Source organism: Aestuariirhabdus haliotis (assembly GCF_023509475.1).
GTDB classification, from domain to species: domain Bacteria; phylum Pseudomonadota; class Gammaproteobacteria; order Pseudomonadales; family Aestuariirhabdaceae; genus Aestuariirhabdus; species Aestuariirhabdus haliotis.
The window spans coordinates 1-57,252 of record NZ_JAKSDZ010000005.1 but is presented as its reverse complement, the minus strand read 5'-3'; the positions used below and the strand labels follow the sequence as shown (position 1 = coordinate 57,252).

Below are 57,252 nucleotides of genomic sequence, written 5' to 3'. Positions count from 1 at the left end.
ATTCAAATTCAATAATCCGCGGGCGGCCAGTGAGTGCGGCTGTGGTGAGAGCTTCAGTGTTTAAGAGTCGCTGAGCGAGAACTATTGATGCAGGAAGACTTTTTTGAGCTGTTTGGGTTGCCTTGTAGTTATCAGGTAGATCAACAAGCGTTGTCGGCCCGTTTCAGAGAAATGCAGCAGGTGGTGCATCCTGATCGCCATGCGGCCGCCGATGAGCATCAGCGGCGTCTCTCGGTGCAATACGCGGCGCATGTCAATGACGCCTATCAAACCTTAAAATCACCGGTACCTCGAGCAATTTACCTGTTGCAGTCGCGGGGGGTAGAGCCCCGCCTGGAAAATAATACGGTAATGGATGCTGGCTTTTTGATGCAGCAGCTGGAGTGGCGAGAAGCGGTGGACGAGGTGAGAGAGAGTCGATCAGAGCCGGCTTTGGATGGACTGCGCAAAGAAGTAGATAGGCAGATGAAGCAGTTCCAAAACGATTTTTCCGAACGCTGGATCGGGAGCGCAGAAGACCTTCTGGCAGCCGAAGAGCTGGTGATGAAGATGCAATTTGTGGATAAGTTGCAGGCGCAGCTGGATCAATTAGAAGACGAGCTGTTAGACGATTAATAATTTCGGGTAGAGCATGGCGTTACTACAGATTTCTGAACCAGGCGAAAGCTCCCAGCCTCACCAGCATAAGCTGGCGATCGGTATTGATCTGGGCACAACCAATTCGCTGGTGGCTACAGTGCGCAGTGGCGTGGCTGATACCTTGCCCTGTAAAGGTGGCTCACATCTGTTGCCTTCGGTGGTTCATTATTCCGCAGAGGCGGTTTTGGTTGGCGACAAAGCGCGTGAATTGGCGGCTAGTGACCCTCATAACACCATTATTTCCGTCAAGCGGTTAATGGGGCGTGGTCTCGATGATGTTCGTACGCTGGGTGGCGTCTTGCCTTATGAGTTTTCTGCCGGTGAAGGAATGCCTTTTATTCGTACCCGGCAGGGGGAGCGCAGCCCGGTAGAGGTGTCGGCGGATATTCTAAAAGTGCTTGCCGAGCGTGGTCGGCAAGCTTTGGGTGGCGATCTGGCAGGGGCGGTGATTACCGTGCCAGCCTATTTTGATGAGGCGCAACGCCAGGCCACTAAAGATGCGGCTCAGTTGGCAGGCCTCAATGTCTTGCGCTTGCTCAACGAGCCAACGGCCGCGGCTGTTGCCTACGGCCTTGATAGCGAGGAAGAGGGTGTCGTCGCCATCTATGACCTGGGTGGTGGAACCTTCGATATATCGATTTTGCGTTTGACCAAGGGTGTCTTTGAGGTGTTGGCTACCGGGGGTGATTCTGCTCTTGGTGGAGATGATTTTGATCATGCCATTGCTACATGGTTGTTGCAGCAAGCTGGCATTGAAGAGGCTTCCCTGAACGCCTCGACCCAGCGTCGGGTTCTGATTGAGGCTTGCCGTGCCAAGGAGGCCTTAAGCGATCACTCCGAGGTAGCTGTCGCGGTGGATGGATGGCGTGGACAGTTGAGCCGAGCTCAGTTGGATGCGTTGCTGGATCCGCTGCTTGACCGAACCATTCGCTCCTGCAAGCGAGCCCTTCGGGATGCTCGCGTAGATGCGGATGAGGTGCGCAATATTGTTATGGTGGGTGGTTCTACACGAGTTCCTCGTGTGCGAACTCGAGTTGCCGAATGGCTGGGTCGAGAGCCATTGATTGATATCGACCCGGACCGGGTTGTGGCCATCGGTGCTGCACGTCAGGCGGATGTTCTGGCTGGTAACAAGTCGACCGACGAAATGCTGTTGCTGGATGTGATTCCGCTCTCGCTTGGCTTGGAAACCATGGGTGGCCTTATGGAAAAGGTGGTGCATAGAAACACCACGATTCCGGTAGCGCGGGCGCAAGAGTTTACAACGTTTAAGGATGGTCAGACGGCCATGGCGATCCATGTGCTCCAGGGGGAGCGCGAACTGATTGCGGATAACCGCTCGCTTGCCCGTTTTGTTCTGCAAGGTATTCCGCCAATGGCGGCCGGTGCTGCGCGTATTCGAGTTACCTTTCAGGTGGATGCCGACGGTTTGCTAAATGTGAGTGCAACCGAGCTCACCAGTGGTGTAGAGGCTAGCGTGCAAGTTAAGCCTTCTTACGGCCTCTCCGATACTGAAATTGCTGGTATGTTGGAGGCCTCCTACAGTCATGCCGAAGCAGATCGTGATGCACGTATGTTGGCGGAACAGCAAGTCGAGGCGGACCGACTGCTGGAGGCGCTGGTAAGTGCCTTGGCGGTGGATTCTGACTTGTTAGCCGCTGACGAGCTTTCGCGCCTCGAAGCCGAGATGGTCTCGTTGCACAAGTTGCGAGAGGGTAACGATCGCCGGGCAATTGAGCTGCAAATTGAGCGTCTCTCCGAAGCGAGTGGCGATTTTGCCCAGCGGCGCATGGATACCGGTATCCGTAAGGCGCTGGCAGGGCATTCTATTGATGAGGTTGAGGGCTAGTTGATGACCCAGGTAATTTTTCTCCCCCATGATGAGCTTTGCCCTGATGGCATGGTAGTTGAGGTGGAACCCGGAGTAACTCTGTGTGATGCCGCTCTGGCCCAGGGTGTCGAGATTGAGCATGCGTGCGAAAAATCCTGTGCCTGCACCACGTGCCATGTGGTCGTCAGGGAGGGCTTTGACTCACTGGAGGAGGCCGATGAGCTGGAAGAAGATATGCTCGATAAAGCTTGGGGGTTGGAGCCAGAATCGCGCTTAAGCTGTCAGGCGGTAGTTGGTGATCAGGATCTGGTGGTCGAGATTCCCAAGTACACGATCAACCAGGTTTCCGAGAATCACTGAGGACGTGTGTATGAAATGGACTGATGTGCTGGATATCGCGATCGAATTAGCCGATAGCAAGCCGGATGTGGATCCCCGCTATGTCAATTTTGTCGATTTGCGCAGCTGGGTGGTCGCCCTGGATGGCTTTGATGATGACCCGGATCATTGTGGGGAGAAGGTTCTGGAGGCCATCCAGGCCGCCTGGATTGATGAGGCCGATTGACGGTTGCGGCGCTTAACCCGGTTTGTTTGGGTGAGCGCTTCGGAAACCCCTTATTGCTTGAACGTATTCATTTTGGCCAAAACTGCGTATAATTGCGGGTTTGGCTTTTCTGCTTTTAATTCACTTATTTCTTTTATGGAGCCCGATTCATGGCCGTTGAACGTACCCTTTCTATCATCAAACCCGATGCCGTTGCCAAGAACGTTATTGGTAAAATCTACAGCCGTTTCGAAACCAACGGTTTGAAAGTGGTTGGTGCCAAAATGTTACACCTGTCCCAGGAACTGGCCGAAGGTTTCTACGCTGAGCACAAAGAGCGTCCTTTCTTTGCCGATCTGGTTGCTTTTATGACCTCTGGCCCTGTCGTAGTGTCTGTTCTGGAAGGTGAGAATGCGGTAGCTGCTCACCGTGACCTGATGGGTGCGACTAACCCTAAAGAGGCCGCAGAAGGTACTATTCGTGCCGATTTTGCCGAGTCTATCGATGAAAACGCGGTGCACGGTTCTGATTCTCCAGAGTCGGCTGCTCGTGAAATTTCTTACTTCTTCAAAGATGAAGAAGTTTGCCCGCGCACTCGCTAAGCGATAGCTGGCTATAACACGATAGTGGTGATATCCATGTCTGAAACGCTGCAAAAAACCAATCTTCTAGGATTAACCCGGGAGAAAATGGAAGCGTTTTTTCTTTCGATTGGTGAAAAGAAATTCCGTGCCGAGCAGGTGTTGAAGTGGATTCACCACAATCGTGTTGGTGATTTCGAACAGATGACAAATCTCGGCAAAGCCCTGCGGGAAAAGCTGAGTCAGGTTGCTGAAATTCGAGCACCTGAGATTGTATCGGAAAATATTTCCAAAGATGGCACCCGTAAATGGGTGGTACGGGTCACCAGCGGTAGCTGTGTGGAAACCGTGTTTATTCCGGAGGAGGGGCGCGGAACACTGTGCATCTCTTCCCAGGCGGGCTGTGCGCTCGATTGCAGTTTTTGCTCAACCGGCAAGCAGGGGTTCGATTCAGATCTCTCGGCAGCCGAAGTTATTGGGCAGGTATGGATTGCCGCACGTTCCTTGAATAATCAACCCGCCAAAATTGGCCGTTCTATCACCAATGTTGTCATGATGGGGATGGGCGAGCCTTTATTGAATTTCGATAATGTCGTTGATGCCATGAACCTAATGATGGACGATCTGGGGTATGGTATCTCCAAGCGCCGAGTTACTCTGAGTACCTCGGGTGTTGTACCAGCATTGCAAAAGTTGGGGCAAGTTACCGATGTTTCTCTGGCGTTATCTTTGCACGCGCCTAACAATGCGTTGCGGGATCAACTGGTACCTTTGAATAAAAAATATCCGCTCGAAGTCTTGCTGCCAGCCTGTACCGGTTATATTCAGGGGCTAAGCGATAAGAGTCGCAGTATAACCATCGAATATACATTGATTCATGGCGTCAACGATCAGCCCCAGCATGCGGCTGAATTAATTGAGCTGTTGCGTGATGTGCCTTGCAAGATAAACCTGATACCGTTTAATCCATTCTCTTTGTCGGACTATAAACGTCCAAGCAATAATGCGTTGCACCGCTTTCAGCGGCAGTTGCAGGAGTCGGGTTATAACACCACTATTCGCCGAACGCGTGGGGACGATATAGAGGCGGCCTGTGGACAATTGGCAGGCGAGGTACAAGATAGAACCCGGCGTAGTGCCCGTTATCAGCAAAAGCGAGTGGAACCTGACAACCAGATTGCAGTCAGATCGATATAAAATGAGACAAGACGCGTAAGCAGGGGAGTTTACGAATGAAATATTGTCTGGCGGCACTAGTTATGTCGTTAATGGTAACTGGATGTGTGACGGAGGAGTTTGGTGCACGGACCAATCGGGAGGCCGACCCTCAGAAGGAGCTGGCGGATAATATTCGTTTAGCCAAAGCTTATATTCAGGAAGACTTGACCGTACGCGCCATTGAGCCCTTGACTCGCGCGTTGGAAATTGACAGCCGTTCTGCCGAAGCCTACGCCGTATTGGCGATCGTTTACCAGATTGAAGGTGACGCCGATAAGGCTGATTATAACTATAAGCGTGCTATCTCCTTTGATTCCAGTGCACCGGACATTCGCCATAACTACGGCTCCTTTCTCTATCGGCAAAAGCGGTACGAGGACGCTATTGTTCAGTTGCAAGTGCCGGCACGAAATATCCGCTATACCGGCCGCAGCGTGAGTTATCAGGTGTTAGGTCTTTGCGAACTGGAACTCGGCAATGTGGAAAAGGCCGAAGAACATTTTCTTCGAGCCCTGCGCCTTGAGCGTGGCTTGCCATTGGCCAGTTTGGAGTTGGCGGACATCTACTATAAGCAGAATCGTTACAATGAGGCTTTAGGTAGCTTTGAACGATTTCTTGAGTATTCTTCACAAAATTCAAGGTCGCTGTTATTGGGTATTCGTATCGCCCGAGCCTTCTCAGATAAGGATCGGGAAGCCAGTTACGCGTTACAGCTGAACCGTTTCTACCCCGGTTCAGACGAGTTGAAACAATACGAGGAGATGAGTAAGGAATGACTGACTCGCAACAGGAATCCGCTGTACCGCAAGAATCGGCCGATAATCCTGTCGAGCCACTCTCTCCATCGCCTGGTGATCAGCTAATCGAGGCGCGACAGCGTGCAGGAATGGACGCACAGGAAGTGGCGGATCGTTTGAAGATTACCGTCGATTATGTTCGTGCATTGGAAAGCTGTGCGTATGATCGTCTGCCTGGGCTGACCTTTACACGCGGTTATATCCGCAGTTACGCACAGCTGGTCGAATTGGATCCAGATCTGGTGATCACGCAGTTTGATCAGTTCGTGGGTGAACAGGCACCTAGCTACAATAGTGCTACCGCACCCATGCCGCTTATAAAACCACCCACTTCTCCGGTGTTCCGTTGGGTCTCCTATCTGGTTTTGTTGACTATGATCGGTGGATCTTTGTTCTGGTGGCAAAGTCGTCAGTCCGAAGTGGCAGAAACGGCCGTGACGGAAGCATCTGACATTGCTGAGTTGGAGGTGGTCGAACCCACATCAACAGAGGCTGCTGAATCAAACAGCGAAGCAGTAATCGACGAATCTGCCGAACCTGTGTCGCCAATCCAACCTGCAGCGGTGCCGCAGGAAATCGAATTGACTGCATCAGCTGTTGTTGAGGCTGAGCAAGTAACCCTTGCCCCGATTGAAGATATACCGGTGGAGTCTGCCCAGTCCCCAGTAACGTCCCAGCAGCCAGTTATTGAGTCGGTTACTGAACCTGATGCAGTGACCGAAGCCGTTGCAATTTCCGAGTCGGAGGCGGTTTCTGATACCGTCACCGGGCAGTTGCTTCAAATCGATTTTAATCGCGAGTGTTGGGTTGAGGTTCGAGGTGAAAGCGGTAGCGTACTGGTGGCCTCCCTACGCACTTCTCAAACTCCGGTGTCGGTCCTGATCTCTGAACCGGTAAAAGTGTTGTTAGGTGATGTCGGAGCGATTGATCGTTTTGAATTTAATGGTGAGCCGGTTGTGCTTGCCCGTCATACCCGTGGAAAAATTGCCAACCTGACGCTTGGTAACGAGTAGTTTTTATGCACAGTGAATCCCCCATAAAGCGCCGGAAATCGCGCAAAATCTTTGTCGGTAAAGTTCCTGTGGGTGGTGATGCACCTATTTCGGTGCAGAGCATGACCAATACCGAAACATGCGATGTAGAAGCAACGGTTGCTCAGGTTCGTCAGCTTGAAGAGGCTGGCGCAGATATCGTTCGAGTGTCAGTGCCTTCAATGGAGGCGGCTGAAGCTTTCGGGAAAATTCGACAGAGCGTTGCGTTGCCCCTGATTGCGGATATTCACTTTGACTACCAAATCGCCCTGAAAGTAGCGGAATACGGTGTCGACTGTTTACGCATTAATCCAGGTAATATTGGCCGGGAAGATCGCGTTCGAGCCGTGGTCGAAACCGCGAGAGACAAGGGTATCCCTATACGGATAGGGGTTAACGCCGGCTCCCTGGAAAAAGATCTGCAGAAAAAGTACGGAGAACCAACACCGGCAGCGATGGTGGAGTCCGCTCTGCGACATATCGATATACTGGACCGGCTCGATTACCCCGACTTTAAAGTCAGTCTGAAGGCGTCCGATGTGTTCATGACCGTCGCCGCTTACCGACAGTTGGCTGACCAGATTGAGCAGCCATTGCATCTTGGTATCACAGAAGCCGGAGGCTTGCGATCTGGCACTGTAAAGTCAGCCGTTGGCTTGGGTATGTTGCTGATGGATGGTATTGGCGACACGCTCAGGGTTTCTCTTGCTGCGGATCCGGTTGAAGAGGTGAAGGTCGGTTTTGATATCCTGAAAAGCCTGAAGCTTCGTTCTCGTGGTATCAATTTTATCGCCTGCCCCAGCTGTTCTCGACAGAATTTTGATGTGGTCAAGACCATGAATGAACTCGAGGCCAGGCTCGAGGATGTGAGAGTTCCTCTTGATGTTGCCGTTATAGGTTGTGTTGTTAATGGTCCGGGGGAAGCTCGTGAAGTAGACGTCGGCTTGGCGGGAGGGAGTCCGAATAACCTGGTTTATGTATCGGGTAACCCGGATTACAAATTGAAGAATGAAACGTTGGTCGATGATTTGGAGCGGACCATTCGCGAGAAAGTTAAACAAAAAGAGCAACAATTGGCCGCGACTATCGTCAAGGGCTGATATAAGCCCTCTTTAACTAATATTTATTTACTGTGGGGTTTGATGTGGCGAAACAGCTGCAAGCCATTCGAGGAATGAACGACTTACTGCCCGAGCAGACGGCAGTCTGGCACTATTTTGAAGACAAGGTGCGTAACGTACTGGCGAGCACAGGTTACAGCGAAATTCGTATGCCCGTGGTGGAGTCCACCGAGCTGTTCAAGCGCTCGATCGGAGAAGTCACCGACATCGTCGAGAAGGAGATGTACACCTTTGACGATCGTAATGGCGATAGCCTGACGTTGCGGCCAGAGGGAACCGCCGGCTGTGTTCGTGCCGCTCAGCAGCATTCTTTGTTGCAGAATCAGGTGCAGCGGCTCTGGTATTACGGGCCGATGTTTCGTCATGAGCGCCCACAAAAAGGCCGCTATCGCCAGTTTTACCAGATTGGCGTCGAGACCTTTGGTATGGACGGTCCCGATATTGATGCCGAATTAATTATGATGACCGCTCGCTTATGGCGTGAGCTCGGTATTCTCGATCATGTCCGTCTTGAATTGAATTCACTGGGTACGGCTGCTGATCGCAAGCGCTATAGGGAAGCCCTGGTCGAATATTTGCTCGGCCATAAGGATTCTCTGGATGAAGACAGCGTGCGACGCCTGGAGAGTAATCCGCTTCGAATTCTTGATTCCAAAAATGAAACAACGCAGCAATTGCTCAAGGATGCTCCGGTATTAAGTGATTACCTGGACGACGAATCCCGGGAGCATTTTGCCAAGCTGAGAGCTATGCTCGATGAGGCCGGCATTGCCTATGAGGTGAATCCTCGTCTGGTTCGTGGGCTCGATTATTACGGCAAAACTGTCTTCGAATGGGTCACTGATCAGTTAGGGGCGCAGGGCACTGTGTGCGCTGGAGGGCGTTACGATGGGCTGGTCGAACAGCTCGGAGGTAAATCGGTGCCGGCGGTCGGCTTTGCTATGGGCGTCGAGCGCCTGGTACTCATGCTCGAAAGCCTCGAGCTTATACCTGCCCAGGTTCACAATCAGGTCGATGCCTACCTGCTGGTATTAGGTGATCAGTGCAGCAGTTACGCTCTGAGTCTTGCCGAGCAGCTACGGCATGGGGTACCTTCTCTGCGGCTGGTCGTCAATTGCGGCGGCGGCAGCTTCAAAAGCCAGATGAAAAAGGTGGTGCGCAGCGGAGCATCCATTGCCTTGATCGTTGGTGAGGATGAAGTAAAGAACCGCCGTGTGGGCGTTAAATACCAGACCAGGGATGAGCCTCAACAAACGCTCAACCTTGAAGAAACCCGGAATTTATTAAACCAGCACCTGGCCTAAGCCGGGTGTGAATTAGGCGCGAGTTACAGGAGCCGATAGTGGATCGTACTGAAGAAGAGCAGATAGCGGCGATTAAGTCATGGTGGAAAGCCAATGGTACAGCGATCATTTTGGGGGGATCCCTGGCGCTGGCGGGTGTGTTCGGCTATCAGGCATGGCAGAAAAGCCAGCAGCAGAGCGCAGCTGAAGCCTCTGCCCTGTATCAGGAGTTGGCCGCGTTAAGCGTCAGCAATCCTGAACCCTTGAATGAAGAGCAGCGCAGCACATTATCCCATTTAACCGATACCCTGAAACAGGACCATGCCGGTTCGGGGTATGCGGTTATGGCCGCCTTATTGAAGGCGCGTCAGGCGGTAGAGCAAGGTGATCTGCCTTTGGCTCGTGCCGAGCTTGGCTGGGCGTTGGAGCAGAAGCTCGATAGCCGCCTGGAAGCTATTATTCGCTTGCGCCTGGCTCGTGTCACCTATGAGGGTACCAAAGAGAGTGCGGAGCAAGCGCTTGCCCTGATTGAAACTGCTGACCAGGGAAGTTTTGTCGCTTCATACGAAGAGGTTAAAGGCGACCTGTATGTTGCATTGGATCGCCTTGATGCGGCTCGCGCTGCCTATCAAACCGCGCTTGATACAGCCCGAGCCAATGGCCAAAATCGGCCGGTAGTGCAGTTAAAACTGGATGATCTGGCTGTTGCCCAGGAAGGTGCCTAAGTGAGTCGTTATAAATGGCCCAGGATGGGCTTTTTCGTGTTGCTGGCTTTGCTTGCCGGCTGTGGCAGTAACGACAGCAAAGAGGAGCCTGTTGAAGCTACGCCCCTGATCAGCTTTGATGAAACCGCTGAGCTGGAGACCCTGTGGAGCACCAGTGTTGGCGGTGGTACTGAAGGCGAGTACGTTCGTTTGCAACCCGCTTTGTATCGCGGCCTGGTGTATGCCAGTGATGCCGACGGCCAGGTTGAAGCCCTGGATCAGGAAACCGGTAAGCGCCAATGGAGTACCGATCTGGATTTGCCGGTCAGCAGTGGTGTTTATGCCGGTTTCGGGCTCGTGGTTGTTGGTACGCAAAGTGGCCTGGTAGTCGCTCTGGATGCCGCTGAAGGCAAGGAGCTCTGGCGTCGTCAGGTGACCAGTGAGGTACTCTCTGTCGCAGACAGTGACGGTGATGTGGTGGTTGTACGCACCATCGATGAAAAGGTGGTTGGGCTTGATAATCTGAGCGGAGAACGGCGCTGGATTTTTGAAAACTCTCAACCGGTCTTGAGCCTGAGAGGCGCCAGTGACCCGGTAATCGAAGGCGATATGGTCTATGTCGGTTTTGGTACGGGCGAGTTAGTTGCTTTATTGGCGCGCAACGGTGTTCAGCGGTGGGAGCTGGCTGTTGCTGAACCTCAGGGTCGTACCGAAATTGAGCGCATTATTGATATTGATGGTTCCCCTCTGGTGCTGGACGGTACTCTGTATGTGGTCAGCTATCAGGGCAATGTGAGTGCTATCGATGCTCAGCGTGGTGAGTTGATTTGGCAACGCAAGGCATCCAGTTATGAGAGTCTGTCCAGTGGCTTTGGTTACTTATACATGACCGATGATACCGGCTACCTTTCGGCTCTGGATAAAAGTTCCAATGCGATTATCTGGCAACAAAAAGAGCTTAAGCACCGTCAGTTGGGAACCCCTGCCGTTGTCAGTAGCTATGTCGCAGTCGCTGATTTTGAAGGTTATGTTCATTTCGTGTCCCAGGTCGATGGTAGCTTTGCTGCTCGAACCCGGATAGACAGCGACGGTATTCGTGGTCATATGAAGTCTTCGGGCAACGTGCTGTTTGTTTATGGTAATAGCGGCAAACTGGTGGCTATCAAAGTCAGGTAGTTGCACAATGGCTGGGTTTGAAAACGGCTGCCCGCCTGCGCGGGTGGCCGTTTGTGCTATATAGAATCGTTAACGCCGTGAGGCGCAAAGAGGCGTGTGCACCAGGTAACACGCATGAGTACAGGATAGATTTATGGTACCGGTTATCGCCCTTGTAGGGCGCCCCAATGTTGGTAAGTCGACACTATTCAACCGATTGACTCGTTCCAGAGATGCCTTGGTGGCAGACTTTTCGGGTCTGACCCGCGACCGCAAATATGGTGAAGGCAAGATGGGGGAGCGACCCTTTATCGTTATCGATACCGGTGGTATCAGTGGCGATGAAGCAGGCATCGATACCGTGATGGCGGAGCAGTCCCTGCTGGCTATCGAGGAGGCCGATGTGGTGCTGTTTATGGTCGACGGTCGCGAAGGTCGAACGGCGGCCGAAGATATGATTGCCCAGCATCTGCGTACCCGCCAGAAAAAGAGCTATTTGGTTGTCAATAAAATCGATACGGTTGATCCCGATAGTGCCGCCAGCGATTTTTACGCTCTGGGTATGGAGCAGCCCTACATGATCGCAGCCGCCCATGGCCGAGGCGTACGCCAGATGGTTGATCATCTGCTGGCCAGCTTTCCACTGCCGGAAGAGGAAAGCGAAGCTGAGGAGGCTGAAGGGGGGATTAAAATCGGGGTGGTCGGTCGTCCCAATGTGGGCAAATCGACTCTGGTGAACCGTTTGCTGGGCGAAGATCGGGTAGTGGTGTATGACCATGCGGGTACCACGCGAGACAGTATTTATATTCCCTATACCCGGCACGATAAACCCTACACCCTGATCGATACGGCGGGGGTGCGTAAACGAGGGCGTATCAACGAATCGGTCGAAAAGTTTTCGGTGATTAAAACCTTGCAAGCGATTCAGGATGCCAATGTTGTGGTGTTGGTGTTGGACGCACGAGAAGGTCTGGTTGATCAGGATTTGCACCTGTTGGGTTTTATTATCGAGACTGGCCGAGCCCTGGTGATTGCGTTCAACAAATGGGATGGCATGAGCCAGGATGAGAAACGGGAAATCAAGGAAGCGCTTGAGCGTCGCCTGGTGTTTGCCGATTTTGCCCGTATTCACTTTATTTCTGCATTACACGGTACCGGGGTTGGGCATCTGTACGAATCGATCGAGGAAGCCTACGAGTGTGCGATGCAGCGCTGGAGTGCCAGTCGCCTGACTCAGTTGCTTGAGGATGCCATCTCGGATCACCAGCCTCCTTTGGTCAGGGGGCACAGAATCAAACTGCGCTATGCCCATATGGGGGGCACCAATCCACCGATCATTGTGATTCACGGCAACCAGACCGAAGCGGTCCCCAACTCCTATCGGCGTTATCTGGAGAATACTTTCCGGCGCGTATTGAAATTGGTGGGTACGCCCATCCGATTTGAATTCCGCACCGGAGATAATCCTTTTTCTGGTAAGAAAAACAAGCTGAATCAGCGCCAAATTGCCAAGAAGAAGCGCCTGGTACAGCACATCAAAAAGGCAGAGAAGAAGCGCAAGAAAAAATAGTGGTCGTCATTAGGATTGCTGGCAGCCGAGGCCGGTTGTCAGCTGGCTGCATCAGGCCGGAAGCCGTTAGGTGCGAGAAACCCGGTTAGTTATCATGGGTTTCCAATACCTGGCTAATCAAACGTCCACTGGCCAGTTTGCTCTCTATTTGTTCACCGACTGTTAATTCGCTACTGCTATGGATCACTCTGTGATCATCGGTAGTGCGGGTAATTGAATATCCCCGTGACAGTGTTGCCAGCGGTGACAGGGCTTCCAGTTGCCCGGCCAAGGCGCCCAAAGCCGCTTGTTGGTGTTGCATCTGTTGCTCCAGGGCTCGTGACAGTCGCTCCTGTAACCCCTGGCAGTAACCCTGCTGGCGCATAATCTGCTCTCCGGGCTGTTGATGTTGCAAGCGTTGGTGCAGGTGTTGATGAAGCATGGCTGATTGTTGCAGGCGACGCTGGATCGATCGACCCAATCTTAAATCGATCTCATCAAGGCGCTGGCTCTGCTCCTGCAAGCGCCTGCCAGGGTGGCGCAAGCGCTTGGCAGTCAGACTCATTTCGCGACTGCAGCTGATCAGCTTGCGGCGCATGGCGTCGGTCAGCAGCTGTTGATAACCCCCTACCAGAGATAGTAATTCAGTACGATCGGGGCTGATCAGCTCGGCGGCGGCCGAAGGCGTTGCAGCCCGTTGATCGGCCACCAGGTCACTGATGGTGTAGTCCACTTCGTGACCGACCGCGCTGATCACGGGCAGCGAGCATGCAAAAATGGCCCGTGCCACGCTTTCTTCGTTAAATGGCCACAGATCCTCCAGCGAGCCACCGCCCCGTCCAAGAATGATCAGGTCGAAGGGGAGCTGCTGGGCCTGGGTCAGGGCGCGGACAATTTGCGGTGCCGCTTCGTTGCCTTGCACCGCAACAGGCAGAACGCTAACCCTAATGCCGGGGAACCGACGTTTGAGTACGCTGAGTATGTCCCGAATCGCAGCACCGGTAGGTGACGTGATAACGGCGATATGGCTCGGCAAATCTGGCAGCGGCTGTTTGTATTGCTCATCAAACAGTCCTTCGGCTGCCAACTGCTGTTTCAGTTGCTCAAACGCCTGTTGCAGCGCGCCGGCGCCAGCTTGCTCCATATGATCAACGATTAACTGGAAGTCACCGCGTCCCTCGTAAAGGCTGACTTTCCCGCGCAGGGCCAGCTGCATGCCTTCCTGGGGGGTGAACCGGAGTGCTTGGTTGCGATTGCGGAACATCGCGCAGCGAATTTGCGCCTGACTGTCTTTCAGGGTGAAGTACCAGTGGCCTGAGCTGGGCCTGGCCAGATTGGATATTTCACCCTCGACCCAGACAGAGCCGAAACTGACTTCCAGCAAGCGTCTTACATTCCGATTGAGATCGCTGACGCTGAGTCGTGCAGGGGTGGGGGTGGAGATTGGCATGGCAGGCATCTTACCCGAGTGGTTACGGCTTGCCTATGGCGGGCTTTAATTGACTGGAAATGTCGTGTTAACGGGGGAGAAGAGGGATCGACCCCCTGAGCACAATCGGCGTCTATGTAGAAATACCTATATTGTTAGCCTTTGGGTCAGCAGTTATAATGGGAAAATTTTATTTCGCCCACCTTCTCACCACGGTTTCGGGACTTGCTATGCTGCGTATTGCTCAAGAAGCACTGACTTTTGATGATGTTTTGTTATTACCCGGTTATTCGGAAGTGTTACCCAAAGAAGTATCACTACAGTCTAAATTGACTCGTGATATCACCCTGAATATTCCCGTTCTCTCTTCTGCCATGGATACGGTTACCGGATCCCGACTCGCCATTGCCATGGCTCAGGAGGGCGGTATCGGTGTTATTCATAAGAATATGACCATCGAAGAGCAGGCCCGTGAAGTACGCGCGGTAAAAAAATATGAAAGCGGTGTGGTCAAAGATCCGGTGACGATTGAGTCCAGTGCCAAGGTTCGGGAACTGATAGAGGTGACTCGTCAACACAAATTCTCTGGTGTGCCGGTGATGGAAGGTGGCGAGCTGGTCGGTATCGTGACCAGTCGTGATGTGCGTTTTGTGGAAGATATGAGCAAAACCGTCGCCAGTATCATGACCCCGAAAGAACAGTTGGTTACGGTTAAAGAAGGTGCCGATCAAGAAACCGTTCGTGCCCTGCTGCACCAGCACCGTATCGAGAAAGTGCTAGTCGTTAATGACAAGTTCAAGCTGGTCGGTATGATGACCGTGAAAGATATCAAGAAAGCTCAGGAATACCCCAATGCCTGTAAAGACGAGCACGGGCGTTTGCGTGTGGCGGCTGCCGTCGGAACCGGAGCCGAAACCGGTGACCGTGTTAAGGCGTTGGCCGAAGCGGGTGTCGACGTGGTTGTAGTCGATACCGCCCATGGCCATTCTCGAGGTGTGATCGAGCGGGTTCGCTGGGTTAAGAAAAACTTTCCTGGCGTGCAGGTGATCGGCGGCAATATTGCGACAGCGGCGGCCGCTATTGCCCTGGCAGACGCCGGTGCGGATGCGGTCAAAGTCGGTATTGGTCCTGGCTCTATCTGCACCACTCGTATCGTGACGGGTATTGGTGTGCCTCAGATCTCGGCGGTGGCCAATGTTGCAGAAGCGATGCGTGAGCGTGAAATTCCCGTGATCGCCGACGGCGGTATTCGCTTCTCCGGTGATATCGCCAAGGCCGTTGTGGCGGGTGCTAGCGCGGTTATGATGGGCAGCATGCTGGCGGGTACCGAGGAGGCTCCCGGAGAGGTTGAGCTGTATCAGGGTCGAAGCTACAAATCGTATCGTGGTATGGGCTCCATGGGCGCCATGTCGCAGAGTGCCGGTTCCAGCGATCGTTACTTTCAGGATGCCAAAGAGGGCGTTGAAAAACTGGTACCCGAGGGCATCGAAGGGCGTGTTCCCTACAAGGGCCCCATGGCGGCAATTGTGCATCAGATGATGGGAGGGTTGAGAGCTGCCATGGGCTATACCGGCTGTGCCGATGTCGAGCAGATGAGGACCATTCCTGAGTTTGTGCGAGTGACTTCGGCGGGTATGAGTGAGAGTCATGTGCATGACGTCACCATCACCAAGGAAGCACCTAATTATCGCGTCGGTTAATCGCGATAGGTAAATCAAATGGGCGGAGATTTTCTCCGCCTTAGTTTTTGGCTCTACTGTTAAGAGATCCACGATGTCACTCGATATTCATGCCCAACGAATTCTAATTCTCGATTTTGGTTCCCAGTATTCACAGTTGATTGCTCGTCGGGTACGAGAAATTGGTGTGTACTGTGAGCTTCATGCCTTTGACATGGAGGCGGATGAAATCCGTAGCTTTAATCCCCGTGCCGTTATTCTGGCGGGTGGCCCGGAGTCGGTTACAGGGGATGACACCCCTCGCTGTCCTGATGTTGTATTCGAGCTGGGGGTACCGGTATTGGGTATCTGCTATGGCATGCAGACCATGGCCGAGCAGTTGGGAGGCAAAGTGCAAAGCTCTAACTTGCGCGAGTTTGGTTACGCCCAGGTCAATGTGGAAGGTCAGGCCAGCTTGCTGAAAGGCATCGAAGATCACGTTAGTGACACCGGTGTTCTGTCTCTGGATGTCTGGATGAGTCACGGTGATAAAGTATCTGAGATACCTTCCGGATTTGAAGTGATGGCTTCGACTGACAGTTGCCCGATCGCCGGCATGGCAGATGAGAGTCGACATTTTTACGGCGTCCAGTTCCACCCTGAAGTCACCCATACCAAACAGGGTGCACGTATCCTGCAGCGCTTTATTTGTGACATCGCAGGTTGTGAAGCTCTGTGGACAGCCTCCAACATTGTCGATGATGCTATCGAGCGGGTTCGTGAACAGGTCGGTGATAATAAAGTCTTGTTGGGTTTGTCCGGCGGTGTCGATTCCTCGGTAGTTGCGGCTTTATTACACAAAGCCATCGGTGATCAGCTGACCTGTGTCTTTGTCGACAACGGCTTGTTGCGCTTGCACGAAGGCGACCAGGTGATGGCCATGTTTGCCGAAAATATGGGCGTCAAAGTGATTCGTGTTGACGCGGAAGATCTTTTCCTGGGTAAGCTGCACGGTGTTAATGATCCCGAGCAGAAGCGCAAGATTATCGGCAATACCTTTATCGAGGTGTTCGATGATGAAGCCAGTAAGTTGAAAGATGTTCACTTCTTGGCACAAGGGACTATTTATCCCGATGTTATCGAATCCGCTGGCGCCAAAACCGGTAAGGCCCATGTCATTAAATCTCACCACAATGTTGGTGGTTTGCCAGACGATATGAAAATGGATCTGGTCGAGCCTCTGAGAGAGTTGTTCAAGGACGAAGTCCGCAAGCTGGGCCTTGAACTTGGCTTGCCCTACGATATGGTGTATCGCCACCCTTTCCCGGGGCCTGGTCTGGGGGTGAGAATTCTTGGCGAGGTGAAGAAAGAATACGCCGAATTGCTGCGCAGTGCTGACGCGATTTTTATCGAAGAGCTGCATAATGCTGACTGGTACCATAAAGTCAGTCAGGCGTTTGTCGTATTCTTACCCGTTAAGTCTGTCGGCGTGGTGGGTGATGGTCGACGGTATGAATACGTTGTGTCACTCCGTGCGGTCGAAACTATCGACTTTATGACAGCGCGTTGGGCGCATCTGCCCTATGAACTGCTGGAGAAAGTCTCCAATCGAATTATCAACGAAATCTCGGGTATTTCCCGTGTGGCCTACGATGTTTCCAGCAAGCCTCCGGCGACCATCGAATGGGAGTGATCGCACTTATCAAAAAACGGCCTTCGGGCCGTTTTTTGTGTCCGCGGGTTTAAGGCCGTTGGGTCTTGCTTCAGGATTGATAGGTGAGATGTGGTAAGGTCGACTTCCTTCCTCTATTTGCTACTATAGGAAGGAGCAGGGGGGGGAATGAATCAAGCAAATATAATAGAAACCCATATTGCCTGCCTGTCCTGTGACAGCCTGATTGATATGTCTGAGTTGGCTTATGGGGAAAAGGCTACTTGTCCGGTCTGTGGCGGCTTTCTCTCGAGACGCAAGGTCGATGGCCTGAGCCGTGTGGTCGCTTATGCGTTATCCTCGTTGATTCTTCTGGCAATGTCTTGTGCCTTTCCTTTTCTGGCGTTTAAATCATCCGGGCTGGAAAATGTCACCACTTTGCCGGGCACAGTACGTGGGCTCTATCTCTATGGAATGCCTGAGCTGGCGTTTCTGGTCGGGGCGTTTATTGTCGTGCTGCCCATGTTGGTGATGCTGTTGGTATTGTTACTCTGTGTGCCGCTGTTGGTGAAGCAGCGCGTGTCTTGGTTGCCAGATATTGCTCGAATTATCTTTACTGTACACAGCTGGTGCATGGTGGATGTGTTTATCATCGGTGTCATTGTCAGTCTGGTTAAGATTGCCGCAATGGCGACCGTGGTGCTGGGTTTGTCCTTTTTTTCCTATGCAGCATTTTCTATTACCTTCACACTGACATTGTCCAACCTTGACCGTTTACAGCTTTGGACGGCGGTTGAGCGCCTGATGGAAGGTCAGAACTGATGCGAACAAGAACCAGCGCCGCTTCCCAACAGCTTGCATGCTGCCATATCTGCCTGAAGCTGGCGCCACAAGATGTACAGGATTGTCCGCGTTGTGGCTCCCCCACGCATCTGCGAAAACCCAACAGCTTACAACGAACCCTGGCACTTCTGGTGACGGCTACGCTGCTCTATATTCCCGCCAATATTTTTCCGATTATGATTACGGATCAGCTGGGTACTGCGCTGCCGAGTACTATTTTGGGTGGTGTTATTCTCTTGATAGAGCTGGGCTCGGCGCCGATCGCTGCTGTTATATTTATCGCCAGTGTCATGATCCCATCTGGAAAACTGATGGCTATGTATTATCTATGTTGGTGTGCCCATAAGGGTAATGTTAAGCGCACGAAAAGCAAAAGTGTTTTGTATCGTGCTACCGAGTTTATTGGCAAATGGTCGATGGTGGATGTGTTTGTCGTCGCTATACTGGTGGCGCTGGTGAGCCTTGGGGGGCTGCTCAGTATCCAGCCAGGTATTGCCGCGACCGCTTTTGCGGCGGTTGTTATTATCACTATGGTGGCGGCAGAAAGCTTTGATCCACGATTGCTATGGGATGAGATGGAAAATACGGATGACTAATATGAAACCCGATGTGAGCACCAAAAAGGGGATTTCGGCTATCTGGATTGTTCCGGTCCTGGCAGCTGTATTAGGAGCGGGGATGGTTGTTTTTAGCTATCTAAACCAGGGTCCTGAGGTGACGATCAGTTTTTCCAATGCCGATGATCTGGTTGCTGGAAAAACCAAATTGAAACTGCTCAATGTAGAGGTAGGGCAGGTTGAGTCCATTGCTCTCAAGGAAGATTTGTCGGGTGTCGAAGTGGGGGTTCGGTTGAATAAACAGTACACCGAGTTGCTGCGGGAAGATTCCAGGTTCTGGGTCGAACGTGTTCAGATTGGTGCCGGTGGTATTCGGGGGCTGGGCACTATTCTATCGGGCGCCTACATACAACTTGCTCCGGGCCAGGGCAAAGCGGGTAAGCGATCCTATATAGGGTTGGAAACTCCTCCGCAAACCAGGGCCGGCGCTCCAGGGGTCCGGTTGGTTCTGAATGCCTCTCAGGCGGCGATAGATGTCGGTAATCCGGTACTATTTCAGGGCTATCAGGTCGGAAGGGTCGAATCCCGAGAGCTGGATGAAGTTACCGGTAAAATAAAATACGGTATCTTTATTGATGCGCCATACCATAACTTTGTGAACACTTCGGTGAGGTTCTGGGATGTTAGCGGCATTTCTATCAACGCTTCTGCTGAGGGCTTTAGTATTAGCACCGGGTCGCTTGAGAGCATCATTTCAGGGGGGATTGCTTTCCAAAGCCTACCTGCCTTGGGTAAAGGATTGCCCATTAAGAATAACGATGAGTTTTGGTTGTACGAGTCCCAGCAGGCGTCGATAGAGCTGACCTATGAACACGGCACCTATTTTGTGCTTCGTTTCAATCAGGATATCAGCGGCCTGGAAGAAAATGCCCCGGTGAAGTATCGAGGTGTCTCGGTGGGAAGGGTGGTACGTATTATGATTAATGAGTTTGCTCATATGGATGATCGTAGGCATGGGGCACCTATCCCGGTGCTGGTTTATGTTGAGCCCGGCCGGTTTGGCATGGCAGACAGTCTTGAATCAATAGATTTTATCAAAGACGAAATTCAGGAGAATATTGAGCATGGGTTCAGGGGGACTCTGCAGTCGGGTAATCTGATTACCGGTAGTAAGTATATTTCCCTCGATTTTTACCACGCTGAAGCACCGGTGGAACCTGAAACGTTCCTGAACTATCCCGTAGTACCAACGATTGTGGTTGGGCTGGATAGCGTTATGATGTCGGTATCTTCGTTTATGAACAAGCTCGATCAATTGCCGTTGGATCAGACCGTCAGATCAGCCAATGACGCCATCACCGAACTCGGCAACTCTATGCAGTCGATGGATAACTTGCTCCGGGCCAGAGAGACTCAGGAAATACCCGAGCAATTGTCGCAAACCCTGAGCGCCCTGCGTGTCGCTATGCAAGGTATCTCACCGGACTCTCCAGCCTATAAAGAGTTGCTGGCTAGCCTGGTTTCTTTGCGAACAACGCTAGAGGGAGTGTCTCCCGATTCACCTATTTACAAGGATATGGAGAGCACTCTGTATGAGCTCCATAAAACCTTGCAAAATATGGATGCGTTGACCGATTCGTTGAAAGATACCGCGACTATGTTGCCAAGACCCAGGGAAGAAGACCGGATTCCGGAGGCCCGTAACTAATGAGAATTTTTCTACTAGCTGTTGTTTGCACCCTGTTGGCAGGCTGTTTTTCATCGCCCACACCGACCAGCCATTACCTGTTGCGCTCGGACGCTACTTCCCTTACTGGTGATACGGTGTCTGACGCCGAAGTGGTCTTGGTCTCGGTCGATGTGGCGACCTATATCAATCAGGACCGGTTGGTTATGGAACTTGAAAACGGTGAAATCTATATCGCTGAGTATCATCGCTGGGCTGAACCTTTGCGTCATAGCTTGATGAAATTTCTGGCCAATGAGGTGGCAGCAAGCTCAGGTAAAATGGTGCATAGCGGCACCGAAGGTAGCGGGGCCGAACAAACGCGTTTGATGGTGGATATCGATCAGTTGCACGGTAATAACCAGGGCGAAGCCGTGTTGGACGCTTATTGGCAAATAGTGCGTGTGATTGATGGTGAGCGAGTTCGAGAGGATCATCGTTGGTCTGCCACCCAGGCGATGAGCGATGATGGTTATGCAATGCTGGTTGAGGCGGAAAAAATGCTTCTGGGTCAATTGGCCAAAGAGATTGCAGGTACTCTTTAAAGCCAATCAAGCGCAAGTAAAAAACAGTGTAAAGGCTGTTTAAGCTCTACCTGCATAATGGTGATTGAATGCAAAAAGCACAGTGTGTTGGCACTGTGCTTTTTTTATTGACTATGACACAGGGCGAGCGCGTTCGATGATCGCCTGGCAATTGATGCCGCTTGGCAAATTCCCATACAGCCAGCCTTCCGTTGCTAATCGAGAACGACAAAAGGCGTCCGCAACCAGTTCGTTATCGGCGCGCAGTAATAAGCTGGCCTGGGTGGCTAATGCCAACTGACCAATGATATGGCGGGCACGGTATTCAAGCTCTTCCGGTCGACTAAACAGTTTATCCAGCGGTGCAATAAAACGATCAAAGGTTTCGTGCAGGCCTTTCGCTTGTAGAATCTCATCGCGAAGCACTTCCAGAGCCTCGGGTTCCTTGTGCAAGGTGCGCAGCATATCAAGGGCTTGCACATTACCACTGCCTTCCCAGATGGCATTGACCGGTGCTTCCCGATACAGGCGAGGCATAATCGTGGTTTCCATAACGCCGCTACCGCCAATGCATTCCATCGCTTCATAGGCGTGCCCGGGGGTGCGTTTGCAGATCCAGTATTTGCCGACAGCAGTACCCAGACGAATCAACAAAGCGTCACGTTCCGTATTACTGTCCAGTGCGCGCGCCATCCGCATGGCCATGACCATGGCGGCTTCACTTTCGATGGCCAGATCGGCCAGCACATTTTGCATCAGGGGTTGTTGGTCGAGTAGCTTGCCGAATGCCGAGCGGTGGTGGCAATGATGCAGTGCCTGTACGCTGGCCTGGCGCATACCGGCAGCAGAACCAATCATGCAGTCGAATCGCGTCAGGGCAACCATCTCCAGAATATTGGCAACGCCTCTTCCCTCTTCACCAATCAGCCAACCCTGGGCACCTCGCAATTCGGCTTCGGAAGAGGCGTTTGAGGCGTTACCGCTTTTCTCTTTTAAGCGCAGAATCTGCAGGGCATTTTTACGACCATCATCGAGCCAGCGAGGTACTAAAAAGCAGCCCAGGCCTTTGTCGGTATAGGCCAGCATTAAAAAAGCATCACTCATGGGGGCCGAAACAAAGTACTTATGCCCCACCAGTTGGTAACACTCTCCGGGGCCGCTTTTGTCGACGGCATAGGCTCGGGTTGAGTTCGCTCGAACGTCCGATCCGCCCTGCTTCTCGGTCATTGCCATGCCGATGGTGGCGCCCTGTTTCTCCGTTACGGGTCGGTTGCTGGGATCGTAGCGCCCGGAATGGATCAGGGGCAACCAGCGCTCGGCGATATCAGGTTGTTTGAGCAGTGAGGGAACCGCCGCGAAGGTCATGGTTAAAGGGCAACCATGGCCGGCCTCGACCTGGGATTGCAAATAATTGAGTGCGGCTCGAGCAACATGGGCTCCGGGTTTGGGGTGGGTCCAGGGAGAGGAGGGCAAGCCTGCACTGATGGCCCTGTCCATCAACTGGTGATAACTGGGGTGGAAATCCACCTGATCGATACGGTGCCCGTAACGGTCGTGGGTATTGAATTCGGGTTTGTGACGGTTGGCCAGATGCCCCCATTCGATCATCTCTGCTGTACCCGTGAGCTTCCCGTATTGGCTTAACTGCTCCGTTGCCCAACCCGCACCTTCTCGCTCGAGGGCTTCCTTCAGAGCGGTATCTTGCAGGTATAGATTGTAGTCTTGCAGAGGCGGCGGTGTATTGGTGACCTCGTGGGTTTCGGCAAGGTAATCGGAGCCTGTCATCGGGATTCTCCTGTCAGTTGGGGTAAGGGATTGCAGTTCAGGGCTTGCAGGGAAAAACGCTGCAGTTGCTGGATGCTGCTGTTGTGATCGGAGTGAGCAGAGGTGGTGCTGAGGGGCCCAAGTAACGACTCGGACAACGCCCCGACCAGGGCTGAGGCGATCAAGCCGGGCTGGTCGCAATCAAAGCGCTGTTGACTGATACCTTGCTGCAATATTTGAGCGAAAACGTCAGCATAGGCCTCGCGATAACTCAGTCGCGCTTTATCGACCAGAGCGTCCGCAGGCTCGGCAATCAGTGCCCAGGCCAGGCGTGGATTGCTCAGGGCGCGCCGGGAAAAGGTCTCTATGGCGTCAGCCAGATTGGCGGCAGCGTCCTCGTGCCGCATGGCAGCCTCGGCGACCTGATCCACCTCATGCTGAGAGGCAGAAGAGAAAAGCGCAACGCACAGTTCAGCCTTATTGCGGAAGTAGCGGTACAGCGTACCTGTTGCCAGATTGCTCTCGCGGGCAACCGCGCTAATGCTGAGCCCACTAAAACCCTCTCTGGAGACGATTTTGAAAGCGCTGTGCAATAGACGCTGATGGACTTCCTTTTTTCGCGCTTCGGTCGCCGGGGTTGCTCGATAGGCCATGAAGTGAATCTCGGTTCATTTTATTCATAAAGTGAACCATGATTCATTTTTTAATGCAAGTGACCGCTGAGTTGTGCGAAGGGCGGCGATAGGAACAGAAGTTAACGGTCTGCGATTGCTGCGGAGGTGGCGCGGGTCAGCTGTTGAAGGTCGCAGGCTGTCAACTCGATCTCGAGCCCGCGCCTGCCCGCGCTGACAAATATTGAGTCAAAACCGAAGGCTGTATTGTCGATACAGGTTCGCAATGCCTTGCGCTGGCCCAGAGGGCTGATCCCTCCGGCGACATAACCGCTGGATCGTTCGGCTTTGGTGATATCGGCCATCGTGGCTTTTTTCGCACCCATGGCTTTGGCCAGGGCCTTCAGGTTGAGTTGGCAGGCAACAGGGACAACGGCCACAACGAGCTCTCCGGCCAAGTCGGCCACTAATGTCTTGAACACCCGGTCAGAGCATAATCCAAGAGCTTCCACGGCTTCATTACCATAATTGTTGGTATCAGGGTCATGCTCATACTGATGCAGGTTGAATTCAATTTTGGCGCGTTTAGCTGCGTTGACTGCCGGTGTCATGGGGCTTCCAATGTGGTAACGGATTGATGAGTCGCATAGGGTACGATAACCGGCTGCGACAGCATAGATCGGCGAGATGACCGGGTTTTACTGGACAGACATTCGCTTTCAACTTTCTCAAAGCATTCATGTACTATACTTTTTGGCTAAATATGAGTGTACGACACCATTGAGGGAAATCAGAGTGTCTGGAACGGAACGACTGGGACAGTTATCAAAACTTGCCATGATACTGACGGTATCTCTCTTTCCCATCGCGGTGGCGGGCTTTCGTATGAAATTCTGGGATTTCAGTGTTTCCTTTACGCTGTTGAAAGCCAATGTGGTGGTGGCGTTACTGGTCATTGTTCTGTCTGCTATTTTTATTTTGCTTGCCGGTTACCAGCGTGAACGTTCATGGGTCACCCAGGGCTGCTGGATGTTACTGTGCGCTTTGCTCATTCTGGGGCTATACGGCTTTCAGGGATATAAGGCCAAGAACTACCCATTTATTCATGATGTGACCACCGATCTTGCGAATCCTCCCCAATTTGATGCGGTGGCGGCATTGCGTTCCAGCCAGGATCATTCGGTGATTTATGAAGGTGAATCGGTAGCGGCTCAGCAACGGGCTGGCTATCCGGATTTGTTGCCAGTGATCACCGAAACCAATCCCGAGCAGGCTTTTATCCGGTTAAAGGCGATGATTCAGGCTCGAGGCTGGGTGTTAGTCGATGATGACCCGGCTCGGGGCCGTCTCGAAGCGGTGATTACCAGTTGGTTGTTTGGTTTTAAGGATGATCTGGTGATTCGAATTCAGCCTTACGGCAGTGGGGCGCGGATCGATATGCGTTCGGCTTCCAGAATAGGGCGTAGTGATCTGGGGGCCAATGCTGCGCGGATTCGAGAGCTTCGAGAAAATTTTGAAAAGTGACCCGATGCTGGCCCGAAGGCTATCAACTCATAAAGTAGAATAGGCAATCACTGAGGGCTATTTCCTCTCGTGTAGTCACCATAAACAGCCGAGTGGGACCACGTGTATAGAGCTTGCCATTGCGGGCTTCGAAGTAACGGGATACCGGCATTTCTCCCTCGGGCCCATTTATGCGCAGTTTATCGAAACCCTTGGGGCCAAGTCGGGCGATGGGTTCCTGAGCGGAGGCCGTGCCGTAGTTCAGTGCCTCGGCATCGGTGGCCAGAATCAGGTCACCCGTGGTCTTGGGGTCGTCACTGTATCGGAGGCAGGTATCTTCAGCCAGTTCCAGACGCAATGGGTTAGGGTAGGTGGTCACTGAGCTGGCGGCGGTACTACTGAGGACCTGGTCACTGCACAGAAACCGAAAAATGCCTTCACGCGCGACCAGGTTGGCGGCAGGGTCTCCGCTTCCTCCGCACTCAATGGTGACCGTTGGTTGCCGATCCTCCCCCAGTTCCATAAGGGCGCCTAACCTGAGATCGGTGACTATCAGGTCGTGGGTAAAAAGAGACGCCAGGGCGCGGTGCCGCATATCACCATTAACGCAGACACCAAAAGCCGGACCAGAGCCCGAGGTATTATGAATATCGAGTAATGCCTCGGGTTGGTAGTCTTCGATAACGGCAAGAATTTGTTGTGCCAGGTTGCCTCGAGAATCATCAAAAGGCGGGCGAAAACAGCGATTAAGGTCCCGGTGCTGGGGGAGCATACGGTGACTGTATAGGGGGGGAGTCAGGGCGGCTTGCACCGAGGCGATGACCAACAAACAGTTCGTTTTAGGCTGCTGTCCGCGCTTTATAAAATGCCATATGGCATCACAGCCTGAGGGTTCATTACCATGTAGTAGGGTGCAGACTGCACGGGTACGTGAAGGATCCTCACCCTCTAGCCAGATTGCGCAGGGTCCGGGTAGCTGACGCAAAAAGCCCAGTGGGTTCTCTTCTAAGGTAAGACTCGAAAGCCCCTCTATTCTATGCAGGGTTTCATAGTCATCCATCCGCCAATCTCCAGTCACATACGGGTAAGTTGCCTTGTTGACGATCAAAATAGGCGTCAACCAGGGCTGAAAGGGCTGCCGAAGGTTTATAGCTCTGACGAAGCTGTTGCAAACTCTGTAATTGCCAAAGCGCGCCATTTCTCGATATATCGGCACTCCGCTCTATCAGGTTCAGGTGATGATCACTCTCGTTTTTTTCAATGCCAAGACCCTGCAAACCTTGACGGGCCACGGGTAACAGCAGTTTGACCAGTTGATTCAGCGTGGCGTCGGCAAGCGTCCCTGTCTCGGGTTGGGGCCACATCAGCTTGGCTTTAATGCCTTCTCGGGCCGCGCGGTAGAAATTTTGTTCGCAAATACTAAAGGGCACCTGCTCTATCAGGGTTTTCATCTTGGGCCGAAGACCTTCGATCAGGCCAATACCAAAAGCGGCCAGGGCTGCCATATCCTGGGAAGTGGGACCTGCAGGAAAGGAGCGCAATTCAATACGCAGGTGTCCGCCTCCCGCCGGATCAAAAATGGGTCGATTCCAGACCCAGATGCTTCCCTGGTGCAGGCGTAGTTCCGCTAATGAAGGGCAGTGTTTGCCGTTGTGGAGCGAGGGTTTTTCATCTTCAGTGATCGGCATAATTGGAGGAAATAGAGACACACCCTCGGCGAGTAACTCGTAAATTCCGTCGTTGACCCAGCGGTGACCAAAGTAAACCCGGGAAGGCAAACTTCTGTGTATTGGCGCATCCGTTCGTGGATCTATCGCCTGTTTGAACAGAGCCACTCGGGTTTCATGCCAGAGCCGGTGTCCCAGAAACAGGGGGGAGTTTGCTCCCAAAGCAACCAACAGGGGCGTGACCATCTGTGCCGCATTGTAGGCGTCGGCAAATTCAGACGGGTTGACCCTATAATGGTACTGGAATGAGGTGTTGGCACCTTCCAGAGAGATCTCCTGCCAGCGCATCTTCAGGTCATCCTGGCCGCAAATGTGAATAAAAAAATCTTCTCCCCGCTGTGCTCGCAGGGTTTCGGCCAGAACATGGTACCGAGCGCTGTCGGTGATGGCCGCACGGCCCATTTGGCTCATTTGTAACGTGGGCAGGATGCCGATGGGGATGACTCTGGCACCTAGGGTTTGGGCGGTCTGATTGAGGCGCTTGAGTGCGGTATCGATCTGTTGTTTCAGATCGCTAAAAGGTGTTTGGCTGCCAAGAATCGGGGGGAAGTTGTACTCGATATTGAAGCGGTTCAGCTCCAGGGACAGGTCAGGGTCATCAGCGGCCGCAGCGAGTTGCTGGTTGATCGGCATCGGCTGGCCGCTGTTATCGATGATATAGAGTTCCAGCTCCGCACCGAAACTGGGAGGGCCGTCGCCAAAACCCGGTTTATTGAGCAGTAGACGTAGCTGGCCAAGGTTTTCCTGCAGGCGGCGACGAAACCGTTCGTAATCCTCGTTGGTAAATTCGGTGCGGTCTATTTCAGAACCCATAATCGACTCCCCCTTTTCCTCAGAGTAGTCGATTTTTACTTCCTCTTAGGCAGTTTTCTTTGTCTCTGGCTGTTCTACAGGAGCCTGCAGGAATGCGCTGAAGTCGTGCTGGCGTAAAATACAACAAGCCAATTCGCTACGCGGTCCACCTTGCGCCGAGAGCAGGTAAGTAGTGCCTCGGTTCAGTTGTGGTAAGGCGCTACGCAGGCGGCTGATGGGAATATTCAGGACGTTCTCGCGTGTATCATCGCGCAGCTCTTCACGGAAACGGACATCCAGTAACAGGCAGGCGATCTCCTCTTGTTCGAGCAGTTGATTAAATTGTTGCTCGGGTAGCGTTGGCAACAGGGATTCTGAGAACACTTCCAGAAACTGTTGGCGGTTGAGACGGCCAACCACGCCATCGGAAGTCATTTTAATCGTGGCGTTCCTGAGGGTATCGCCAAGTAGGGCTTCTTCGCCAAAGTGGGTACCTTCAGACAGGTTGATGGTTTGTCCATTGAAGGGGCCATGCAAATCTGTGCTCAGGGCCGCTTCGCCACTGATCAGGATATAGAAGTAGTCTGCCCGTTGGCCTTGTTCTATCAGCTGATCGCCAAGCTTTACGTCGACCCGCTCTAACTTTGCCATTAATCGATGCAAGGCGGTGGGTTTCAGGTTGCGGGCCAGTGGTGAGTCCAGCAACTGCAGCGTCCAGTCTTCCTGGTAATCATCATCAATCATCGAACTGTCGAGATAGTTGGCATCGCCTTCGATGCTGACGACACCGTAGGTGCTATCCACGGGGGATGAGGCGGGGGATGAGGATGTGCGCAGGTTGTCGATAAAGTCCCGGTCGAAGCGAAGTATCACACACTCTTCCAGGGCGCGGATGCTGGCGCCAATGTCGATAAGATCTTCCAGGGGTTGCAGCGCCATTTCGTCCTCGACGCTTAGCAGGCGGCGATCATCAAAGGAGTGCCGCAGCTCTACCTTGCCCTTGAATAAATAGCTGTAGCTGGTGAGTTCCTTGCGTTTCTTGAGCACCATGCTGCCCTGCTTTACCTTGATTTGCAGGGCGATTTCGATCAGTTGTTTTTGCGCGGGCTTACCCAGTAACTGCATAGGGTGAAGGCGAGATATCTGTTTTAAACTGATGGAGTCACTGGCCATGGGATTCCTTTTGGCAAAAGCAAGAAGAGTAAAAGTGGCGCCAGTATAGGTTCTTTGTCTGGTGTTGCAGTGAACCTCTTCCCAGCATCAGGGGGTGGTGGAATGGTTATTGTGTGAATGTGGATAGGATCACAATATGCAGTCAGTTAACCCGCTAATCGACGCTGATACCGATATGGCTGACGCCATCATTATGCGCCAGCTCTCGCAGCTGTTTGATAAAGGCCTTGGTCGGTGTCTTGTGAGCCAGTAATCGATCGCAAACCAGCTGTTGAAATGCCTGTTCCTGTTGATAGAGGTCCTGGTCTTGCAGTGGTGCGGGCTGATCGCTATCGGTTTCGAGGGCGCCGGAAAACTCCAGAAACTCGGCCACTGTCGCCAAGGAAAGAATGCTGGCGCTCTGGCAGTCATCCAGGCTGGCTTTCATCGCACAGGAGAGTGCGGCCGAGATCAGGACACAGCTGTCGAGTGCGGGTCTGGCGCCATAGCTATCAAAGTGAGTGGGGTTCGGTGTGTTCTCCTCCAGCAGGTCCACCTGTTTCTCGAAGTTTTTAGCGCTTTGAATGCCGGCTGCGCAATCCCACAGAAGATTCAGGTTTTGCCGCAGAACGGCAGGATCTCCGCTGTCGCACAGTTCTGAAAACAGTTGGTAGTTAGGCAAGCTGTGCTCCCCAAGGGCGCACAGGAAAGCGATTTGTTGCCAATGATTCAGTTGGTCAAGCGGGAGCGCAGAGGCGGTATAGGGCATGAAACTACCTGAAAAGTGAAGCAGGGAAAGTAAGGTGGTGATTATATCAGCTCAGTGCGGATAGGAAGTACCTTGAGGCGCGCCCTGGCTTGCTGCTGCACCGATCGGTTGCTGCCCGCTAACCCCCTGATCCGAGCCACTTGCTCGAGTTGGTCATTGGTTGTGATATCTACGCAGATATCGGCTTGTTCTTTCAGGTCACCTAATAGTTCTTTGAACAGCCGGCACAGGGCTTCTTTGCGAAGTGAATGTCGATCCGCCTTGCCACCATGGGTCACTGGCATTTGAGGGAGCTGGTAGACAAAGGGCAGGGGCGGCAGATGGGCTTCTGCGCGCTCATGGTAGGCGTCTCTAATATCCTCTAGACAGAGCTCTTTACCCTCTGCTGCAGTGATGAATGCGACGACCTCATGGTTGCCCTTTGCATCTGTTCGGCCCACGGCAGCCGCCTGGGCTACCCCGGGGTATTGCTGTAGCTGTGTCTCTATGGGGTGTGGGTCCCGGGAATGGCCGGGCTGGCTTACCTGTTCTTCGCTGCGGCCATGTAGCCAGAAATACCCCTGTTCATCACAGCGGCCCAGGTCGCCGGTATCGAACCAGCCATTGTTGCCAATCCAGACATGCTGGTTTTTTTCCCGCTGGATGTATCCGGGGAAGACATGAGGGCCACGAATCAGGATGTGACCGATCTCATTGTCGGCACAATCCCTAAGGTATCGTTGGTATTCGTCGAGAATGACAGCTTTCATTTCCGAGTAGGGCATGCGAATTCCGATTGATCCTGGTTTCGCCGGGGCCCCAGGGGGATTGACCGAGCTTACGCAGGTGCCTTCGGTCAATCCATATCCCTCTAGCAATGGGATACCGCAATGCTGCTGGAACTGCTCGATCAGTTTGACCGGTAGGTGAGAGGCACCGCAGAGGGCAAAGCGCACGCTGTCCAGTTTGTGCTGTTCAGTTGCAACGGTTACCGCGCGTTTGTAAAAGGCGGGTACACCATTGATTACATCGACCTTGTATTGCTCGATGAGTGCCCATAATCGCTGGATGACCCGTTCCCCGCGGTATCCTTGCATCCCGGGTATCAACACCCTGGAGCCCGCCATAAAAGGGGCCAGGCCCGGAATGATAATGGCATTCACATGGCTGAGGGTAAGGCCGCTGAGGACCACACGGGAGGGCTGAAAACCCAGCATAGTATTAATCATAAGCGCCATGGACGCCTGGTTTCGGTGGGTATGGGGGGTGATCTTGGGAGTGCCGGTCATGCCGCCGGTATAAAAATAGGACGCGATATCCTGAGGGCGTATTTGGCGATGGCTTTCCAGCATGTCGCAGGGGCAGCGGGCAATGGTTTTATCGAAGTCATACACCCCCTGCATGCGTGGTAACTTGCGGCGCATAGTTACCAGAGCGCGTCGGGGCAGTGGTAACAGATTGACCGGGTCGACAATGAGGATGGCCCGGAGTGAGTAGACCCGTTTTTTAATCTCCAGTGCTTTCTGCCATAAATCGCTGCCCGGGTAGGGGGCCAGGGTAATCAGTACCTTCGACTGGACCTCATTCATGATCGCGACGACCTGGTCCGTAGCGATGTGAGGGCTAATTGGATTGACGATGCCCGCTGCTTCGCCACCCCAGATGGCATAATGGCTATGGGGCAGGTTGGGAAGCAGGGTAGACACGACATCTTTTGATTCGATGCCAAGCCGATAGAGCGCGTTAGCGGTCTGGGTAATTCGATGAAAGAGTTGGTAATAACTGATATCGAGGGGTTTTTCATTACAGTTGCCCGACATCAGGAAACTGATGGCAGTTTTTTTGCCGTAGAGCCGGGCTGCATCCTGTAACAGTTGGTAGGTGCTATTGGGTAGCCCCCGATCCTCAATCGGAACCTGTTCGATCGCAGCGACATCCGCAGCACTTTTCACTGGTCGTACGGACAGCATTATATCCCCTGATCGCGCTTGAGTTGTTGTCTTTATATTTAGGTGTCGCGCACCCGAAGTATATTATGGGCTGGTAGCGCTGTCATCGGTTGGTTCTGCCATGTTTTCGGCGGTGGGCACCGGCTCTGCTTCCGGTGGAGCCATGTTCTGGGCTTCCTGCTCCATTTGCTCCTTCAATTTAAGTTGTTCGCGTATCTGGTTAGCATTACCGGCTTCAATAAGAAACTGGTAGTAAAGGCGCAAATTTTCTAGCGAGCTGATTTGTTGTGCCAGCAGTCCTTTACGGGACAGGGAGCAGAGCTTGTTGAAATAGTGCTTTTCCAGATTCGGATTCAGTTGTTGCAGGGGCTGCAAGGTGTGGATGTAACCGTAGCTGCCTTCGAGCTGGCGAACATAGTCGCGAAGCCTTAGGTGGTAACGCTGCCGTTGGCGTAATAAGTGTACATAACGGTTGCCCCCGGGGATGATCGGTATCAGTCCATCAAAGTAGCCAACTGCCAGGGCAAATAACAATGCACTGGTGATACCGCCGAGCCATGCTGGCAGGTAATCCAGAATACAGAGAATCAACAGTGCGCTGACCGCCATCAATGCACTATGCCAGATGGAGCGATAGTGGCGGGCATCTTCAAGATCACTTTCGGAGGGCATATTCGTCATGCCCAGTAATTCGTAATCCAGCTCGGACAGTCGCGCGCAAGCCTCTTCAAATTCCTCTTCAATTCGTTGATGTGCCGGTGTATTGAGCTCTTCACGCACGGTGCGCTTGACGGACGTAGGCTCATCAACGCCATTAGTGGTGGTGCCGTCGGCAGGAATATCACTCTTATTGAGTTCCGGGTCGGTAGGCTGATCACTCATGGTTGCATTATTTCCCCGGCGGGGTAAGTTAAACAGGCACTCGGCCAAGGCGGAGTGTTGATGGCTTGATAGCCTGACAACGCTTATCTGGCTGCCCATGGGGCAAGGGATATCAGGTGTCGATGCTTTTGTCATCATATCGCTAGCCGGGAGTAACGGGCAACAATTGCAGTATTAGCCAAGGAGTAGAGAGTGGAATTCAGGCAGTGGGCAGTAATGGCGGTGATGTTGGTCGGTTTGTCCTGCCAGCTTGCGTACGCAGAACCGGAAGGTGATTTTGAACTCTATAGTGCCAGCTCGGCTCTGGACGGCCAGCCGGTCACCCTGAAGCTGAATACCCTCAGTGGCAATACCTGGCATTTCGATGGCAGTGCCTGGCTTGCGATGAATGAAACTGGCAGTAAAAACCTTTATGAAAGCCCCAGTTATCGGCTGCAACTGACAGATTCGTCCCAGGGACTGGTGATTTTTCGCTTCAGTGTCGTCAATGGGTCGAGCTGGATCTATACCAGTAGAGGTTGGGAGTACATCGAAGAGCCGGGTCAGTAGCCCAACGTCGGGAGGGGGATCGGCTGTTGGTATTTGTCATTCGCGGTCATGGAAACGAACATCGGCCGCCTTCTAGTTTTGGTCGCTAAGCTTGGTTGCGAGGCCGTCCAACAGGGTCTCAAGACCGTTCAGTTTGATTTCATACAATGATTGCAGTTGCCGCCCAAGCCGCCCCTTGGGGAACCCTTGCTGGTTGAACCAAACCAGATAGGGTTCTGGTAGGTCTTTCAGGCGCCATCCCTGATATTTTCCGAATGGCATGCGTTCATTAACCAGCTCAATCAACTTTTCCGGATCGGGTGTGATTGTCTCCACCGTCCTGCTCCTAAAGTCTATAGTGTTGTGGGGACCGTTAGCTCAGGGCTTGGGCTATCCTGATCATTAATCGCAATATTGTCCATCTCTTAGGCAATATAATCAATCCCTGCGCTACGCGGGGCTGGCATAATCGATGACACCCAGTGAAAAAATAACAACAAACAGGGTCATAATATGGATGCTATGTATCGTACAACGGTTATTGGGCAGCCTTGCGGTCTGGGCGGCTTGCTTGGGAATCCCCCTGCGACCGTTAACCCGGAGTCAGGCTCAGGAAATAGCGCTTTTGTTAAACAATCCACCTCCTTTTCTTTGGGAGGCACATCGCTATGAGCACCACCCCCTTATTACAAGTAGAGAATGTATCGCTCAGGTTTGGTGGCGTTAAGGCACTGACGGACGTTGGTTTCTCGGTCAACAAAGGTGAGATCTTCTCTATTATTGGCCCCAACGGTGCGGGTAAGACGTCGATGCTTAATTGTGTGTCGGGACGCTACTCGCCGAATGAAGGTCAAATTTTGTTTGCTGGAAAAGATGTGACCCGTTTAAAACCCAATGCCCGTGCGGAACTGGGTGTTGGTCGGACTTTTCAAAACCTTGCTCTGTTTGGACATATGACCGTGCTCGATAACATTATGGTCGGGCGTCACCATATGCTGAAGAACAATTTCTTCACCGGACCCTTGTACTGGTTTTCTCCAGCCAAGCGCGAAGAGTTGGCACATCGACGTGCAGTCGAAGACATTATCGACTTTCTGGAAATTACTCATATACGCAAAGCTGTTGCGGGAACGCTGTCCTATGGTCTGCGTAAACGCGTGGAGTTGGCCCGGGCGATTGCTCTCAAGCCAGATTTGATTCTTTTGGACGAGCCCATGGCGGGAATGAATCTGGAAGAGAAAGAGGATATGGCTCGTTACATTATGGATCTGAATGAAGAGTTTGGTATGACGGTAACGATGATTGAACATGATATGGGCGTCGTCATGGATATCTCTGATCGTGTGATGGTGTTGGATTTTGGTAAGAAAGTGGCCGAAGGCATGCCCGACGAAGTGATGGCGAATGAACATGTTCAAAAAGCTTATCTAGGTGAAGATGATTCGATTCCGAGCGATGACGAGGAGGTTGCATAATGACAGCCTTGAAGACCGATTATGTCGATGTCGAACGCTTCGATACCTTTCCGAAAGTATTGGCTTATAACGCCGCCAGCTTTGGCGACCAGGTTGCGATGCGGGAAAAAGAGTTCGGCATCTGGAATGAATTCACCTGGTCAGATTACAACGATCGTGTCAAATGGATGACCCTGGGTTTGCAGTCGTTGGGTATCAATCAAGGCGATGTGATTGGCTTGCTAGGTGAGAACCGTCCTGAATGGATTTGGGGTGAGGTGACGGCGCATGCGCTGCGTTGCTCTTCGCTCGGGATCTATCAGGACTCAATGCATGAAGAGGTGGCTTACCTGATCAATTATGCCGAGGCCAGGGTCATTATTGCCGAAGATGAAGAACAATGTGACAAGCTACTTGAACTGGGCGAGCAAATTCCTTCTGTTGAATTTATCGTTTATTGCGATGCTCGGGGCATGCGCAAATATGAAGATTCAAGATTGCTGGATGTCGAAAAGCTTTATGACATCGGCAGAGAACTGGATCGTGAAAATCCGCTGGCTTATGCCTCGCTGGTGGATGCGACAAAAGGTGAGGATTTATCAATACTTTGCACTACCTCAGGCACCACCTCCAAGCCTAAAATGGCCATGTTGCACTCGGGGTCATTTCTGAACCATTGTGCGGCTTACTTGCGAGCTGATGGCAAAGCGCCTGGTGATAATTACGTATCTGTTCTGCCACTGCCCTGGATTATGGAGCAAGTGTACGCAGTGGGACAAAGCCTGATCAGTCGGCAAATTGTCAACTTTGTGGAAGAGCAAGAGACTCTGATGGCGGACCTTCGAGAAATTGGTCCGCATTTCGTCTTGTTGGCACCGCGGGTATGGGAAAACATTGTTGCTGACGTGCGTGCTCGCATGCTCGACTCCACGCCCTTGAAACAAAAACTGTATGAATGGGGTATGAAGCGTGCGTATAAGGCGCTCGACAAGGGAGACCGTTCTCGTTTGGCCGAATGGATACTGTTACGGGCACTTCGGGATCGCCTGGGTTTCACTCATCTGCGCAGTGCCGCGACCGGCGGTGCTGCCATGGGGCCAGATACTTTTCGTTTTTTTCAGGCAATTGGTGTGCCTCTGCGCCAACTCTATGGCCAGACCGAACTATGTGGTGCCTATACGATTCATCGTGGCAATGATATCGACTACGACAGCGTGGGGATGGTGTTCGATAATGCTGAGATTCAAGTCATCAACCCGGATGATAATGGTGTGGGCGAGATCATCGCTCGAACCAGCGGTATGTTCAGTGGTTATTATAAAAACGCCGAGGCTTACCAGGATGATGTCAAAGATGGTTGGATGCATACCGGCGACGCGGGCTATTTTAAGCAAGAGAATCAGCATCTGGTGGTGATTGATCGCCTTAAAGATCTGGCTCAAACCGATCAAGGCTACCGATATTCACCCCAATTTATTGAAAACAAACTCAAGTTTTCGCCCTTTATTGCCGAGGCGGTGGTGTTGGGTAACCAGCGACCTCATCTTTCCGCCATTATTTGCATACGCTTCAGTGTTGTCTCCAAATGGGCTGAACAGAGAGGCTTGGCTTTTACCAACTATACCAACCTGTCAGCACATGAAGCGGTGTATGAATTACTGCGTGATGAGGTGAACTCCGTCAACCAGACTCTACCCGAAGCCCAGCGCATTAAAAGGTTTCTGTTGCTGTACAAGGAGCTTGATGCTGATGATGGCGAACTGACTCGAACCCGAAAAGTTCGACGGGGAGTCATTGGAGAAAAATACGAAGATATTATCGAATCCATCTACTCCGGCTCTGATCATGTGGATGTCGATACGGTGATTACCTTTCAGGATGGGACAAGGTCGCGAATTAAAACATCGTTGAAGGTGGAGGAGTTGATTGCTGCGGATGATGCTCAGTCTGCATCTAGCCAATCGACGGAGAAAGCACGGAGGATCGCTTCATGAATTGGGAATTATTGCTTCAATTGGTATTGAACGGCCTTATTGTTGGCATGCTGTATGGCGTGATCGCGATGTGTTTCGTACTGATTTATAAATCGACCCAGATTGTCAATTTTGCTCAGGGCGAGTTTCTACTGATCGGTGCCTGGGTTTGCTGGGCCTTTCTGGTGCATTTTCAGTTACCTTTCTTTATAGGGTTCTTGCTAACACTGGTGTTCATGATGGCGTTCGGCGTGTTGTTGCAAGTCATTGTGCTTCGCCCCTTGATCGGAGAGCCGATCATTTCAGTCATCATGGTCACGATCGGATTGTCGATATTTTTCCAGGCGCTGATGAAATGGATCTTCGGTGTTTCGGCGGAAAGTTATCCTCGCGTATTTGATACCGAAGTCGTGACAATTGCCGGTCTCAATATTGAATTTGCCTATATTATGAGCCTGGTGATCTCGATCGTGATCATGGCCTCGTTTTACTGGTTTTTTAAGCATTCCAGAATGGGCCTCGCTATGCGGGCGACAGCGTTCGACCAGCAGGTGGCACAGAGTCTGGGTATTTCAGTTAAGCGGGTGTTTGCCATGAGCTGGGCGATATCTGCGGTCGTGTCGGCAACCGCCGGTATTGTTATCGGCATGGTTAATGGCGTATCCGATGCGCTGTCGGTGATTGGTATCAAAGTGTTTCCCGCCGTGATTCTGGGAGGTCTGGATTCCATTGTTGGCGGTGTGGTCGGTGGCCTGATTATTGGTGTGCTGGAAAATGTGGCCGAGTTTATCGATAGCCAATATTTGCATGTAGGCAACCTGTATTCGATTGCACCTTTCTACGTGTTGATCATTATCCTCTGTATTAAACCCTATGGTCTGTTCGGGACCAAAGATATCGAGCGGATCTAGGGAGAACCAATATGTCGACTGTATCAATGAGACCCTGTGGTGATTTTCGCACCAGTTATGCTGAAGATAGAACTATCTTCGAAACACGCACGACGCTTTATTTGGCCATAGCAACAATAGCCTTGCTTTGTTTGGCTCCTTTTATTCTTGATGCCTATTTCCTGACTCTCGGCATTCAGGTGGCTTACTTGGGTATTGCAGCGCTCGGCCTCAATATTCTGGTTGGATTTACCGGGCAAATCTCTTTGGGCCACGGCGCGTTTTTCGGCTTCGGCGCCTTTGCATCGGCCTGGTTGCACAACAGCTTTGGTATTCCGGTATTTTTCTGCATTCCGCTGGCCGGTTATATGACAATGATCGTTGGTATGATCTTTGGCTCACCGGCGGCTCGCATCAAAGGGCTGTATCTGGCCATTGCGACTCTCGCAGCACAATTTATTCTGGAAGACTTTTTTGCTCGTGCTGACTGGTTTACCGGTGGCTCTTATGGTGCGGCGGCGCCGCCAGTAGCCATTTTTGGCTATGAGTTTACCAATGATCAAAGCTTCTGGTATATCGCCCTGTTTGCTCTGGTGACCATGTATTTGTGGGGCACTAACTTGATGCGAACTCGCGATGGTCGGGCCTTTGTCGCGGTCAGGGATCATTATCTCTCTGCCGAAATTATGGGCATTAACCTGACAAAATATCGCTTGCTCTCCTTTGGTGTCTCTTCGTTTTATGCCGGTATTGGTGGTGCACTCTATGGCCATTATCTGGGCTTTGTTTCCGCCGAAGGCTTTACCATTTTGATGTCGATTCAGTTCCTGGCAATGATCATTATTGGTGGTCTAGGATCGGTAAAGGGCGCCTTGATGGGAACCATATTTATGGTCATGTTGCCGGAAATGCTCGAAGGCATAGTAGGTCTGCTATCGGCAACCAGCTGGGGTGGCAGTACCGCCTTTACCGACGGTTTGGCGTATTTAAAAGAGATGAGTATTGGTTTGGTGATTATCTTGTTCCTGATTTTTGAGCCGGAAGGACTGGCCCACCGTTGGCAGCAAGTGAAGTCCTACTGGAAGTTTTATCCATTCTCTTATTAGTCGATGGCACTATGAATCGATCAAGAAATGGTGGGTGAGAATCCCAACTCGCCGGTGTTAGTTGTCTCCGGATTCTACAACAACAAGAAAAGGTATCCTGCAATGAACAAAAGAGTTTTATTCGGCACATTGATTGCCGGCGCCCTGAGTACCAGCGCGCTGCAAGCACAAGATTCGGTATTCGTTGGTCATCTGGCGGATCTCTCCGGGCCTACCGCATTTGTAGGTAAAAATTATGCCAATGGTATTCGTGATGCGTTGGGTTATATCGATGCTAACGGTGGTATTGATGGTACCAGGCTGGAGTTTGAAACCGTCGATTATGCTTATAAGGTTCCGCAGGCGATTGCATCATACAAAAAATGGGTATCGCGTAAAAATATGGTAGCCATGCAGGGATGGGGGACGGCCGACACAGAGGCATTAATCACCTTTGTTGCCAAGGATGAGGTGCCCGTTTATTCGGCCTCTTACTCTGGACACCTGACCGACCCGACTGGCAAAAACCCAAAAACCAAGAAACCCGCACCCTATAACTATTTCTATGGCGCTTCTTATTCAGATGGATGTCGAGCCCTGGTGCAATGGGCCGCCGACGACTGGAAAAATAAAGGTGGGGCCGGAAAACCCAAGTTCACCCACGTAGGTGACAACCACCCTTACCCTAATGCCCCCAAGGAAGCCTGTGCTGAGTATGCCGGTGAACTGGGTTTCGAAGTTATGCCGCCGATTGTGGTGTCTATGAAACCGGGTGATTTTAAAGCCCAATGCCTGTCGTTGAAGGACTCGCAGTCTAACTATGCCTATATCGCCAATCTTGGTGGTTCCGTGGTTTCCCTTATTAAGTCCTGCGGTACGGTCGGTACCGATGTTCAGTTTATGTCCAATATCTGGGGTGGCGATAAGCCAATTTTCGAAGCGGCAGGTGCGGGTGTGAAAGATTATATTTTCCCGGCAATGACGCCGTTCTGGGAAGACGATGCCCCTGGCATGACGCTGGTACGTGACATATCAAAAGTATCCGACCCTTCCGGAACGGAATTTCGTAGCCATCATTATGTGCGTGGTGTGTGCTCGGCCTATTACATGAAAGAGGCGATGGAGTGGGCCAAGGCCAATGGCGGTATTACCGGCGCCAATATCAAGCAGGGTATGTACGCCCGTGAAAACTGGGTACCCAAAGGCTTGGAAGGGGTTTGCCTGCCCGCCAACTGGACGGCCGAAGACCATCGTGGCATCAACACCGTCAATATCTATAAGGGCAATTACAATGGCGGTGACATCGAGATTGAACGTGTGACCCAGGTAACCTTGCCCCGTCGTGATGACTGGCTCGGGTATTAATCTGTTATCAGGCGCCTGTTTCTGACGGGCGCTTTGGTTGCAAAAATTGAGGTGGAAAACAGATGATGCAGCAAGCAGTTGAGAGCACGGATACAGCGTCATCGATGTTGTCGGTTAACAACATCGAAGTGGTTTATGACGATGTTATTCTGGTATTGCGCGGCGTTAGCATTGAGGTGCCCCAGGGCAAAATTGTCACTTTGCTGGGCCCTAATGGCGCGGGCAAGTCGACCACCCTTAAGGCAATTTCAGGCTTGTTGAAAACCGAAGATGGCGCCGTGACTCGTGGAGAAATCCAGTTTATGGGCGAGCGTATCGACCGCAAAGATGCTGAAGATATCGTGCGATCCGGAATTTTCCAGGTGATGGAAGGTCGTCGCATTATTGAGGATATGACCTGTATCGAAAACTTACGACTCGGCGCTTTTACTCGACGAGACAAACAGATACAGCAGGATATCGATATGGTATTTGAGTACTTCCCGCGGCTTAAAGAGCGCACGGGGCTTGCAGGGTACCTGTCGGGTGGGGAGCAGCAGATGTTGGCTATTGGTCGAGCCTTGATGGCACGACCCAAGATGATTTTGCTGGATGAGCCTTCGATGGGGTTATCCCCTCTGTTAGTGAAAGAAGTCTTTGGCATTATCGAAAAGATCAACCGCGAGCAGGGAATTACCATGCTGCTGGTTGAGCAGAATGCTAACTACGCTCTGAAAGCGGCGGATTATGGTTACATCATGGAATCGGGGAAAGTGGTTCTTGATGGTACTAGCCAGGAGCTGCTTGAAAATGAAGATGTAAAACAATTCTACCTTGGAGGTGGCAATGAAGAGCGCCGCAGTTTCAAGGAACTTAAATCCTATAAACGCAGAAAACGCTGGCTGTAGGGGGTTCTATGACCGATTTTTTTGATGAGCTCGAGACCCAGGATACCGAGCTCAGGGAGCAGACTTTGCTCAAACGCCTGCCAGAACACCTGCGCTGGGCACAGGAGAATACCGTTTGGTACTCGCAACAATTTGCAGGTATTAATCCTCATGACATAAACAGTCGAGAAGCGCTGGCGAGCTTGCCAGTATTGAGAAAGTCTCAGCTTGTGGAGCTGCAAAAGAAGCATCCGCCCTTTGCCGGTATGGTAGCTACCGGAACGGCAAAGCTGAATCGAATTTACCAATCACCGGGCCCTATATACGATCCAGAGGGTCAGCGTAATGATTGGTGGAAAGTAGGCAGGGCTTTCTATGCGGCAGGCTTTCGTCCGGGTGACCGAGTGCAGAATTGCCTGTCTTATCACCTGACTCCCGGGGGGGCTATTCTTGACTCCGGCGCTCGGGCCTGTGGTTGTACGGTTATTCCTGCTGGTGGGGGGCAAACCGAGGCGCAGGTTCAGGTGATGCATGATCTGAGAGTCACAGGTTACTGTGGTACTGCAGCCTTCCTGAAAATTATTATGGACCGGGCTGATGAGTTGGCGGTGGATATCAGCAGTTTACGCAAAGCCCTGTTTGCCGGCGCGGCATTGACCCAGTCCCTGAAAGACTATTTTGATGAGCGAGGCATCTCTTACTACGATGCCTATGCCTCAGCGGATCTTGGGCTTATCGCCTATCAGTCCTCTGCCCGTAACGGATTGATTGTGGCCGAGGAAATTTTGCTGGAGATTGTTCGTCCTGGCACGGGTGAGCCAGTTCCCGATGGGGAAGTGGGTGAGGTGGTTGTTACCAGTTTTAATCGTGACTATCCGTTGATCCGTTTTGCCACTGGGGATCTGTCGGTGGTACTTCCGGGTAGCAGCTCTTGTGGTAGAACCAATATGCGCATTCGTGGCTGGATGGGGCGTGCCGATCAAACCACCAAGGTGAAAGGTATGTTTGTCAGCCCCGAGCAAATCAACGCGGTGGTTGAGCGACATCCGGAAATTATTCGTGCCCGCCTGCGGGTCGACTCTGCGAACGATAATGATGTGATGACCCTTAACTGTGAAACCGAGGGACTGGATGAAGAAACGGTTGTGCAGTCAATTCGCGATCTGTGCAAACTGTCCGGTGATGTGGTTTCAGTGGCTCCGGGGACGTTACCCAATGACGGAATCGTCATCGAAGATTGTCGACCCGTCGATTAATCAGAGGTGCCCTCGCGTTTCTATCCTACCGATGTGAGGTATTCAGGGAACCCTGGGTTCCCTTTTTTTTATCCTCTTGATAAAAATCGCAAGCGCTAGAAGGGGCGCACCACTACAAGAATAACAATCGCGATCAGCATCAATACCGGCACTTCGTTAAACCAACGATAGAAAACGTGGCTGCGAGTATTGGCATCGGCAGCGAAGCTTCTGATCATGCGGCCACTGATAAAGTGATAAATCACCAGAAGGGCTACCAGGGTCAGTTTGGCGTGGAACCAGGCCGAAGCCTCGTAGTAATCAATGTTATAACTCACGAGCCAAAACCCGAGCACTATTGTGGCCAGCATCGAGGGCGTTGAAATGCCCCGGTACAGTTTGCGCTCCATAATCTTGAAACGCTCCCGGCTGGTCTCGTCTTCACTCATGGCGTGGTATACGAACAGCCGGGGTAAATAAAACAGGGCTGCGAACCAGCAGATAACGGCAATGATATGAAAGGCTTTTACCCAAAGCATACTGAGTCCTTATCGAAGAGGGGCTTTATTGATAGATGCGGTAATGTTGCTGGATATAATCGAGGGTCACAATACCGATTGCATGCTCGGGGCGGGGCCCTTCAATGTAAACGGCCTCTGTGCCTTGTTTGTTGAGTTGCTCCACGGCTTCTTGCACGGTGATGCGGGCAGAGACCGGTGCAATATCTTTACGTTGAGCCGGAATCGCCAGTAGATCCAGTGTGCTTTCATCCTTTTCACTGTTACTGGATTCGTGCAATTGAGCCTGGAGTTCATCGGCAGGTAGAATCCAGTGAGGCCGGCCCTCATCGACAATCACAACCCAGCGGACAGAAGGCTTCAAGCGTTGCCTGATCAGGCTTGTTTCGCACTGGCGAGGAAGGTGGCACAGTCCGGTATCCATGATTCGCGTCACACCTTCGCGCTGCAGGCCTTGTTCTAGCACGGCTTGTGGGTCGGATACATTTCGGCCCAGTAGTTCAGCAAAGATAGAGGATTGCTTGAACAGGTTCCGGCTGGTCAGGGAGGCAATGACCACAGCGAGCATGGCGGGCAAAATGATATTTGGGTTATGGGTCAGTTCCATCACAGCCATGAGTGCCGCCAGGGGGGCCTGCAATACGGCCGCCATCATTGCTCCCATTCCTAGCATGGCGTAGAAACCGCTGCTGGAGCTGGTCTCGGCGAATAATATTTGTGACACCAAACCGATGGCTCCGCCGAGACAGGCCCCTAAAAACAGTGAGGGGCCGATAATGCCTGCAGGCACCCCAAGACCACAGGCCGCGGCGGATACCAACAGCTTGGCCGCAACCAGCCACAACAGGAACTCCAGGCTCGCAGTATTAAAAAGAATATCGCTGATGGTGTCGTAGCCTATGCCCATCACCTGGGGAAAGAACATCGCTACGGCACCCGTGAGTACCCCGGCCAAGGGAAGACGCAGCCAGTAAGGCTCTGGAGCGTGTCGGTGAATATTCTTGCTAAGCCAGATAAAGGCGGCCGCCAAGCAGCCAACGGTAAAACCGCAGGTAATGATCAAGGGGAACTCTACAATTGATCTCAGCTCGAGGGCGGGCACGACAAAGGCGTGATCCGAACCATAAACCAGGGCGGTCATAAAGGCGGCGATCACAGAGGCCATAATCACCGGAATAAAGCCACTGATGGTGTATTCCATCATGATCACTTCCATGGCAAAGATGACACCGGCGATTGGAGTATTAAATGCCGCCGAAATAGCCGCGGCACTGCCACATCCGACCAGCGTGCGAACGCTGTTGTTGGGTAATCGCAACCAGTGGCCCAATAAGCTGCTGCCGGCGCCTCCCAAATGCACGGCAGGCCCTTCACGGCCGGAAGAGTGACCACTGGCCAGGGCGATGATGGCACCAAAAAACTGGGCTAGCATGTTCTTGAGGGGTAAATGTCCCTGGTGCAGGCCCATGCGTTCAATCACATGGCTGACACCGACTTTCCGGTGTTTGGGATCGATGAAAGCAAATAGGATCACAAGCAATAACGCGCCCCCGACTGGTAATAGAAAGCGCCAATGAATAGCGAGACCTTCGAAGTTCTCTTCTGAGGCCCCCGGAAGACTATTCTCAAGTAGCAGGGTCAGGAGCTGCCGGAATAAGATGATAATGGCGCCGGTGATAATGCCGCTCAGTATGCCCAGCAGCGCCAGCTGAGGGACAGCATCCGCATTAGCCAGTCTCAAGCGGAAGCGATTCATTATCTGGGGAGGGGAGGGGCGGCGCATGCGGGCTCTTAAACGATGCAACTATTGCACTGGAGCGTGTTATTATGCGGGTTTGTTAGTAAAACTTAAATCATTATGATCTTTGTGTTGATGTAATGGTTTTATTCGATCGGATGGGGTGTTAATGATCAAGGTGGGTGTTGTAGGGGGGACTGGGTATACCGGCGTGGAATTACTGCGCCTGTTGGTGACCCATCCCCAGGTATCTCTGGAGGCAGTGACTTCTCGGGCAGAACAAGGGTCACCGGTTGCGGCCATGTACCCCAACCTTCGAGGGTATACCGAACTGTGCTTTGTTGAGCCCACGATTGAGGTACTCAGTCGATGTGATCTGGTCTTTTTTGCCACCCCTAACGGTATCGCTATGCAGCAGGTCCCCCAATTGTTGGCGGCAGGGGTCAAGGTGATTGATCTGGCGGCTGATTTTCGTCTCAAAAGCCCTGCCCAGTGGATGCAGTGGTACGGTATGGAGCATGCGTGCACTGAACTGCTTGATGAGGCTGTTTATGGCTTGCCAGAGCTTAATCGTGAAAGGATTGCTAGTGCACGGCTGGTTGCTAACCCGGGCTGTTATCCGACGGCGGTTCAACTGGGCTTCTTGCCTTTGCTGGAAGCCGGTATTGTTGATCCTGCCAGTTTGATTGCTGATACCAAGTCAGGGGTCAGCGGGGCAGGGCGTCAGGCCAAGGTTGATGCCCTGCTCTGTGAGACGAGTGAGAGTTTGAAGGCTTACGGCGTCTCCGGCCACCGGCATCTTCCGGAAATTGAGCAGGGTTTAACGGCAATCTCCATGCTAGCGGGTCACAATCAGTCCCCGGAATTAACCTTTGTCCCTCATTTAACGCCTATGATTAGAGGTATTCACGCCACGCTCTACGCTGAATTGTCTGTTGAGGGTGAGGATTTACAGGCTTTATTTGAACAACGCTATCGTAACGAATCATTTGTGGATGTTTTGCCTTCAGGATCATTGCCGGAGACTCGTAGTGTTCGGGGCTCGAATTATTGTCGAATCGCACTCTATCGTCCGCAAGGAAAGAAACGGGTGGTGGTGCTTTCCGTGATTGATAACCTGGTCAAGGGGGCGGCCGGGCAGGCGGTACAGAATATGAATATCATGTTTGGTTTTGAAGAAAAGGCCGGCCTTGATCTGGTTGCCCTGATGCCTTAGGGGGAGAGGATAGCGAATGATCCGTGTTACAGGAACCAAGCAAGAACACCTGATAGTCGTACCTGATCAGCCAGGCAAACGGTTGCTGAAAAAGTTTTTTTACTGGCTATTGTTTGGCGCGTTCTCGGTTGGCAGCTTTTTGTTGGGAGAATATCTGGGCATGCAGTCCCAGCAAACGGCTCTGGTTGAGCGTGATTTGCTCAGAGTTGAGTTAGCTCAAAAACGAGCAGAAATAGAGGGCTTGACACAAGAAGTGACCACGCTCAGAGTCGGTGCCGATGTCGACCGGCAGTCTACCGACAACGTGCGCCTGACCATCAAGCAGTTAGAAGAGGAGAAGTTTCAGCTGCAGCAGGACCTCTCTTTTTACAAGAATATTATGGCTCCCAAATCAGAAGATAAGGGGCTCAGGATACAGAAATACGATCTGCAAAAAACCGAGCAGATTGATCGATTTCGGCTTAAGTTGATGCTGACCCAGGTCTCCGATAACAATCGACTGTTGTCGGGGTTGGCCACGGTGTCTTTGGTTGGGCGCCAGGATGGAATTGAGAAATCCTTGTCCCTGAAGGATGTGTCAGAGCAGGTCTCAGTACAGAATATTAAGCTGGGCTTTCGCTATTTTCAGAACATTCCCGGGCCCGATGAGCGTTTTGCAGAGCTGGTGATACCGCAAGGTTTTGAACCTGATTATGTGTTGGTGGTTGCTCAATCCAGAGGGCCAAAGCCCAAGCGGGTTGAGCAAAAAATTCCATGGCAGTTTGAGGAGGCAGTAACAGATGCGCCGGAAAGTTAAACCCAAAGCGATTAATATCGAAAAATACGGGGATCGCACCACATTGATCGCCAATGGCACCACAGTGAACGGCGATTTGCAGTTTGAAGGAGCGTTGCAGATTGAGGGGCAGGTGATCGGAAATGTTACTGCTACGGAAGGGCTTGTAAGAGTCGCCGATAACGGTTTTGTGGAGGGGGAGATTCGATCTCCTCATATCATCATTAACGGTAAGGTGAGTGGTGATGTGCACTCCACTGAGCATCTGGAGCTAGCCGCTCAAGCTGAAGTTAATGGCAATGTCTATTACAAGTTGATCGAAATGGTCATGGGTGCCCAGGTAAACGGAAGTCTCGAGTATTCTCCAGAGCCCCACCCTGGTGAGGGCAAGGAGAGCCGCAACAAGGTGGAAGAAGATGCACTCGAAGCGGCCGAGGTCGACCCTCTGGTGTAGTTGATTGTTCAGCCCGATAGTCGGTGGACCCGGGCTGTAATAGTTGACTAAAGTTCTAGGTTAATTGGATAATGACTCGCAAGCAGTGTAAGCCGGTGATTTATAGATGACAGCACAGACGTTTATTCCTTCCCTTCTCAACCTGACCCCTAAAGCGGTAGAGAAGGCAACAGATTTGATTGAGGAAGAGGGGAATCAGGATCTCAAGCTACGTGTCTTTGTGACGGGCGGCGGCTGTTCTGGCTTCCAGTATGGATTTTCTTTTGATGATGAAGTTGCCGAAGATGATACCGCGATAGAGAGTGGTGGTGTCACCCTGCTTGTCGACGCCCTTAGCTATCAATATGTGGTGGGTGCGACGGTCGATTATATGGAAGGCCTGGAAGGGTCTCGTTTTGTCGTCAATAATCCTAACGCATCCACAACCTGCGGCTGTGGATCTTCTTTTTCTATCTAATAGCACTGATCATTCTGTTCTCCTGGTGTGCTTTCTACCCTTCCTTGATTAGGCCGGATAGAAAGCACCGAGAATTCGGGGGCCTCTGGCGCGTGTGACTTGCGGTAGATTGCCCGGTAAACCTTCCAGATATTGCCGGGTTAACCACGCAAAGGTGATAGCTTCGACCCATTGCGGATCTATGCCAAGGGCATTGGTCGTTGTCACGCTCCTTGTTGGCATCAGCGCTTGCAAGCGCCTAATTAACTGAGTGTTATAAGCTCCACCGCCACAGATATAACAGTCGGCCCCCGCCGGCCCCCAGCGATCTATAGCATCCCTAAGGCTCTGTGCTGTCAGTTCAAGCAACGTTGCCTGTACATCTTCGTCAGCCATGCCTGCATGCCGTGCCAGATGCGGTTCCAGCCAGGGCAAGTTGAAGTGTTCTCGCCCGGTGCTTTTTGGAGGGGGGCGTTGAAAGTAGTCATCAGCTAATAATGACTTCAGCAGTTCAGTGTTGACCGAGCCGCTGGCTGCCCATGAACCGTTCTCATCGTAAGGTTTTCCCTGATGGCGTTCGCACCAGGCATCCATCAGGGCGTTGCCTGGTCCCGTATCAAATCCGGTGACGTCTCCCTTGATAGGCAGGCAGCTGATGTTGGCCATGCCTCCGATATTGATAACGATGCGATCCTGATCTGGGCTGGAGAATTGGTGGCTATGAAAGGCTGGAACCAGAGGAGCTCCTTCGCCACCGGCTGCCAGGTCCCTACTGCGAAAGTCCGCCACAACAGCAATTTTGCAGAGCTCTGCCAGCTGTGCAGGGTTTCCCAGTTGAAGGCTATAACCAAGATGCGGCAAGTGACGGACCGTCTGCCCATGACAGCCGATGGCTGCTATCTGGGCTGAAGATCTGCCTGTTGCAGTTAGCAGGTCTTTCACCACATCAGCGTAGAGCTGGGTCAGCTGGGGTTGTATTTGGGCGATGCGCTCAATTTCGTTATCGCCGGTCAGACAAAGGGAAAGCAGCTTGCGGCGTAAATCGGTGGGGAAATTGCGGCTGCTGGTGCCTATTAAAGGGGTGTCGGAAGAGAAATCAGCCAATACACCATCGACGCCATCCAGGCTCGTGCCCGACATCAGGCCAATAGTCAGGCGCCGGATTGCCATATTGTTAATCGTTCAGGGCAAGAATCGCCGTTGGATGTTCGAGTCGGCTGATCAGGAGTTGCATACGATTCTCGAAAGAGGCGCGCTCTTTTTTGGGTATCGGCTTGGCGCTCGGCAATTTAACGGTCATGGGGTTCACATGCACGCCGTTTTCGCGGAATTCATAGTGCAGGTGTGGGCCCGTGGCTAATCCGGTTGAACCGACATAGCCGATAATCTGCCCTTGCTTGACATGTTTGCCTGAGCGGATACCGCGGCCGTACTTGCTCATATGGGCGTACAGGGTGCTGTAACGCTGGCCGTGTTGGATGATCACTGCCTTGCCAAAACCGCCTTTGCGAGCCGCGTGGATCACCTTGCCGTCGCCAGCTGCGCGGATAGGAGTACCCGTTGATGCTGCGTAGTCGACGCCTTTGTGGGCGCGAATCTTGTTCAGTACCGGGTGTTTCCGCTTTAGATTAAAACGTGAGCTGATACGAGCGAAATCAACGGGGGAGCGCAGGAATGCCTTGCGCATACTACGACCATCCGGTGAATAGTAATCAGAGTGGCCTTTGCTATCGGTATAACGAACGGCTGTGTAGACCCGCCCCTGATTGGTGAACTGGGCAGCAACGATGTCACCATCGGAGATTTTCTCGCCATCGAGGAAGTTCTCTTCATAGATCACGCGAAAGCTGTCGCCTTTACGAATATCCAGAGCGAAGTCAATATCCCAACCAAAGATGTTGGCCAGCTTCATAGTAACCGTTTCACTCATCCCCGCGCTTTGAGCGGCGAGGAAAAGAGAGTGATTGATTTCCGCCTCGGCAAAGGCCTGACGGGCGTTGGGGGTGTAGATAATCTCTTCGGCCGAGAAGCTCTTTTCGGTGCGGGAAAACAGCACCGACTCAAGCCGGTTGCGCACGTAGCGCACCTTTGTGAGCTCTCCCTCGGAATTTTTTAAAAATTCGATGTGCTGGCCGGGGCTGACCCGGTTCAGTAGTTTGCCTTCCTTGCTGCTGGTCACCAGAGCATGCAGCAGTGACGGACTCAGCCCCTGTTTACGAAAGATGGTTGAAAGGGTGCTACCAGATTTGATTTGAACACTATGCCATTGTGGTGTTTCTTCGACGACTACGGCCGCTACAGGTGCTGGCGTTTTAGTCTGCTGTGCTGCCGGTTGCACTACAGGTGCTGGTGAGGCTGGTTGCAGCAGGCTCACTGGAGATGGGGTTGTAGGGTTCTGATTGCTGTCCGTGGAATCGGTTGCGAAGTCCAGTGCCAGGGGGATTGAGTTGCGTTCCGCTTTTACCTCGGTCGATGGCAACAATAACAGAGCTGTGCCTGCGACGGTTGCCAGAGCGCTAGCAAGGATTAAATGCTTTTTGGGGAACGAGGCAAGATGTCGACTCGCTAAAGAATCAGGGTGATCCATGAATAACTTCCAGTGATTTCTCGAATATTCAGGCAAGTGGCTAAAGTATAACCAAAAAAGACAACATTCAAGAGGGGAAAACGACTTTCTGCTGAAACTACGTGCTGGATCAACCTTCAGTTCTGAAAAATCAGAGCAATTTGCTATAAGAGGATATCATTCTAAGGACGGTTTTGTTAACGGCTATGGTTCTAAAGGGCTGGGCTGAACTCGGTGTGGCGCGGGGACTCAGGCTGGAATTTAGTGTGGGTTTCTGTAATATCTGCGCACTCACTGGTCTTGGCTGGTGTAATACCTAGCTTCAAGCCTTTCAATCGAATGACTAACATGCTGATTAACCGGGGTTTTTAATGTCTCAAGGGCAAAATGCACTGCTAAGGGATCTTCAGGCCAGAGGCCTGATCGCACAGATGACAGCCGAGGAGGAACTATCCGCTCACCTCGATGATGGTATCTGTACCCTGTATTGTGGTTTTGATCCCACGGCGGACAGCTTGCATATCGGGAGTCTGGTGCCTCTGTTGGCGTTAAAGCGTTTCCAGCAGGCAGGCCATAAACCATTGGCCCTGGTGGGCGGTGCCACTGGCTTGATCGGGGATCCCAGCTTTAAAGCCCAGGAGCGCTCGCTCAACACTCGGGATGTGGTAGAAAGCTGGGTCGAGAGAATTCGGGCTCAGGTGAGCCAATTCGTTGATTTTGACTGCGGTAAAAACTCAGCCGAGGTGGTCAATAATCTCGACTGGACCGGTGGCATGGATGTGTTGACCTTCCTGCGTGATGTGGGCAAATACTTCTCGGTCAACAGCATGATTAAGAAGGAATCGGTAAAACAGCGCATCGAGCGTGATGAGGCCGGCATCTCCTACACCGAATTTACCTATATGCTGCTGCAAAGCTACGATTTTGCTGAATTAAATCGCCGCAATGGTTGCACTCTGCAAATCGGTGGTAGTGACCAATGGGGCAACATCACTGGCGGAACTGAGCTCACCCGTCGGATGAACGGTAATCAGGCATTTGGCCTCACACTGCCGTTGGTAACCAAGTCTGATGGCACCAAATTCGGTAAGACCGAGAGCGGAACCATCTGGCTGGACGCCAATAAAACGTCCCAGTATGCGTTCTACCAGTTCTGGATCAATACGGCTGATGCCGACGTGTATAAGTTCCTGCGCTATTTCACTTTCCTTGATATCGAAGAAATTGAAGCGATCGAGCGTCATGACAGCGAAACCCAGGGCGCCAAATCTGCCCAGAAGATTCTGGCCACCGAAGTAACTCGTTTGGTACATGGCGAAGAAGGATTGCAAGCGGCGCAGCGGATTACCGAAGCCCTGTTCAATGGGGGAATTGACACTCTTTCGGAAACTGATTTGCAGCAGCTGGCGTTGGATGGATTGCCGTCGGCCACACTCGATCCCAACAGTTTCGAAGGTAAGCCCATGACTCAGTTACTGGCTGAGGCAGGTATGGCTCCATCGGGTAAGCAGGTGAAGGACGCTTTGGCGCGTAATGCGGTTCTGATCAATGGTCGCGCCTGTTCGATGGAGCATAATATGCAGCTAAGTGAATTATTCTGCGCTGAGCAGGCGTTGTTTGGCCGTTTCTTCATCGTTAAGTTGGGTAAAAAGAAATACCACCTGTTTCAGCTGCCCTGATACTGTTCGAGATGGGGGAGGTGAATCTTTAGAGGTGCTTTCCCCGGTCTGTAATGTCGCGTGTGTTTATTCCCCGCATGCGACATTTTCGTTATATCCCCGCGTTCTTTTCTTTCTTTTCTTTCTTTTCTTTCCTGTATCCGTTGAGATTTGTTCACTCCGGGTCGAATAGCCATGTGACTTGTTTTTTTGCTTCTGCCGGGTTTGTGGATAGCCTTTTGCGGTTAATTTGACCCATAAGGTCAATTTGCTGGCCAGCAAAGTCACTGAGTTATTGGTTTGGGCTCGATACACTGTGGTTATTAGCTTAATCATGGTTGTACGTGTTTATGTCGAGCGAAAATAGTAATAACAGTCGGCGCGTTCTGATAACGGGAGCAACCGGCTTTATTGGTACCCAGTTGGTCAGGTTGATGGCGTCTCAGCAGCCAGAATGGTATCTGGTTGCAACTGATGTCCGTCCGTCAGATGAGGTTTCGAAGCTTGCCGATCAGTTCTCGATAATTGATGTCCGTGATCAGAAGGCGTTGATCGCTTTATTACAGCAAGAGCGCATAGATACGCTGGTTCACTTGGCATCGATCGTGGTGCCGCCTACTGGAATGAGTCGAGAAACGCTCTATGAAATTGACGTAGAAGGTACCCGCAATGCATTGGATGCCGCTTTGCAGGCGAATGTTGAGCAGTTTGTCGTCACCACCAGTGGGGCCGCTTACGGCTATCATGCGGATAATCCTGAATGGTTGTCGGAGGCTGATCCCGTTCGGGGTAACGACAGCTTTGCCTATTCCTCCCATAAGCGCATCGTCGAAGAATTGTTAAGAGACTACCGCCAGCAACACCCTGAGCTGCAACAGTTAGTGTTGCGTCCTGGTACCGTGCTTGGGGAAACAGTGAATAATCAAATTACCAATCTGTTTGATCAAATCTGTATTGTCGGTGTGGCCGGTTGTCGCAGTCCTTTTGTGTTTATCTGGGACCAGGATCTGGTCTGCATTATCGAACAGGGCATCGAACGCCGTAGTCAGGGGATCTATAATGTAGCGGGTGACGGTGCCCTCTCTATGGCCCAGTTAGCGGTTAAACTGAATAAACCTTATTTGCCTTTACCGTCCTGGCTGATCAAGGGGGTGCTATCGATACTCAAGCCATTAAGGCTCAGTCAGTACGGTCCTGAGCAGGTAAAGTTCATCAGTTATCGGCCGGTGCTGGATAATCGGTTGCTAAAATCCGAATTTGGTTATATCCCCCAATACACCAGTGAAGAAGCCTTCGATGCTTATTTGGCTTCACGAAAAACCCGGCAGGAGGTTGCTTGAATGAATCGATGGCTTCTGGTTTTGTTAGCGGTACTTTCGACAGCAACACAGGCGGTTGAGTTTCAGGTATTGGATGCTCAGGGCGATCCGTTGCCGACGGTGATGGTGAGTGCCTATCCAACTGAAATTACTGCCATTGATAAATCGGACAATGGTTATCCACCTCATGCGGTATCGAATAAAGGTACCTTTGAATATACCCGTTTTACGGATACCAAGGGTGTCCTGTCCTGGCCTGATTTGCCCTACGTGAGCTCGGTGCGTTATCGGCTTCGCAAGCAGGGTTATCAGGATCTGGTCATCAATCCAACTGCGGAGCAGCAGTTCACCCTGACCATGCGGCCCGAAACCGATAGTGCCAAGCTGGCTGCGAGTCGTTCGGCCAATACCTGGTTGGCCGCGCTCGACCTGGGCGGTGATGAAGAGCTAAAAAAGCATTTTGTTTTGCAGTGCGGTTTCTGTCATCAGCAGGGTACAAAGTATATTCGTTGGCAGAGAACCGCTGATGAATGGAGTGATACCTTTGATCGCATGATCGGTTACGGTTCCCGGTTGCATGATGATGCTCAGGATAGGTTGCCACAGTTGTTAGAAGAGGGTTATCGTGAGTTGCGGGAAAATCCAAAGCTGATACCTCCAGAGAAGCCCTGGCAAGCAGAGGTAGTTGCGGCAAAAATTAAAGAGTTGCCGATAGGTGATAGTTTCTCGCAAATGCACGATTTGCTATTGGCATCCAGTGGTTTGATCTATGTCGGCGATAACCTTCAGGATCGGCTCTATGAAATAGACCCTGAAACGGGTGAGTACAGTGTCTATCGATTGCCACGCCTCGATTATGAGCTGGGAGGTATCCTGGCTGGAAAGTTGAAGCAGTTTCCCAAGCACGAGAGCTATATGGGGATTCACTCGTTTGCTGAGTCGAAAAAAGATGGTCATATTTTTATTACGCCATCAGTGCAGCAGGCCATTCTCGAATTTGATCCGATAAGCAAAACATTTACCGTGCACGAAATGGAGGAGGGTTATTATCCCCATACCATTCGTGTCGATCAGCAGGATCGGGTTTGGTTTACGTTGGCGATTTCCAACCAGGTTGCGATGTTTGATCGAGCAACGGGTGAGTTTACTTACTACGATCTACCGACCCGTAGCTTTAAGGAAAGTTTGACGGTGAGTGGCAGCAGTATCATTTTGCAGCTGGCGCGTTGGGGGGTTCCTTTGCATACCTTGCCAATTGATAAGGAGTCGATGGGGTTACCATTACCATACGGGATTGATGTTGCCCCCGATGGCACCGTCTGGTTCGCCCGCTTGCACACCGATGCTATTGGTAAAATCGATCCGGTGAGTGGTGAGGTCATTATGATTCCAACACCCTTCAAGGGGCCTCGTAGGCTAAGGGCCGATTCCCGAGGTCATCTTTGGATCGCAGCCTTTCCTGAAGGTCAGATCGTTGAGTTTGATCCTGAAACCTCGGTTTTTACTCGATACGACATGCCGACGGAACCGCTGGGCAGCGATACGCCTTATTCGCTAAATGTTGACCGTGAGCGGGATCTGGTTTGGGTAAACGGCAATGCATCTGATAGCTTGCTCCGCTTTGATATCAACCGGAAATCGTGGCGTGTCTTTCCGATGCCTCGGCGAGTGACTTTCACTCGAGATGTTGAAATAGCACCAGATGGTTCAGTCTTTACCACCAATTCCAGTTTTCCTAGTTGGCATATCGAAGATGGCCAACCGACGTTAATTCATCTGCAGCCCGGCGAATAAGTTCAGCCGTCTATTTAATGGCGCGGAGGTGATGTCTCTGCTGGAGTCTGGGGAATTTATGTTGGTTGTTCCTAGGTTTTTTATCTCATGTTTTTTGGCCTTTATTGGCGGCCATGTGATGAATTACAGCGTGATTTTTTATGCGCAAGAAGTTCTTCAGTCGGACCTGTTGGCAGGGTTGGGTTTCTTTTTGAGTTTTGGGGCTGCGCCGCTGCTGGTTGGATGGTATGCGGGGGCGCTCTGTGATCGTGCATCCCCGACTCTGCTCGTTGTGTTGTCTCAATTGCTATTTGTTATCGGTGCTTCACTATTGTTGGTGTTAGTGTCTCAAGACTTGCCATCGTTCTTGAGTGTGGGAGTGTTTTTGGGCGCGGCAACTTGTTCGGGCATTGCCTGGTGCTTTATTGCTCCCGCGCGGCTTGCCTTATTGGGGCGTTTAGTCGCTCTTAAGGATTTGCATCGTGCGTCGGTATTGTTCAATGTGCTGGTCATGCTTGGATTTGGTGTGGCCCCGATAATGATTGCTCTACTGCGTCAGGAATATGGTTGGCATGGGCCGATCGGTCTAATTCTCCTGCTCTTTTTCGCTGCCAGCCTTTTACTTGTTGGGGTGCGAGTAGAAAGACCCGTTATTCCAGCGGCATCAATTTTGAGTGATGTGCGTAATGGATTTAGCTATGTAGCGAAACACCTATTGATCAGGCAGTTGTTATTGGTGACGTTGATTGTTTATTCGGTTATGGGGCCTGTACAAGTGATACTGCCTCGGTTTGCCATAGACAGTTTGGGTCTGACAGCAATGGACCGAGGGCTTTTGCTAGCCATTATGGCGTTGGCGTTGTTTGTTGGTGGCGTGATCTGCATGACTCTAGGACAGCGTCTGCCACAGGGTAAAGCCATCATTGGCTCTTTGTTGATCTCTTCATTGTTGATGGTTGGGTTGGGTTGTAGTCAAAGTATGCTGGAAGCAGCAGTCTGGTTATTCTTTGCGGGCATGCTTGCTGGAGTTTCGGTCAGTCTTATCGTGGCAGCGTTGCAGCTTAATTCACAAGATCAATTCCGGGGACGGGTGATGAGTTTTTATACCATTAGCACCCAGGTGTTGCCGGCCACTTCAGGCTTTTTGTGTGGCTTACTTCTGGAGTGGGTGTCGCCCGCGCAAGGACTGGTTGTAGCCGCATGCGTTTTAATAGTGCTTGGCGCTATTGCTTTATGGCGAATGACGGTTATGCGCAGTTATGGCTAAATCTCGCTGAACTGCTTGATTTTATTGTTGCGGTATTGTCCTGGGGTTTGTCCGGTCCATTTCTTAAATGCACGATAAAAAGTGCTGGATTCGGAAAAACCTAGCATAAAGGCAATTTCACTGGTGTTGATATCAGCACGCTCGAGGTATTCCAGAGCAAGTTGGTGGCGGGTGTCGCTCAACAGTTTTTGGTAGCTGGTGCCTTCTTCCTCCAGTCGTCTTTGCAGGGTACGAGCACTTATGTTGAGGCTGCTGGCAATGCTTTGTTTGTCCGGTTCCTGGCCCATTAATTGTTGGCTGATAAGTGATACTACTTGTCGACTGAGGGTGCTGGTTTGCAGTTGTTCAATTAGCTTGTCCGCCTGTTCTCTAAGCAGTTTGCAGATGGTGCTGTTCGCTTGCCGGATAGGCTGGTTTCGCATTTCGGGGGATAGAACCAGCTCGTTCTCAGAGCGGTTGAAATAAACGGGGCAACCAAGCTGTTCCTCATATTGTTGGTAGTATGGAGGCGCAGGAGTATCAAAGTTGATGGCGAGTACCTCAAATTGATCTGCCAGCCATTGGCCAATTTTTACCCAGCTACTTAGCACGGCCGCAACGCGATGGTGCGTGCAGGCATGGCCAGGGTTGAGTGGGGTATAGCGGATGATCCAGTGCGACGAGCTGCACAGGTTTTCTTCAATACTTCCGCCCTCGCCAACCAGATTTTGGTAGTGCTGTACGTGCCGAAATGCATCGCCAAGCGTGGCGCTGTTCATTGCGATATTACCTAACACATTAAAGCTTCCTGGTTGGGCACGTAATCCCATGCTTAGTCCAACCGGTATATCAGGATGTTGATCAATAATGAGAGACCAGAGTTTTTCCTGGTTGAGAAAGGGTATTCGTTGATCGGGGTTATCTAATGTTTCGCCTGTCAGATTGGCTGCCGACTGTAGCTGCTGGCGGTTAAGGCCTAGTTGAGCGGCAGTGTCTAATAATGTGTTGGTAACGCTAACGCTGACCGTGGCTTCGTTGCTCGATTTCATGTTGAGGATGCTAGCAAATGGAGGGTCGGCTAGGCCAGTGGGGGTAAAGAAATCATTGATTAATCTGTATGTTTATACAATACTGTTTGTATATACAGTGTGGGGTTACAGTGATGCAGTCTAATAAAAACTTTAACGATGCGGTGGGTTGGTCGGAGAATGGTCGCGGTGCGGTGCGGTCGGAAGTCGTTACCAGTGGTTACGATGTGCTGGATACGAGATTGGTGGGTGGAGGCTGGTCGCGTGGAGCGGTTACAGATTTACAGTGTGATTTGGATTCGTCCCAGGAGTTGGCGCTCTTGTTGCCGGTATTGGCCAGTCTAACCCGGCAGGAGGAGCGTTGGGTGCTATGGGTTGCACCTCCAAAGGCGCCTTGTGCGTCAATCTTGCGGGCTGCGGGAGTCGATGTTTCTCGCGTCTTGGTATTACACACTGAGTGGGTTGATGATGTGGTGGGTATCATGGAGAGAGCTCTGACCAGTGGCAGGTATAGTGCGGTATTGGGGTGGCCTAAAAGCGCGAACTATAACCATGCAAAATTGCGTGAAGCAGCCAGTAGAGGTGGGAGTTTCTGTATGTTGTTACGTGAGCCGGGAAGTGATTCTATAACTGATGTCGATTTGTCCATGAAGGTAACGAAAGCATGTGACGGTGTTGCTGTAGAGATCATGCGTCAGTACGGTGGTTGGGTTGTACCCCGGTTTGTTTTGAATTTGGAATCCCGGAACGCAGTCGGTAGCCCATCTGGTGATATTGTTCGAGGGCCATGGCAAGGCACGTTGATTTAGTTATGAGGTTTTGTTGGTCAAGTGGGCCGCAGCTGTTGCTGGGGTCGGTGTATCTTGTTGTTTATTGGATAGGGTAGGTGGTGCCCAAGTAGTCATGGTTAGTAAGTAGTTATACTTAATCTTGCTCTGGACCCCAAAAGCCTGTTGACCCTGACCCCATCCGCTATATAATGCGCCTCCCTTACAGCAGCAAGGGCCCCGGAAGCGGCGGTTTGATGTTGTTGCAAGAAACCTTTTCAGGGTGTGTTGACAGGCAGAAGCAAGTCTGTAGAATGCGCGCCTCGTTGCTCGGGAAGCTTTGCTAAGAAGCGATTCAGGTAACGACGTTAAGCGTTTGATTTAAGTAGTTTT

54 protein-coding genes (1 of these 54 only partly in view) are annotated in these 57,252 nt (G+C 51.9%); 38 read left to right on the top strand and 16 right to left on the bottom strand.

Features of this window, described 5'->3' with window-relative positions; genetic code table 11:
• The 14 genes from iscA to der form a co-directional block, all read left to right on the top strand.
• Positions 1-64: the 3' portion of an iron-sulfur cluster assembly protein IscA gene (iscA, locus tag MIB40_RS05975; protein ID WP_249691946.1), read on the top strand. Its footprint begins 260 nt before the window's first position; 64 of the gene's 324 nt are visible here — the last part of the coding sequence; its start codon lies off the left edge, out of view; its stop codon occupies positions 62-64.
• 23 nt (positions 65-87) lie between these two features.
• Positions 88-615 carry a Fe-S protein assembly co-chaperone HscB gene (gene hscB, locus MIB40_RS05970; RefSeq protein ID WP_249691944.1) on the top strand — a complete coding sequence of 176 codons (528 nt, stop codon included), beginning with the start codon at positions 88-90 and terminating at the stop codon, positions 613-615.
• A gap of 16 nt (positions 616-631) precedes the next feature.
• Positions 632-2,488 (top strand): Fe-S protein assembly chaperone HscA, encoded by a 1,857-nt coding sequence (gene hscA / locus MIB40_RS05965; protein WP_249691942.1) that lies wholly within the window; start codon positions 632-634, stop codon positions 2,486-2,488.
• Positions 2,489-2,491: 3 nt separating this feature from the next.
• Positions 2,492-2,830 carry an ISC system 2Fe-2S type ferredoxin gene (fdx, locus tag MIB40_RS05960; protein ID WP_249691940.1) on the top strand — a complete coding sequence of 113 codons (339 nt, stop codon included), beginning with the start codon at positions 2,492-2,494 and terminating at the stop codon, positions 2,828-2,830.
• Positions 2,831-2,840: 10 nt separating this feature from the next.
• Positions 2,841-3,035 carry a Fe-S cluster assembly protein IscX gene (gene iscX / locus MIB40_RS05955; protein WP_249691938.1) on the top strand — a complete coding sequence of 65 codons (195 nt, stop codon included), beginning with the start codon at positions 2,841-2,843 and terminating at the stop codon, positions 3,033-3,035.
• Positions 3,036-3,184: 149 nt separating this feature from the next.
• Complete coding sequence (gene ndk / locus MIB40_RS05950) at positions 3,185-3,616, top strand: nucleoside-diphosphate kinase (protein WP_249691936.1); 432 nt, start codon at positions 3,185-3,187, stop codon at positions 3,614-3,616.
• Between the two features lie 36 nt (positions 3,617-3,652).
• Positions 3,653-4,792: a 23S rRNA (adenine(2503)-C(2))-methyltransferase RlmN gene (rlmN, locus tag MIB40_RS05945; RefSeq protein ID WP_249691935.1), complete on the top strand. Its 1,140-nt coding sequence runs from the start codon at positions 3,653-3,655 to the stop codon at positions 4,790-4,792.
• Positions 4,793-4,827: 35 nt separating this feature from the next.
• Positions 4,828-5,589 (top strand): type IV pilus biogenesis/stability protein PilW, encoded by a 762-nt coding sequence (pilW, locus tag MIB40_RS05940; RefSeq protein ID WP_249691934.1) that lies wholly within the window; start codon positions 4,828-4,830, stop codon positions 5,587-5,589.
• Positions 5,586-6,623, top strand: coding sequence for a RodZ domain-containing protein (locus tag MIB40_RS05935; RefSeq protein WP_249691933.1), 1,038 nt, complete (start codon positions 5,586-5,588; stop codon positions 6,621-6,623). The genes pilW and MIB40_RS05935 overlap by 4 nt, the downstream gene beginning before the upstream one ends.
• Positions 6,624-6,628: 5 nt before the next feature.
• Entirely contained in the window at positions 6,629-7,741 is a 1,113-nt protein-coding gene (gene ispG / locus MIB40_RS05930) for a flavodoxin-dependent (E)-4-hydroxy-3-methylbut-2-enyl-diphosphate synthase (protein WP_249691932.1), read from the top strand.
• A gap of 44 nt (positions 7,742-7,785) precedes the next feature.
• Positions 7,786-9,066 (top strand): histidine--tRNA ligase, encoded by a 1,281-nt coding sequence (gene hisS / locus MIB40_RS05925; RefSeq protein WP_249691931.1) that lies wholly within the window; start codon positions 7,786-7,788, stop codon positions 9,064-9,066.
• 38 nt (positions 9,067-9,104) lie between these two features.
• Positions 9,105-9,770, top strand: a complete 666-nt coding sequence (locus MIB40_RS05920) for a YfgM family protein (RefSeq protein WP_249691930.1) — start codon at positions 9,105-9,107, stop codon at positions 9,768-9,770.
• Positions 9,771-10,925, top strand: coding sequence for an outer membrane protein assembly factor BamB (bamB, locus tag MIB40_RS05915; protein WP_249691929.1), 1,155 nt, complete (start codon positions 9,771-9,773; stop codon positions 10,923-10,925).
• 133 nt (positions 10,926-11,058) lie between these two features.
• A complete protein-coding gene (gene der / locus MIB40_RS05910) occupies positions 11,059-12,474 on the top strand; it encodes a ribosome biogenesis GTPase Der (protein ID WP_249691928.1) in 1,416 nt (471 codons plus the stop codon).
• 85 nt (positions 12,475-12,559) lie between these two features.
• On the opposite strand, the gene xseA is transcribed toward der, so the two are convergent.
• On the bottom strand, positions 12,560-13,903 hold the full coding sequence (gene xseA, locus MIB40_RS05905; RefSeq protein WP_249691927.1) for an exodeoxyribonuclease VII large subunit: 1,344 nt from the start codon (positions 13,901-13,903) through the stop codon (positions 12,560-12,562).
• A gap of 209 nt (positions 13,904-14,112) precedes the next feature.
• Between xseA and guaB the strand changes: the two genes are divergently transcribed.
• The 6 genes from guaB to MIB40_RS05875 all read left to right on the top strand — a co-directional run bounded on the left by guaB (position 14,113) and on the right by MIB40_RS05875 (position 20,862).
• On the top strand, positions 14,113-15,582 hold the full coding sequence (gene guaB, locus MIB40_RS05900; protein ID WP_249692140.1) for an IMP dehydrogenase: 1,470 nt from the start codon (positions 14,113-14,115) through the stop codon (positions 15,580-15,582).
• Between the two features lie 73 nt (positions 15,583-15,655).
• A complete protein-coding gene (gene guaA / locus MIB40_RS05895) occupies positions 15,656-17,233 on the top strand; it encodes a glutamine-hydrolyzing GMP synthase (protein WP_249691925.1) in 1,578 nt (525 codons plus the stop codon).
• 147 nt (positions 17,234-17,380) lie between these two features.
• Complete coding sequence (locus tag MIB40_RS05890; RefSeq protein WP_249691916.1) at positions 17,381-18,013, top strand: paraquat-inducible protein A; 633 nt, start codon at positions 17,381-17,383, stop codon at positions 18,011-18,013.
• Positions 18,013-18,630: a paraquat-inducible protein A gene (locus MIB40_RS05885; protein ID WP_249691913.1), complete on the top strand. Its 618-nt coding sequence runs from the start codon at positions 18,013-18,015 to the stop codon at positions 18,628-18,630. Before MIB40_RS05890 ends, MIB40_RS05885 begins: the two co-directional genes overlap by 1 nt.
• Entirely contained in the window at positions 18,623-20,299 is a 1,677-nt protein-coding gene (locus MIB40_RS05880; protein WP_249691911.1) for a PqiB family protein, read from the top strand. Before MIB40_RS05885 ends, MIB40_RS05880 begins: the two co-directional genes overlap by 8 nt.
• On the top strand, positions 20,299-20,862 hold the full coding sequence (locus MIB40_RS05875; protein WP_249691909.1) for a PqiC family protein: 564 nt from the start codon (positions 20,299-20,301) through the stop codon (positions 20,860-20,862). Before MIB40_RS05880 ends, MIB40_RS05875 begins: the two co-directional genes overlap by 1 nt.
• 111 nt (positions 20,863-20,973) lie before the next feature.
• Here MIB40_RS05875 and MIB40_RS05870 read toward each other — a convergent pair whose 3' ends face one another.
• The 3 genes from MIB40_RS05870 to ybaK form a co-directional block, all read right to left on the bottom strand.
• Positions 20,974-22,626 carry an acyl-CoA dehydrogenase family protein gene (locus MIB40_RS05870; protein ID WP_249691907.1) on the bottom strand — a complete coding sequence of 551 codons (1,653 nt, stop codon included), beginning with the start codon at positions 22,624-22,626 and terminating at the stop codon, positions 20,974-20,976.
• Complete coding sequence (locus MIB40_RS05865; protein WP_249691905.1) at positions 22,623-23,258, bottom strand: TetR/AcrR family transcriptional regulator; 636 nt, start codon at positions 23,256-23,258, stop codon at positions 22,623-22,625. Before MIB40_RS05865 ends, MIB40_RS05870 begins: the two co-directional genes overlap by 4 nt.
• Positions 23,259-23,359: 101 nt before the next feature.
• Complete coding sequence (gene ybaK, locus MIB40_RS05860; RefSeq protein ID WP_249691903.1) at positions 23,360-23,827, bottom strand: Cys-tRNA(Pro) deacylase; 468 nt, start codon at positions 23,825-23,827, stop codon at positions 23,360-23,362.
• Positions 23,828-24,011: 184 nt separating this feature from the next.
• Between ybaK and MIB40_RS05855 the strand changes: the two genes are divergently transcribed.
• Positions 24,012-24,740, top strand: coding sequence for a DUF1499 domain-containing protein (locus MIB40_RS05855; protein WP_249691901.1), 729 nt, complete (start codon positions 24,012-24,014; stop codon positions 24,738-24,740).
• A 22-nt stretch (positions 24,741-24,762) separates the two neighbouring features.
• Here MIB40_RS05855 and MIB40_RS05850 read toward each other — a convergent pair whose 3' ends face one another.
• From MIB40_RS05850 to MIB40_RS05825, 6 genes are all read right to left on the bottom strand, one after another.
• A complete protein-coding gene (locus tag MIB40_RS05850; protein WP_249691899.1) occupies positions 24,763-25,779 on the bottom strand; it encodes a M14 family metallopeptidase in 1,017 nt (338 codons plus the stop codon).
• Positions 25,772-27,259, bottom strand: a complete 1,488-nt coding sequence (locus MIB40_RS05845; RefSeq protein WP_249691898.1) for a glutamate--cysteine ligase family protein — start codon at positions 27,257-27,259, stop codon at positions 25,772-25,774. Before MIB40_RS05845 ends, MIB40_RS05850 begins: the two co-directional genes overlap by 8 nt.
• A gap of 45 nt (positions 27,260-27,304) precedes the next feature.
• Complete coding sequence (locus MIB40_RS05840; RefSeq protein WP_249691896.1) at positions 27,305-28,411, bottom strand: cyclic nucleotide-binding domain-containing protein; 1,107 nt, start codon at positions 28,409-28,411, stop codon at positions 27,305-27,307.
• 154 nt (positions 28,412-28,565) lie between these two features.
• On the bottom strand, positions 28,566-29,159 hold the full coding sequence (locus tag MIB40_RS05835) for a DUF416 family protein (RefSeq protein ID WP_249691895.1): 594 nt from the start codon (positions 29,157-29,159) through the stop codon (positions 28,566-28,568).
• Positions 29,160-29,200: 41 nt separating this feature from the next.
• Positions 29,201-31,108 (bottom strand): AMP-binding protein, encoded by a 1,908-nt coding sequence (locus MIB40_RS05830; protein ID WP_249691892.1) that lies wholly within the window; start codon positions 31,106-31,108, stop codon positions 29,201-29,203.
• A gap of 63 nt (positions 31,109-31,171) precedes the next feature.
• Complete coding sequence (locus MIB40_RS05825) at positions 31,172-31,969, bottom strand: hypothetical protein (protein ID WP_249691891.1); 798 nt, start codon at positions 31,967-31,969, stop codon at positions 31,172-31,174.
• A 192-nt stretch (positions 31,970-32,161) separates the two neighbouring features.
• Here MIB40_RS05825 and MIB40_RS05820 point away from each other — a divergent pair, with 192 nt between their 5' ends.
• On the top strand, positions 32,162-32,518 hold the full coding sequence (locus tag MIB40_RS05820; RefSeq protein WP_249691889.1) for a hypothetical protein: 357 nt from the start codon (positions 32,162-32,164) through the stop codon (positions 32,516-32,518).
• 72 nt (positions 32,519-32,590) lie between these two features.
• Here MIB40_RS05820 and MIB40_RS05815 read toward each other — a convergent pair whose 3' ends face one another.
• Positions 32,591-32,833 (bottom strand): DUF3820 family protein, encoded by a 243-nt coding sequence (locus tag MIB40_RS05815; RefSeq protein WP_319941626.1) that lies wholly within the window; start codon positions 32,831-32,833, stop codon positions 32,591-32,593.
• A 332-nt stretch (positions 32,834-33,165) separates the two neighbouring features.
• Between MIB40_RS05815 and MIB40_RS05810 the strand changes: the two genes are divergently transcribed.
• The 7 genes from MIB40_RS05810 (at position 33,166) to MIB40_RS05780 (ending at position 41,386) form a co-directional block, all read left to right on the top strand.
• The gene (locus tag MIB40_RS05810; RefSeq protein ID WP_249691887.1) at positions 33,166-33,972 is read left to right on the top strand and encodes an ABC transporter ATP-binding protein; all 807 of its coding nucleotides are present in this window, start codon (positions 33,166-33,168) and stop codon (positions 33,970-33,972) included.
• The gene (locus MIB40_RS05805) at positions 33,972-35,945 is read left to right on the top strand and encodes a long-chain fatty acid--CoA ligase (protein WP_249691885.1); all 1,974 of its coding nucleotides are present in this window, start codon (positions 33,972-33,974) and stop codon (positions 35,943-35,945) included. The genes MIB40_RS05810 and MIB40_RS05805 overlap by 1 nt, the downstream gene beginning before the upstream one ends.
• Positions 35,942-36,835: a branched-chain amino acid ABC transporter permease gene (locus MIB40_RS05800; protein WP_249691884.1), complete on the top strand. Its 894-nt coding sequence runs from the start codon at positions 35,942-35,944 to the stop codon at positions 36,833-36,835. The genes MIB40_RS05805 and MIB40_RS05800 overlap by 4 nt, the downstream gene beginning before the upstream one ends.
• An 11-nt stretch (positions 36,836-36,846) precedes the next feature.
• Positions 36,847-37,920, top strand: coding sequence for a branched-chain amino acid ABC transporter permease (locus MIB40_RS05795; protein WP_249691882.1), 1,074 nt, complete (start codon positions 36,847-36,849; stop codon positions 37,918-37,920).
• 102 nt (positions 37,921-38,022) lie between these two features.
• Positions 38,023-39,264, top strand: a complete 1,242-nt coding sequence (locus MIB40_RS05790) for an ABC transporter substrate-binding protein (protein ID WP_249691880.1) — start codon at positions 38,023-38,025, stop codon at positions 39,262-39,264.
• Positions 39,265-39,329: 65 nt separating this feature from the next.
• On the top strand, positions 39,330-40,151 hold the full coding sequence (locus MIB40_RS05785) for an ABC transporter ATP-binding protein (protein WP_249692136.1): 822 nt from the start codon (positions 39,330-39,332) through the stop codon (positions 40,149-40,151).
• A gap of 8 nt (positions 40,152-40,159) precedes the next feature.
• The gene (locus tag MIB40_RS05780; protein ID WP_249691878.1) at positions 40,160-41,386 is read left to right on the top strand and encodes a phenylacetate--CoA ligase family protein; all 1,227 of its coding nucleotides are present in this window, start codon (positions 40,160-40,162) and stop codon (positions 41,384-41,386) included.
• A gap of 95 nt (positions 41,387-41,481) precedes the next feature.
• Here the strand turns inward: MIB40_RS05780 and hemJ are convergent, their stop codons facing one another.
• Both hemJ and MIB40_RS05770 read right to left on the bottom strand, forming a co-directional pair.
• Positions 41,482-41,904 carry a protoporphyrinogen oxidase HemJ gene (hemJ, locus tag MIB40_RS05775; RefSeq protein WP_249691876.1) on the bottom strand — a complete coding sequence of 141 codons (423 nt, stop codon included), beginning with the start codon at positions 41,902-41,904 and terminating at the stop codon, positions 41,482-41,484.
• 25 nt (positions 41,905-41,929) lie between these two features.
• Positions 41,930-43,666 (bottom strand): chloride channel protein, encoded by a 1,737-nt coding sequence (locus tag MIB40_RS05770; protein ID WP_249691874.1) that lies wholly within the window; start codon positions 43,664-43,666, stop codon positions 41,930-41,932.
• Between the two features lie 124 nt (positions 43,667-43,790).
• On the opposite strand from MIB40_RS05770, the gene argC reads away from it, so the two are divergent.
• The 4 genes from argC to erpA all read left to right on the top strand — a co-directional run bounded on the left by argC (position 43,791) and on the right by erpA (position 46,523).
• The gene (argC, locus tag MIB40_RS05765) at positions 43,791-44,837 is read left to right on the top strand and encodes an N-acetyl-gamma-glutamyl-phosphate reductase (protein WP_249691872.1); all 1,047 of its coding nucleotides are present in this window, start codon (positions 43,791-43,793) and stop codon (positions 44,835-44,837) included.
• Between the two features lie 16 nt (positions 44,838-44,853).
• A complete protein-coding gene (locus tag MIB40_RS05760) occupies positions 44,854-45,633 on the top strand; it encodes a DUF6776 family protein (RefSeq protein WP_249691870.1) in 780 nt (259 codons plus the stop codon).
• Positions 45,617-46,066: a bactofilin family protein gene (locus tag MIB40_RS05755; protein ID WP_249691868.1), complete on the top strand. Its 450-nt coding sequence runs from the start codon at positions 45,617-45,619 to the stop codon at positions 46,064-46,066. Before MIB40_RS05760 ends, MIB40_RS05755 begins: the two co-directional genes overlap by 17 nt.
• A 106-nt stretch (positions 46,067-46,172) precedes the next feature.
• On the top strand, positions 46,173-46,523 hold the full coding sequence (gene erpA / locus MIB40_RS05750) for an iron-sulfur cluster insertion protein ErpA (protein WP_249691866.1): 351 nt from the start codon (positions 46,173-46,175) through the stop codon (positions 46,521-46,523).
• Positions 46,524-46,571: 48 nt separating this feature from the next.
• Here the strand turns inward: erpA and MIB40_RS05745 are convergent, their stop codons facing one another.
• Both MIB40_RS05745 and MIB40_RS05740 read right to left on the bottom strand, forming a co-directional pair.
• Complete coding sequence (locus tag MIB40_RS05745; RefSeq protein ID WP_249691864.1) at positions 46,572-47,672, bottom strand: anhydro-N-acetylmuramic acid kinase; 1,101 nt, start codon at positions 47,670-47,672, stop codon at positions 46,572-46,574.
• Between the two features lie 4 nt (positions 47,673-47,676).
• A complete protein-coding gene (locus MIB40_RS05740; RefSeq protein ID WP_249691862.1) occupies positions 47,677-49,089 on the bottom strand; it encodes an OapA family protein in 1,413 nt (470 codons plus the stop codon).
• 350 nt (positions 49,090-49,439) lie between these two features.
• On the opposite strand from MIB40_RS05740, the gene tyrS reads away from it, so the two are divergent.
• From tyrS to MIB40_RS05720, 4 genes are all read left to right on the top strand, one after another.
• A complete protein-coding gene (tyrS, locus tag MIB40_RS05735) occupies positions 49,440-50,747 on the top strand; it encodes a tyrosine--tRNA ligase (RefSeq protein ID WP_249691860.1) in 1,308 nt (435 codons plus the stop codon).
• A gap of 329 nt (positions 50,748-51,076) precedes the next feature.
• Positions 51,077-52,066 carry an SDR family oxidoreductase gene (locus MIB40_RS05730; protein WP_249691858.1) on the top strand — a complete coding sequence of 330 codons (990 nt, stop codon included), beginning with the start codon at positions 51,077-51,079 and terminating at the stop codon, positions 52,064-52,066.
• Positions 52,067-53,839 (top strand): Vgb family protein, encoded by a 1,773-nt coding sequence (locus tag MIB40_RS05725; protein WP_249691856.1) that lies wholly within the window; start codon positions 52,067-52,069, stop codon positions 53,837-53,839.
• Between the two features lie 31 nt (positions 53,840-53,870).
• Positions 53,871-55,085, top strand: coding sequence for an MFS transporter (locus MIB40_RS05720; RefSeq protein WP_319941625.1), 1,215 nt, complete (start codon positions 53,871-53,873; stop codon positions 55,083-55,085).
• Here the strand turns inward: MIB40_RS05720 and MIB40_RS05715 are convergent.
• Positions 55,082-56,113, bottom strand: a complete 1,032-nt coding sequence (locus tag MIB40_RS05715; protein ID WP_249691852.1) for an AraC family transcriptional regulator — start codon at positions 56,111-56,113, stop codon at positions 55,082-55,084. The genes MIB40_RS05720 and MIB40_RS05715 overlap by 4 nt on opposite strands.
• Positions 56,114-56,226: 113 nt before the next feature.
• On the opposite strand from MIB40_RS05715, the gene MIB40_RS05710 reads away from it, so the two are divergent.
• Positions 56,227-56,901 (top strand): cell division inhibitor SulA, encoded by a 675-nt coding sequence (locus MIB40_RS05710; RefSeq protein ID WP_249691850.1) that lies wholly within the window; start codon positions 56,227-56,229, stop codon positions 56,899-56,901.
• Positions 56,902-57,252 lie beyond the last annotated feature (351 nt).

Excerpts from the sequence above, each read along its gene's own strand:
- hscB (WP_249691944.1), top strand. The coding sequence starts at position 88 with ATGCAGGAAGACTTTTTTGAGCTGTTTGGGTTGCCTTGTAGTTATCAG.
- hscA (WP_249691942.1), top strand. The coding sequence starts at position 632 with ATGGCGTTACTACAGATTTCTGAACCAGGCGAAAGCTCCCAGCCTCAC.
- fdx (WP_249691940.1), top strand. The coding sequence starts at position 2,492 with ATGACCCAGGTAATTTTTCTCCCCCATGATGAGCTTTGCCCTGATGGC.
- iscX (WP_249691938.1), top strand. The coding sequence starts at position 2,841 with ATGAAATGGACTGATGTGCTGGATATCGCGATCGAATTAGCCGATAGC.
- ndk (WP_249691936.1), top strand. The coding sequence starts at position 3,185 with ATGGCCGTTGAACGTACCCTTTCTATCATCAAACCCGATGCCGTTGCC.
- rlmN (WP_249691935.1), top strand. The coding sequence starts at position 3,653 with ATGTCTGAAACGCTGCAAAAAACCAATCTTCTAGGATTAACCCGGGAG.
- pilW (WP_249691934.1), top strand. The coding sequence starts at position 4,828 with ATGAAATATTGTCTGGCGGCACTAGTTATGTCGTTAATGGTAACTGGA.
- MIB40_RS05935 (WP_249691933.1), top strand. The coding sequence starts at position 5,586 with ATGACTGACTCGCAACAGGAATCCGCTGTACCGCAAGAATCGGCCGAT.
- ispG (WP_249691932.1), top strand. The coding sequence starts at position 6,629 with ATGCACAGTGAATCCCCCATAAAGCGCCGGAAATCGCGCAAAATCTTT.
- der (WP_249691928.1), top strand. The coding sequence starts at position 11,059 with ATGGTACCGGTTATCGCCCTTGTAGGGCGCCCCAATGTTGGTAAGTCG.
- xseA (WP_249691927.1), bottom strand. The coding sequence starts at position 13,903 with ATGCCAATCTCCACCCCCACCCCTGCACGACTCAGCGTCAGCGATCTC.
- guaB (WP_249692140.1), top strand. The coding sequence starts at position 14,113 with ATGCTGCGTATTGCTCAAGAAGCACTGACTTTTGATGATGTTTTGTTA.
- guaA (WP_249691925.1), top strand. The coding sequence starts at position 15,656 with ATGTCACTCGATATTCATGCCCAACGAATTCTAATTCTCGATTTTGGT.
- MIB40_RS05890 (WP_249691916.1), top strand. The coding sequence starts at position 17,381 with ATGAATCAAGCAAATATAATAGAAACCCATATTGCCTGCCTGTCCTGT.
- MIB40_RS05885 (WP_249691913.1), top strand. The coding sequence starts at position 18,013 with ATGCGAACAAGAACCAGCGCCGCTTCCCAACAGCTTGCATGCTGCCAT.
- MIB40_RS05880 (WP_249691911.1), top strand. The coding sequence starts at position 18,623 with ATGACTAATATGAAACCCGATGTGAGCACCAAAAAGGGGATTTCGGCT.
- MIB40_RS05875 (WP_249691909.1), top strand. The coding sequence starts at position 20,299 with ATGAGAATTTTTCTACTAGCTGTTGTTTGCACCCTGTTGGCAGGCTGT.
- MIB40_RS05870 (WP_249691907.1), bottom strand. The coding sequence starts at position 22,626 with ATGACAGGCTCCGATTACCTTGCCGAAACCCACGAGGTCACCAATACA.
- MIB40_RS05865 (WP_249691905.1), bottom strand. The coding sequence starts at position 23,258 with ATGGCCTATCGAGCAACCCCGGCGACCGAAGCGCGAAAAAAGGAAGTC.
- ybaK (WP_249691903.1), bottom strand. The coding sequence starts at position 23,827 with ATGACACCGGCAGTCAACGCAGCTAAACGCGCCAAAATTGAATTCAAC.
- MIB40_RS05850 (WP_249691899.1), bottom strand. The coding sequence starts at position 25,779 with ATGGATGACTATGAAACCCTGCATAGAATAGAGGGGCTTTCGAGTCTT.
- MIB40_RS05845 (WP_249691898.1), bottom strand. The coding sequence starts at position 27,259 with ATGGGTTCTGAAATAGACCGCACCGAATTTACCAACGAGGATTACGAA.
- MIB40_RS05840 (WP_249691896.1), bottom strand. The coding sequence starts at position 28,411 with ATGGCCAGTGACTCCATCAGTTTAAAACAGATATCTCGCCTTCACCCT.
- MIB40_RS05835 (WP_249691895.1), bottom strand. The coding sequence starts at position 29,159 with ATGCCCTATACCGCCTCTGCGCTCCCGCTTGACCAACTGAATCATTGG.
- MIB40_RS05830 (WP_249691892.1), bottom strand. The coding sequence starts at position 31,108 with ATGCTGTCCGTACGACCAGTGAAAAGTGCTGCGGATGTCGCTGCGATC.
- MIB40_RS05825 (WP_249691891.1), bottom strand. The coding sequence starts at position 31,969 with ATGAGTGATCAGCCTACCGACCCGGAACTCAATAAGAGTGATATTCCT.
- MIB40_RS05810 (WP_249691887.1), top strand. The coding sequence starts at position 33,166 with ATGAGCACCACCCCCTTATTACAAGTAGAGAATGTATCGCTCAGGTTT.
- MIB40_RS05805 (WP_249691885.1), top strand. The coding sequence starts at position 33,972 with ATGACAGCCTTGAAGACCGATTATGTCGATGTCGAACGCTTCGATACC.
- MIB40_RS05800 (WP_249691884.1), top strand. The coding sequence starts at position 35,942 with ATGAATTGGGAATTATTGCTTCAATTGGTATTGAACGGCCTTATTGTT.
- MIB40_RS05795 (WP_249691882.1), top strand. The coding sequence starts at position 36,847 with ATGTCGACTGTATCAATGAGACCCTGTGGTGATTTTCGCACCAGTTAT.
- MIB40_RS05790 (WP_249691880.1), top strand. The coding sequence starts at position 38,023 with ATGAACAAAAGAGTTTTATTCGGCACATTGATTGCCGGCGCCCTGAGT.
- MIB40_RS05785 (WP_249692136.1), top strand. The coding sequence starts at position 39,330 with ATGCAGCAAGCAGTTGAGAGCACGGATACAGCGTCATCGATGTTGTCG.
- MIB40_RS05780 (WP_249691878.1), top strand. The coding sequence starts at position 40,160 with ATGACCGATTTTTTTGATGAGCTCGAGACCCAGGATACCGAGCTCAGG.
- hemJ (WP_249691876.1), bottom strand. The coding sequence starts at position 41,904 with ATGCTTTGGGTAAAAGCCTTTCATATCATTGCCGTTATCTGCTGGTTC.
- MIB40_RS05770 (WP_249691874.1), bottom strand. The coding sequence starts at position 43,666 with ATGCGCCGCCCCTCCCCTCCCCAGATAATGAATCGCTTCCGCTTGAGA.
- argC (WP_249691872.1), top strand. The coding sequence starts at position 43,791 with ATGATCAAGGTGGGTGTTGTAGGGGGGACTGGGTATACCGGCGTGGAA.
- MIB40_RS05760 (WP_249691870.1), top strand. The coding sequence starts at position 44,854 with ATGATCCGTGTTACAGGAACCAAGCAAGAACACCTGATAGTCGTACCT.
- MIB40_RS05755 (WP_249691868.1), top strand. The coding sequence starts at position 45,617 with ATGCGCCGGAAAGTTAAACCCAAAGCGATTAATATCGAAAAATACGGG.
- erpA (WP_249691866.1), top strand. The coding sequence starts at position 46,173 with ATGACAGCACAGACGTTTATTCCTTCCCTTCTCAACCTGACCCCTAAA.
- MIB40_RS05745 (WP_249691864.1), bottom strand. The coding sequence starts at position 47,672 with ATGGCAATCCGGCGCCTGACTATTGGCCTGATGTCGGGCACGAGCCTG.
- MIB40_RS05740 (WP_249691862.1), bottom strand. The coding sequence starts at position 49,089 with ATGGATCACCCTGATTCTTTAGCGAGTCGACATCTTGCCTCGTTCCCC.
- tyrS (WP_249691860.1), top strand. The coding sequence starts at position 49,440 with ATGTCTCAAGGGCAAAATGCACTGCTAAGGGATCTTCAGGCCAGAGGC.
- MIB40_RS05730 (WP_249691858.1), top strand. The coding sequence starts at position 51,077 with ATGTCGAGCGAAAATAGTAATAACAGTCGGCGCGTTCTGATAACGGGA.
- MIB40_RS05725 (WP_249691856.1), top strand. The coding sequence starts at position 52,067 with ATGAATCGATGGCTTCTGGTTTTGTTAGCGGTACTTTCGACAGCAACA.
- MIB40_RS05720 (WP_319941625.1), top strand. The coding sequence starts at position 53,871 with ATGTCTCTGCTGGAGTCTGGGGAATTTATGTTGGTTGTTCCTAGGTTT.
- MIB40_RS05715 (WP_249691852.1), bottom strand. The coding sequence starts at position 56,113 with ATGAAATCGAGCAACGAAGCCACGGTCAGCGTTAGCGTTACCAACACA.
- MIB40_RS05710 (WP_249691850.1), top strand. The coding sequence starts at position 56,227 with ATGCAGTCTAATAAAAACTTTAACGATGCGGTGGGTTGGTCGGAGAAT.